General features: G+C 66.1%; 69 protein-coding genes (2 of these 69 running past the window's edge). 56 read left to right on the forward strand and 13 right to left on the reverse strand.

Annotation, left to right across the window (positions count from 1 at the left end):
• The 5 genes from AB4099_RS05155 to AB4099_RS05175 all read right to left on the reverse strand — a co-directional run.
• Window positions 1-1,807: the 5' portion of an efflux RND transporter permease subunit gene (locus tag AB4099_RS05155; protein WP_441477251.1), read on the reverse strand. It extends 1,277 nt beyond the left edge of the window; the window shows 1,807 of its 3,084 coding nt (coding positions 1-1,807); the start codon lies at window positions 1,805-1,807; the stop codon falls past the left edge of the window.
• Window positions 1,804-2,898, reverse strand: a complete 1,095-nt coding sequence (locus AB4099_RS05160; RefSeq protein ID WP_441477252.1) for an efflux RND transporter periplasmic adaptor subunit — start codon at window positions 2,896-2,898, stop codon at window positions 1,804-1,806. The genes AB4099_RS05155 and AB4099_RS05160 overlap by 4 nt, the downstream gene beginning before the upstream one ends.
• 209 nt (window positions 2,899-3,107) lie before the next feature.
• Window positions 3,108-6,425, reverse strand: coding sequence for an error-prone DNA polymerase (locus AB4099_RS05165; protein ID WP_441477253.1), 3,318 nt, complete (start codon window positions 6,423-6,425; stop codon window positions 3,108-3,110).
• Window positions 6,422-7,954: a Y-family DNA polymerase gene (locus AB4099_RS05170; protein ID WP_441477672.1), complete on the reverse strand. Its 1,533-nt coding sequence runs from the start codon at window positions 7,952-7,954 to the stop codon at window positions 6,422-6,424. Before AB4099_RS05170 ends, AB4099_RS05165 begins: the two co-directional genes overlap by 4 nt.
• Entirely contained in the window at window positions 7,911-8,738 is an 828-nt protein-coding gene (locus AB4099_RS05175) for an ImuA family protein (protein ID WP_441477254.1), read from the reverse strand. The genes AB4099_RS05170 and AB4099_RS05175 overlap by 44 nt, the downstream gene beginning before the upstream one ends.
• A gap of 223 nt (window positions 8,739-8,961) precedes the next feature.
• On the opposite strand from AB4099_RS05175, the gene phnC reads away from it, so the two are divergent.
• From phnC to phnE (AB4099_RS05195), 4 genes are all read left to right on the forward strand, one after another.
• Window positions 8,962-9,780, forward strand: coding sequence for a phosphonate ABC transporter ATP-binding protein (gene phnC, locus AB4099_RS05180; protein WP_113517346.1), 819 nt, complete (start codon window positions 8,962-8,964; stop codon window positions 9,778-9,780).
• A gap of 71 nt (window positions 9,781-9,851) precedes the next feature.
• Window positions 9,852-10,769 carry a phosphonate ABC transporter substrate-binding protein gene (gene phnD, locus AB4099_RS05185; RefSeq protein WP_441477255.1) on the forward strand — a complete coding sequence of 306 codons (918 nt, stop codon included), beginning with the start codon at window positions 9,852-9,854 and terminating at the stop codon, window positions 10,767-10,769.
• A gap of 91 nt (window positions 10,770-10,860) precedes the next feature.
• The gene (gene phnE / locus AB4099_RS05190) at window positions 10,861-11,742 is read left to right on the forward strand and encodes a phosphonate ABC transporter, permease protein PhnE (protein ID WP_441477256.1); all 882 of its coding nucleotides are present in this window, start codon (window positions 10,861-10,863) and stop codon (window positions 11,740-11,742) included.
• Window positions 11,739-12,593, forward strand: a complete 855-nt coding sequence (phnE, locus tag AB4099_RS05195; RefSeq protein WP_441477257.1) for a phosphonate ABC transporter, permease protein PhnE — start codon at window positions 11,739-11,741, stop codon at window positions 12,591-12,593. The genes phnE (AB4099_RS05190) and phnE (AB4099_RS05195) overlap by 4 nt, the downstream gene beginning before the upstream one ends.
• Window positions 12,594-12,644: 51 nt before the next feature.
• On the opposite strand, the gene phnF is transcribed toward phnE (AB4099_RS05195), so the two are convergent.
• Window positions 12,645-13,394, reverse strand: coding sequence for a phosphonate metabolism transcriptional regulator PhnF (gene phnF, locus AB4099_RS05200; protein WP_441477258.1), 750 nt, complete (start codon window positions 13,392-13,394; stop codon window positions 12,645-12,647).
• Between the two features lie 88 nt (window positions 13,395-13,482).
• Between phnF and phnG the strand changes: the two genes are divergently transcribed.
• Genes phnG through AB4099_RS05240 form a run of 8 tightly spaced genes read left to right on the forward strand, consistent with a single transcriptional unit; the run spans window position 13,483 to window position 19,987 of the window.
• Window positions 13,483-13,923: a phosphonate C-P lyase system protein PhnG gene (gene phnG, locus AB4099_RS05205; RefSeq protein WP_113517350.1), complete on the forward strand. Its 441-nt coding sequence runs from the start codon at window positions 13,483-13,485 to the stop codon at window positions 13,921-13,923.
• A complete protein-coding gene (gene phnH / locus AB4099_RS05210; RefSeq protein WP_441477259.1) occupies window positions 13,923-14,525 on the forward strand; it encodes a phosphonate C-P lyase system protein PhnH in 603 nt (200 codons plus the stop codon). Before phnG ends, phnH begins: the two co-directional genes overlap by 1 nt.
• Entirely contained in the window at window positions 14,525-15,667 is a 1,143-nt protein-coding gene (locus tag AB4099_RS05215; protein WP_441477260.1) for a carbon-phosphorus lyase complex subunit, read from the forward strand. The genes phnH and AB4099_RS05215 overlap by 1 nt, the downstream gene beginning before the upstream one ends.
• Window positions 15,664-16,611 carry an alpha-D-ribose 1-methylphosphonate 5-phosphate C-P-lyase PhnJ gene (locus tag AB4099_RS05220; RefSeq protein ID WP_441477261.1) on the forward strand — a complete coding sequence of 316 codons (948 nt, stop codon included), beginning with the start codon at window positions 15,664-15,666 and terminating at the stop codon, window positions 16,609-16,611. Before AB4099_RS05215 ends, AB4099_RS05220 begins: the two co-directional genes overlap by 4 nt.
• A gap of 29 nt (window positions 16,612-16,640) precedes the next feature.
• The gene (gene phnK / locus AB4099_RS05225; protein WP_441477673.1) at window positions 16,641-17,414 is read left to right on the forward strand and encodes a phosphonate C-P lyase system protein PhnK; all 774 of its coding nucleotides are present in this window, start codon (window positions 16,641-16,643) and stop codon (window positions 17,412-17,414) included.
• Window positions 17,415-17,457: 43 nt separating this feature from the next.
• Window positions 17,458-18,156, forward strand: a complete 699-nt coding sequence (gene phnL / locus AB4099_RS05230) for a phosphonate C-P lyase system protein PhnL (protein ID WP_113517355.1) — start codon at window positions 17,458-17,460, stop codon at window positions 18,154-18,156.
• On the forward strand, window positions 18,156-19,295 hold the full coding sequence (locus AB4099_RS05235; RefSeq protein ID WP_441477262.1) for an alpha-D-ribose 1-methylphosphonate 5-triphosphate diphosphatase: 1,140 nt from the start codon (window positions 18,156-18,158) through the stop codon (window positions 19,293-19,295). The genes phnL and AB4099_RS05235 overlap by 1 nt, the downstream gene beginning before the upstream one ends.
• Window positions 19,292-19,987: a DUF1045 domain-containing protein gene (locus tag AB4099_RS05240; RefSeq protein ID WP_441477263.1), complete on the forward strand. Its 696-nt coding sequence runs from the start codon at window positions 19,292-19,294 to the stop codon at window positions 19,985-19,987. Before AB4099_RS05235 ends, AB4099_RS05240 begins: the two co-directional genes overlap by 4 nt.
• On the opposite strand, the gene phnN is transcribed toward AB4099_RS05240, so the two are convergent.
• Entirely contained in the window at window positions 19,988-20,557 is a 570-nt protein-coding gene (phnN, locus tag AB4099_RS05245; protein ID WP_441477264.1) for a phosphonate metabolism protein/1,5-bisphosphokinase (PRPP-forming) PhnN, read from the reverse strand.
• 40 nt (window positions 20,558-20,597) lie between these two features.
• Here phnN and AB4099_RS05250 point away from each other — a divergent pair, with 40 nt between their 5' ends.
• On the forward strand, window positions 20,598-21,224 hold the full coding sequence (locus AB4099_RS05250) for an LbetaH domain-containing protein (protein ID WP_113517359.1): 627 nt from the start codon (window positions 20,598-20,600) through the stop codon (window positions 21,222-21,224).
• 152 nt (window positions 21,225-21,376) lie between these two features.
• Window positions 21,377-22,882: a methyl-accepting chemotaxis protein gene (locus tag AB4099_RS05255; RefSeq protein WP_441477265.1), complete on the forward strand. Its 1,506-nt coding sequence runs from the start codon at window positions 21,377-21,379 to the stop codon at window positions 22,880-22,882.
• Window positions 22,883-22,991: 109 nt separating this feature from the next.
• Here the strand turns inward: AB4099_RS05255 and AB4099_RS05260 are convergent, their stop codons facing one another.
• Complete coding sequence (locus AB4099_RS05260; protein WP_113517361.1) at window positions 22,992-23,561, reverse strand: helix-turn-helix domain-containing protein; 570 nt, start codon at window positions 23,559-23,561, stop codon at window positions 22,992-22,994.
• 187 nt (window positions 23,562-23,748) lie between these two features.
• Here AB4099_RS05260 and AB4099_RS05265 point away from each other — a divergent pair, with 187 nt between their 5' ends.
• A complete protein-coding gene (locus tag AB4099_RS05265) occupies window positions 23,749-24,990 on the forward strand; it encodes an MFS transporter (RefSeq protein ID WP_441477266.1) in 1,242 nt (413 codons plus the stop codon).
• Window positions 24,991-24,994: 4 nt separating this feature from the next.
• On the opposite strand, the gene AB4099_RS05270 is transcribed toward AB4099_RS05265, so the two are convergent.
• Window positions 24,995-25,261: a hypothetical protein gene (locus AB4099_RS05270; RefSeq protein WP_441477267.1), complete on the reverse strand. Its 267-nt coding sequence runs from the start codon at window positions 25,259-25,261 to the stop codon at window positions 24,995-24,997.
• Window positions 25,262-25,600: 339 nt separating this feature from the next.
• Here AB4099_RS05270 and AB4099_RS05275 point away from each other — a divergent pair, with 339 nt between their 5' ends.
• The 4 genes from AB4099_RS05275 (at window position 25,601) to AB4099_RS05290 (ending at window position 27,859) form a co-directional block, all read left to right on the forward strand.
• Window positions 25,601-26,104, forward strand: coding sequence for a hypothetical protein (locus AB4099_RS05275; protein ID WP_113518598.1), 504 nt, complete (start codon window positions 25,601-25,603; stop codon window positions 26,102-26,104).
• A 274-nt stretch (window positions 26,105-26,378) separates the two neighbouring features.
• Complete coding sequence (locus AB4099_RS05280) at window positions 26,379-26,693, forward strand: hypothetical protein (protein WP_043239658.1); 315 nt, start codon at window positions 26,379-26,381, stop codon at window positions 26,691-26,693.
• Between the two features lie 102 nt (window positions 26,694-26,795).
• The gene (locus tag AB4099_RS05285; protein WP_441477268.1) at window positions 26,796-27,467 is read left to right on the forward strand and encodes an SOS response-associated peptidase; all 672 of its coding nucleotides are present in this window, start codon (window positions 26,796-26,798) and stop codon (window positions 27,465-27,467) included.
• A gap of 143 nt (window positions 27,468-27,610) precedes the next feature.
• Window positions 27,611-27,859, forward strand: a complete 249-nt coding sequence (locus tag AB4099_RS05290; protein ID WP_162768308.1) for a hypothetical protein — start codon at window positions 27,611-27,613, stop codon at window positions 27,857-27,859.
• A 616-nt stretch (window positions 27,860-28,475) separates the two neighbouring features.
• Here the strand turns inward: AB4099_RS05290 and AB4099_RS05295 are convergent.
• Window positions 28,476-28,847, reverse strand: coding sequence for a hypothetical protein (locus AB4099_RS05295; protein WP_441477269.1), 372 nt, complete (start codon window positions 28,845-28,847; stop codon window positions 28,476-28,478).
• Window positions 28,848-28,980: 133 nt separating this feature from the next.
• Between AB4099_RS05295 and AB4099_RS05300 the strand changes: the two genes are divergently transcribed.
• Complete coding sequence (locus AB4099_RS05300) at window positions 28,981-29,325, forward strand: hypothetical protein (RefSeq protein WP_441477270.1); 345 nt, start codon at window positions 28,981-28,983, stop codon at window positions 29,323-29,325.
• Here AB4099_RS05300 and AB4099_RS05305 read toward each other — a convergent pair whose 3' ends face one another.
• Together AB4099_RS05305 and AB4099_RS05310 are read right to left on the reverse strand one after the other, a co-directional pair.
• Window positions 29,326-29,820 carry a hypothetical protein gene (locus tag AB4099_RS05305; RefSeq protein ID WP_441477271.1) on the reverse strand — a complete coding sequence of 165 codons (495 nt, stop codon included), beginning with the start codon at window positions 29,818-29,820 and terminating at the stop codon, window positions 29,326-29,328.
• On the reverse strand, window positions 29,817-30,494 hold the full coding sequence (locus AB4099_RS05310; RefSeq protein WP_441477272.1) for an XRE family transcriptional regulator: 678 nt from the start codon (window positions 30,492-30,494) through the stop codon (window positions 29,817-29,819). The genes AB4099_RS05305 and AB4099_RS05310 overlap by 4 nt, the downstream gene beginning before the upstream one ends.
• A gap of 115 nt (window positions 30,495-30,609) precedes the next feature.
• Here AB4099_RS05310 and AB4099_RS05315 point away from each other — a divergent pair, with 115 nt between their 5' ends.
• The 20 genes from AB4099_RS05315 to AB4099_RS05410 all read left to right on the forward strand — a co-directional run bounded on the left by AB4099_RS05315 (window position 30,610) and on the right by AB4099_RS05410 (window position 41,078).
• Entirely contained in the window at window positions 30,610-30,912 is a 303-nt protein-coding gene (locus tag AB4099_RS05315) for a helix-turn-helix domain-containing protein (RefSeq protein ID WP_441477674.1), read from the forward strand.
• Window positions 30,912-31,811 carry a ParB/RepB/Spo0J family partition protein gene (locus AB4099_RS05320; RefSeq protein ID WP_441477273.1) on the forward strand — a complete coding sequence of 300 codons (900 nt, stop codon included), beginning with the start codon at window positions 30,912-30,914 and terminating at the stop codon, window positions 31,809-31,811. The genes AB4099_RS05315 and AB4099_RS05320 overlap by 1 nt, the downstream gene beginning before the upstream one ends.
• 232 nt (window positions 31,812-32,043) lie before the next feature.
• Window positions 32,044-34,221 carry a DDE-type integrase/transposase/recombinase gene (locus AB4099_RS05325; RefSeq protein ID WP_441477274.1) on the forward strand — a complete coding sequence of 726 codons (2,178 nt, stop codon included), beginning with the start codon at window positions 32,044-32,046 and terminating at the stop codon, window positions 34,219-34,221.
• A 56-nt stretch (window positions 34,222-34,277) separates the two neighbouring features.
• The gene (locus AB4099_RS05330; protein WP_441477275.1) at window positions 34,278-35,042 is read left to right on the forward strand and encodes an AAA family ATPase; all 765 of its coding nucleotides are present in this window, start codon (window positions 34,278-34,280) and stop codon (window positions 35,040-35,042) included.
• Window positions 35,042-35,644: a hypothetical protein gene (locus tag AB4099_RS05335; RefSeq protein ID WP_441477276.1), complete on the forward strand. Its 603-nt coding sequence runs from the start codon at window positions 35,042-35,044 to the stop codon at window positions 35,642-35,644. Before AB4099_RS05330 ends, AB4099_RS05335 begins: the two co-directional genes overlap by 1 nt.
• Complete coding sequence (locus tag AB4099_RS05340) at window positions 35,641-36,018, forward strand: transcriptional regulator (RefSeq protein WP_441477277.1); 378 nt, start codon at window positions 35,641-35,643, stop codon at window positions 36,016-36,018. Before AB4099_RS05335 ends, AB4099_RS05340 begins: the two co-directional genes overlap by 4 nt.
• A complete protein-coding gene (locus AB4099_RS05345) occupies window positions 36,018-36,251 on the forward strand; it encodes a hypothetical protein (RefSeq protein WP_441477278.1) in 234 nt (77 codons plus the stop codon). Before AB4099_RS05340 ends, AB4099_RS05345 begins: the two co-directional genes overlap by 1 nt.
• Window positions 36,252-36,254: 3 nt before the next feature.
• Window positions 36,255-36,632: a hypothetical protein gene (locus tag AB4099_RS05350; RefSeq protein WP_441477279.1), complete on the forward strand. Its 378-nt coding sequence runs from the start codon at window positions 36,255-36,257 to the stop codon at window positions 36,630-36,632.
• Complete coding sequence (locus tag AB4099_RS05355) at window positions 36,629-37,132, forward strand: helix-turn-helix domain-containing protein (protein ID WP_441477280.1); 504 nt, start codon at window positions 36,629-36,631, stop codon at window positions 37,130-37,132. Before AB4099_RS05350 ends, AB4099_RS05355 begins: the two co-directional genes overlap by 4 nt.
• Window positions 37,122-37,775, forward strand: coding sequence for a DUF3164 family protein (locus AB4099_RS05360; RefSeq protein ID WP_441477281.1), 654 nt, complete (start codon window positions 37,122-37,124; stop codon window positions 37,773-37,775). Before AB4099_RS05355 ends, AB4099_RS05360 begins: the two co-directional genes overlap by 11 nt.
• A gap of 7 nt (window positions 37,776-37,782) precedes the next feature.
• The gene (locus AB4099_RS05365; RefSeq protein ID WP_441477282.1) at window positions 37,783-38,049 is read left to right on the forward strand and encodes an HMG-box domain-containing protein; all 267 of its coding nucleotides are present in this window, start codon (window positions 37,783-37,785) and stop codon (window positions 38,047-38,049) included.
• Between the two features lies 1 nt (window position 38,050).
• A complete protein-coding gene (locus tag AB4099_RS05370) occupies window positions 38,051-38,326 on the forward strand; it encodes a hypothetical protein (RefSeq protein ID WP_441477283.1) in 276 nt (91 codons plus the stop codon).
• Window positions 38,326-38,742, forward strand: a complete 417-nt coding sequence (locus AB4099_RS05375; protein ID WP_441477284.1) for an ASCH domain-containing protein — start codon at window positions 38,326-38,328, stop codon at window positions 38,740-38,742. The genes AB4099_RS05370 and AB4099_RS05375 overlap by 1 nt, the downstream gene beginning before the upstream one ends.
• Complete coding sequence (locus tag AB4099_RS05380; protein ID WP_441477285.1) at window positions 38,739-38,981, forward strand: hypothetical protein; 243 nt, start codon at window positions 38,739-38,741, stop codon at window positions 38,979-38,981. The genes AB4099_RS05375 and AB4099_RS05380 overlap by 4 nt, the downstream gene beginning before the upstream one ends.
• The gene (locus tag AB4099_RS05385) at window positions 38,978-39,307 is read left to right on the forward strand and encodes a LexA family protein (protein WP_441477286.1); all 330 of its coding nucleotides are present in this window, start codon (window positions 38,978-38,980) and stop codon (window positions 39,305-39,307) included. The genes AB4099_RS05380 and AB4099_RS05385 overlap by 4 nt, the downstream gene beginning before the upstream one ends.
• Complete coding sequence (locus tag AB4099_RS05390) at window positions 39,304-39,789, forward strand: hypothetical protein (protein WP_441477287.1); 486 nt, start codon at window positions 39,304-39,306, stop codon at window positions 39,787-39,789. Before AB4099_RS05385 ends, AB4099_RS05390 begins: the two co-directional genes overlap by 4 nt.
• Window positions 39,790-39,839: 50 nt before the next feature.
• Window positions 39,840-40,013 carry a hypothetical protein gene (locus AB4099_RS05395; protein WP_441477288.1) on the forward strand — a complete coding sequence of 58 codons (174 nt, stop codon included), beginning with the start codon at window positions 39,840-39,842 and terminating at the stop codon, window positions 40,011-40,013.
• Window positions 40,010-40,426, forward strand: a complete 417-nt coding sequence (locus AB4099_RS05400) for a gp16 family protein (protein ID WP_441477289.1) — start codon at window positions 40,010-40,012, stop codon at window positions 40,424-40,426. The genes AB4099_RS05395 and AB4099_RS05400 overlap by 4 nt, the downstream gene beginning before the upstream one ends.
• On the forward strand, window positions 40,423-40,671 hold the full coding sequence (locus tag AB4099_RS05405; RefSeq protein ID WP_441477290.1) for a hypothetical protein: 249 nt from the start codon (window positions 40,423-40,425) through the stop codon (window positions 40,669-40,671). Before AB4099_RS05400 ends, AB4099_RS05405 begins: the two co-directional genes overlap by 4 nt.
• Window positions 40,668-41,078: a hypothetical protein gene (locus tag AB4099_RS05410; protein WP_441477291.1), complete on the forward strand. Its 411-nt coding sequence runs from the start codon at window positions 40,668-40,670 to the stop codon at window positions 41,076-41,078. Before AB4099_RS05405 ends, AB4099_RS05410 begins: the two co-directional genes overlap by 4 nt.
• On the opposite strand, the gene AB4099_RS05415 is transcribed toward AB4099_RS05410, so the two are convergent.
• On the reverse strand, window positions 41,079-41,684 hold the full coding sequence (locus AB4099_RS05415; protein WP_441477292.1) for a DUF4145 domain-containing protein: 606 nt from the start codon (window positions 41,682-41,684) through the stop codon (window positions 41,079-41,081). It lies immediately after the preceding gene.
• Window positions 41,685-41,815: 131 nt separating this feature from the next.
• On the opposite strand from AB4099_RS05415, the gene AB4099_RS05420 reads away from it, so the two are divergent.
• From AB4099_RS05420 to AB4099_RS05495, 16 genes are all read left to right on the forward strand, one after another.
• A complete protein-coding gene (locus AB4099_RS05420; RefSeq protein ID WP_441477293.1) occupies window positions 41,816-42,364 on the forward strand; it encodes a TIGR02594 family protein in 549 nt (182 codons plus the stop codon).
• A 12-nt stretch (window positions 42,365-42,376) separates the two neighbouring features.
• Entirely contained in the window at window positions 42,377-42,562 is a 186-nt protein-coding gene (locus AB4099_RS05425) for a hypothetical protein (RefSeq protein ID WP_441477294.1), read from the forward strand.
• A gap of 3 nt (window positions 42,563-42,565) precedes the next feature.
• A complete protein-coding gene (locus AB4099_RS05430) occupies window positions 42,566-42,835 on the forward strand; it encodes a hypothetical protein (protein ID WP_441477295.1) in 270 nt (89 codons plus the stop codon).
• The gene (locus AB4099_RS05435; RefSeq protein WP_441477296.1) at window positions 42,835-43,221 is read left to right on the forward strand and encodes a hypothetical protein; all 387 of its coding nucleotides are present in this window, start codon (window positions 42,835-42,837) and stop codon (window positions 43,219-43,221) included. Before AB4099_RS05430 ends, AB4099_RS05435 begins: the two co-directional genes overlap by 1 nt.
• 7 nt (window positions 43,222-43,228) lie before the next feature.
• Window positions 43,229-43,423 (forward strand): hypothetical protein, encoded by a 195-nt coding sequence (locus AB4099_RS05440; protein ID WP_441477297.1) that lies wholly within the window; start codon window positions 43,229-43,231, stop codon window positions 43,421-43,423.
• Entirely contained in the window at window positions 43,420-43,788 is a 369-nt protein-coding gene (locus tag AB4099_RS05445) for a DUF2730 family protein (RefSeq protein ID WP_441477298.1), read from the forward strand. The genes AB4099_RS05440 and AB4099_RS05445 overlap by 4 nt, the downstream gene beginning before the upstream one ends.
• Window positions 43,785-44,084, forward strand: coding sequence for a VpaChn25_0724 family phage protein (locus tag AB4099_RS05450; protein WP_441477299.1), 300 nt, complete (start codon window positions 43,785-43,787; stop codon window positions 44,082-44,084). The genes AB4099_RS05445 and AB4099_RS05450 overlap by 4 nt, the downstream gene beginning before the upstream one ends.
• 1 nt (window position 44,085) lies before the next feature.
• A complete protein-coding gene (locus AB4099_RS05455; RefSeq protein WP_441477300.1) occupies window positions 44,086-44,664 on the forward strand; it encodes a phage protein Gp27 family protein in 579 nt (192 codons plus the stop codon).
• A complete protein-coding gene (locus AB4099_RS05460; RefSeq protein WP_441477301.1) occupies window positions 44,657-46,384 on the forward strand; it encodes a terminase large subunit domain-containing protein in 1,728 nt (575 codons plus the stop codon). The genes AB4099_RS05455 and AB4099_RS05460 overlap by 8 nt, the downstream gene beginning before the upstream one ends.
• 7 nt (window positions 46,385-46,391) lie before the next feature.
• Window positions 46,392-47,990, forward strand: coding sequence for a phage portal protein family protein (locus AB4099_RS05465; RefSeq protein ID WP_441477302.1), 1,599 nt, complete (start codon window positions 46,392-46,394; stop codon window positions 47,988-47,990).
• 125 nt (window positions 47,991-48,115) lie between these two features.
• Complete coding sequence (locus tag AB4099_RS05470) at window positions 48,116-49,327, forward strand: phage head morphogenesis protein (RefSeq protein ID WP_441477303.1); 1,212 nt, start codon at window positions 48,116-48,118, stop codon at window positions 49,325-49,327.
• Window positions 49,328-49,463: 136 nt separating this feature from the next.
• Window positions 49,464-50,471 carry a phage protease gene (locus tag AB4099_RS05475; RefSeq protein ID WP_441477304.1) on the forward strand — a complete coding sequence of 336 codons (1,008 nt, stop codon included), beginning with the start codon at window positions 49,464-49,466 and terminating at the stop codon, window positions 50,469-50,471.
• Window positions 50,468-50,869, forward strand: a complete 402-nt coding sequence (locus AB4099_RS05480) for a hypothetical protein (RefSeq protein WP_441477305.1) — start codon at window positions 50,468-50,470, stop codon at window positions 50,867-50,869. Before AB4099_RS05475 ends, AB4099_RS05480 begins: the two co-directional genes overlap by 4 nt.
• Before the next feature lie 34 nt (window positions 50,870-50,903).
• Window positions 50,904-51,839 carry a capsid protein gene (locus AB4099_RS05485; RefSeq protein WP_441477306.1) on the forward strand — a complete coding sequence of 312 codons (936 nt, stop codon included), beginning with the start codon at window positions 50,904-50,906 and terminating at the stop codon, window positions 51,837-51,839.
• A gap of 75 nt (window positions 51,840-51,914) precedes the next feature.
• The gene (locus AB4099_RS05490) at window positions 51,915-52,259 is read left to right on the forward strand and encodes a hypothetical protein (RefSeq protein WP_441477307.1); all 345 of its coding nucleotides are present in this window, start codon (window positions 51,915-51,917) and stop codon (window positions 52,257-52,259) included.
• Between the two features lie 167 nt (window positions 52,260-52,426).
• Window positions 52,427-52,717, forward strand: partial view of a phage protein Gp36 family protein gene (locus AB4099_RS05495; RefSeq protein WP_441477308.1) — the 5' portion only. The gene runs 138 nt beyond the window's last position; only the first 291 of its 429 coding nucleotides appear in the window; it begins with the start codon at window positions 52,427-52,429; its stop codon lies beyond the right edge, outside the window.

Here is a 52,717-nt window from a genome sequence, read left to right on the forward strand (position 1 = left end):
TCACGTCCGGGAAGCCGGTGATCACCAGGTAGCTTTCGACCTCGGGAAGATTCTTGAAATACTCCTCGACCTGCCGCGCGTAGCTCGCCGTGAAGCTCAGCGTTGCACCTTCAGGGGAGACGCCGATGGCATTGATCGTGCCGCGGTCCTCCACCGGAGCCAGTTCCGAGCGCAGGTTCGTGAAGAAGTAATAGCTGCCGCCAGCGACGCAGAGCGCCAGCAGCACGATGACCGGGCGCATCGAAAGCGCCCCACGCAGCGAACGGCGATAACCGCTGGAAAGCGCATCGAAGCCGCGCTCCAGCACATTGTAGAGCCAGCCATGCGACTCGTGCGGCTTCAGCAGTTTGGCGCACATCATCGGCGTCAGCGTCAGCGCGACGAAGCCGGAGACGAGCACCGCACCTGCCAGTGTCAGGGCGAACTCGATGAAAAGCTTGCCGGTGCGCCCGGTCGAGAACGCCATCGGCGCATAGACCGCAACCAGCGTCAGCGTCATCGCGACGACCGCGAAGGCGATCTCGTTGATGCCGCGGATCGCCGCCTTGTTCGGTTCCATGCCGTTCTCGACATGGCGGTGCACGTTCTCCAGCACGACGATGGCATCGTCGACGACGAGGCCGATGGCGAGCACCATCGAGAGCAATGTCAGCGTGTTGACCGTGAAGCCCAGCGCATACATCAGCGCGAAGGAGCCGATCAGCGAAACCGGGATCGTGACCAGCGGAATCAACGTCGCGCGCAGCGAGCGCAGGAAGACGAAGATGATCAGCACGACAAGGACGACCGCCTCGCCGATCGTGGTGTAGACGGCCTGGATCGAGCGATCGATGAAGATCGACGTGTCGTAGGAGGTCGCGATCGCCATGCCGTCCGGCAGATCATCGGTGATCTCCGGCAGCGCCGCACGGACGCCGGAGGAGACATCGAGCGGATTAGCCGTCGCCTGCTTGACGATGCCGATCGTCACCGAAGGGCGGCCGGCGAACCAGGCGGCATTGCGCTCCTCGCGCGCGCCGAGCTCGACCTTCGCGACATCGCTCAGCTTCACCGGAAATGCGCTGACATCCTTGATCACGATCTGCTGGAATTGCTCGGGCGTGGTCAGGCTGGTCTGCGACAGCACCGTGAACTCACGGTCGTTGCTCTCGATGCGGCCGGACGGGATCTCGACATTCTGCGCCCGCAGCGCCGCCTCGATTTCCTGCACCGTAATGTTGTAGGCGGCCATGCGAGCCCGATCGAGCCAGATGCGCATCGCATATTGCCGCTGGCCGAGAATGCGCACTTCGGCGACGCCGGTGATGTTCTGCACCCGGTCGGCAATGAAGCGGTCGGCGAAGTCGGTCAGCTCCAGCGGGCTGTGCCGCGTGCTGGTCAGCGACAGATACATCACCGGCTGGGCGTCAGCCTCGACCTTGGCGATGATCGGCTCGTCGATCTCGTCCGGCATGCGACCGCGCACGCGGCTGACGCGGTCGCGCACGTCGGAAGCCGCGACATCCGGGTCGACGTCCGGACGGAAGCGCACCGAGATGCTGCTGCGCTCCTGACGGCTGTTCGAGGTGATGATCTCGATGCCTTCGATGCCCGCGATCGAGTTCTCCAGGATCTGCGTGACCTGGGATTCGATGATCTCGGCGCTGGCACCGCGATAGGTCGTGTTCACCGAGACGATCGGCTCATCGATATTCGGGTATTCGCGCACCGTCAGCCGGCCATAGGAGACGATGCCGATAAGGATGACGAGCAGGCTCAGGACGGTCGAAAGAACCGGCCGGCGGACGAAGAGCGCAAACAGGCTCATCGTGCGTCGCTCGTCTGCACCGGAGCCGGAGCATTCTTGACAGCTACGGTCGAGCCGTCACGCAAGCGCATCTGGCCAGCCGTGACGATCTGCATGGTCGGGGTCAGCCCCTTCACGATCTCGACCTTGCCCGGCAGGCGCTTGCCGAGCTCGACCGGCATGCGCTTCGCCTTGCCGTTCTCGACCACGAAGATCATCTTGCCGGTGCCGTCAGGCACCACCGCCGTCTCGGGCACGACGAGCGCATTCTCGCGCTGGTCGACGATGATGTTGATCCGCGCGAACAGGCCCGGCTTCAGGACGCCGTCACCATTCGGAATCGTCGCGCGCAGCCGGATCGCACGGCCGTTCACGTCGACGATCGGATCGATCGCGAAGATCGTGCCGGTGAAGCCGCTATCGGGCAGCGCATCGACCTTGAGCTGGATGGTCTGCCCGACCTTGACCCGTGTCAGGTAAATCTCGGGGACCCGGAAATCGACCTTCATCGGGTCGGTCGCGGTGAGCGTGATCAGCTCCTTGCCGACCGAAACATAATCTCCGACGCTGACCGAGCGCAGGCCGACAACCCCGGTGAAGGGCGCGCTTATGGCGGTGAGCGCGCGACGCGAGGTCGCGAGCTGCAGGCGAGCCTCGCTGGAGGCCAGTTGCGCGGTTGCCTGTTCGAGCGCGACCTGCGTGCCCGAGCCACGATCGACCAGTGCCCGGTTGCGCTCATAGGTATCGCGCGCCAGCCGCAGGTCCGCCTCGGCCAGTTTCACCTCGGCATCGAGGATCGCCCTGTCGAGCTTGACGAGTTCCTGGCCCTTGGTGACGCGCTCGCCTTCCTTGAAGCCCAGTGCCACGACCCGGCCGGCGATCTCGGGAGCGATGACCACGGTTTCATTCGCGGTCAGCGTGCCCAGCGCCTGGACCTCTTCGTTGACCGTCACGGCCTCGGCCCGGCTGACTTCGACGGGCACACCGGCAGCCTGCGGGTTCGCCACCGCGCGCGCTTGCGCAGGCTGCGCGCCAGCCTTGAAGCTGCGGTAGCCGTAATAGCCGCCGCCAGCGACGCCAGCGATCAGGAGGACAAGGACAAGCCGCTTCATAGGTCAGGGTGCTCCGGTATCGTCGCAAGCCCTATGGGACTGGACGATGCAGTTCAAATTACAAATCCGTAAGTGTGGTTTCATGACGGCCGCGACGGTTTTATGAACCAACCGGCTTTTTGGCATGCAAGACCGGAACCAAGACACGAAACAAGTCCGGAACGGCCTGCTGGCGGCAGAATCCGGGCTCCTGTGGCCGAATTGGGCCTTTAGTGGAAGTCGCGTGAGCGCGGCAGCACCCTGACATTGCGCGGGTGGGTGTGCTGGCGTGGCGGCAGGCGGCTGTCGGATTGCGGGTGCTGCACCTCGTCGGCCCGCGCCAGGGTGCGGTGCAGCAGCCCGTCGGCCAGCCGCGCCAGTTCCTCCGAGCGATCCTCGATCCTGTCGACGACGAGATGGACGATCCCCTCCGGACTGCGTTGCAGCCGGCCGGCGAGCAGGACGAGCCGCGCGCCCATCGCCTGCCGGCGGTAACGTTCGAAGGTCTTTGGCCAGAGCACCGCATTGGCGATGCCGGTCTCGTCCTCCAGCGTCATGAACATCACCCCCTTGGCGCTGCCCGGCCGCTGGCGCACCGTGATGATGCCCGCCAGCCGGCAGCGCGTGCCGTCCGGCGCTGCCAGCACCTGCTCGCAGCTCAGTGCCCGCTCACGTGCGAAAAGCGGGCGCAGGAACTGCATCGGATGCCCCTTCAGCGACAGGCGCAGATGCTGGTAATCCGCGATGACCTGTTCTGAGTCCCGCATGCGCGGCAGCAAGGTTTCGGGCTCCTGGGCGAGCTCGGCGCTCTCGCTCGCCGCAAAAAGCGGCAGCGGCCTGTCATCCGGGAGCCTGCGCACCTCCCAGAGCGCCTCGCGCCGGCTGAGCCCGAGTGAGCCGAAAGCATCGGCATCGGCCAGTGCGACGAGGGCACGCGTGGGCAACCTGGCGCACCGCGCCAAGGCCTCGACGCTGTCATAGCCCTGCCCGCGCCCCTTCACGAGCGCCTCGCCAAAAGCCTTCGAGATCCCGTCGATCTGGCGCAGGCCGAGCCGCATCGCGAGTGCGCCGTCCTCGCGTCGCTCCAGCGTGTTGTCATGATCGCTCAGATTGATGTCGGCTGGCCGGATTTCGACCTTGTTGTCCTGCGCAGCGCGGATGATCTGCGCCGGAGCATAGAAGCCCATGGGCTGCGAGTTCAGAAGCGCCGCGGTGAAGGCAGCGGCATGATGACACTTGAGCCAGGCCGAGGCATAGACCAGCAGGGCGAAGGAGGCCGCGTGGCTCTCCGGAAAACCGTATTCGCCAAAGCCCTTGATCTGATTGAAACAGGCGGACGCGAAGGCGCGGTCATAGCCGCGCGCGACCATGCGCTCGACCATCATCGCCTCGAAATTCTGGATCGTGCCGACATGGCGGAAGGTCGCCATGGCACGCCGCAGGCCATTGGCCTCATCCTCGGTGAACTTCGCCGCCTCGATGGCGATGCGCATCGCCTGCTCCTGGAACAAGGGCACGCCGAGCGTCTTTTTCAGAACCTGTTCCAGCTCGTCGGGAAGCCCATGTTCCGGCGCGGGTCTGGGGTAGACGACCTCATTCGGGTTTTTCCGCCGCCGCAGATAGGGGTGGACCATATTGCCCTGGATCGGGCCCGGCCGGACGATCGCGACCTCGATGACGAGATCGTAGAATTTCCTGGGCTGCAGCCGCGGCAGCATGTTCATCTGCGCCCGGCTCTCGACCTGGAAGACGCCGATCGCATCGGCCCGACACAGCATGTCGTAGACGCGCAGATCACCCTGCTCGATCGTCGCCAGCTCCCAGCGCTTGCCTTCGTGCAGAGCGATCAGGTCAAAGGCCTTGCGGATGCAGGTCAGCATGCCGAGCGCGAGCACATCGACCTTCATCATCCGGAGCGCGTCGATATCGTCCTTGTCCCATTCGATGAAGCTGCGGTCCTTCATGCCGCCCCAGCCGATCGGCACGCATTCGTCGAGCCGCCCGCGCGTCAGCACGAAGCCGCCGACATGCTGGGAGAGATGGCGGGGGAAGCCGATCAACTCGGTCGCCAGCGCGGCCGCGCGCGCGATCATCGGATTGGCGGGGTCGAGCCCCGCCTGCCGGACATGGTTCTCCGGCAGGCCGTCGCCCCAGCTGCCCCAGACCGTGTTGGCGAGCGCGGCCGTGACATCCTCGCTCAGGCCGAGCGCCTTGCCGACCTCGCGAATGGCGCTGCGCGGCCGATAGCAGATCACCGTGGCGCAGATGCCGGCGCGCAGCCGACCATAGCGCTCATAGATATACTGCATCACCTCCTCGCGCCGCTCATGCTCGAAATCGACATCGATATCGGGCGGCTCCTTGCGCTGTTCGGAAAGAAAGCGGGCCAGGAGCGAATTGCCTTCCATCGGGTCGACCGCGGTGACCCAGAGGCAGTAGCAGACTGCCGAATTCGCGGCCGAGCCCCGGCCCTGGCACAGGATCGGCGGCTCCTGCGCCCGGGCAAAGCGCACGATGTCGTGGACCGTCAGGAAGTAGCGCGCGTAGTCGAGCTTCGCGATCAGTGCGAATTCCTTGTGCAGGAGATCGCATACCTTGCTCGGGATGCCCTCGGGATAGCGCCTGTGCGCTCCTTCCCAGGCGAGACGCTCCAGATGCTCCTGCGGGGTGCTCCCGGGCGGCACCGGTTCGTCCGGATATTCATATTGCAACTGGTCGAGCGAGAACCGGCAGCGTTCGAGGAAGCGCACCGTCTCCGCCACCATCTCCGGCGCGTGCCGGAACAGGTGGGCCATCTCGCGCGGCGATTTGAGATGGCGCTCGGCATGGGCCTCCAGCATGCGCCCGGCCCGCTCGATCGGGACATGCTCGCGGATGCAGCTGACGACATCCTGCAAGGGCCGCCGCGCGGGCGCATGATAAAGCACGTCATTGACGGCGAGACAGGGCACACCCGCCCTGGACGCGAGCAGCGCCAATGCATCGGCCCGGCGCCGGTCGTCGCCGCGATGCGGCATGTCGATACCCAGCCAGAGCCGACCCCGCGCAAACTCGGAAACGCTCGCGAGAGCCGCAGCGATCTCGCTCTCCGGCCGCCGTTCCGGCATCAGTATCAGCAACATGCCTTCCGCGAATTCGCGTAGGTCGGAGAGCGTGAGGATGCATTCGCCCTTCTTCTCGACCTTCATCTTGCCGTGGGTCAGCAGGCGGCAGAGCCTGCCATAGGCGTCGCGATCCTGGGGATAGGCGAGCAGGTCGGGCGTGCCATCGGACAGGACGAGGCGGACCCCGACCGCGAATGTCAGCTTCGTTGTGGCGATACCCGCCTCGCGCATCGCCGCATGGGCCCGCACCACGCCGGCCAGAGAATTGCGGTCGGCGAGCCCGATTCCGGCAAGGTCGAGTTCGGCCGCCCGGCCAACCAGTTCCTCCGGACTCGAGGCCCCGCGCAGGAAGGAGAAGTTGGAGGTGACCGCGAGTTCGGCATAGCGCGAAACTGGTACGATCGGAGCGGCTTCCACCGGGCAATTGTCATTGAGCCCGCTCATGCGAAAAGCCCGTGCATGAACCAGGGCGGATGCGCGGCCTCGCGGCCATAGAGTCCGTCGCGATAAAGCCAGAAGCGCCTTCCACCCGGCTCTTCGACGCGAAAATAGTCGCGGGTCGGCGCGATCCTGCCCGTCGTCGCCCACCATTCGGCAGCGATCCGCTCCGGCCCCTCCGCCTTGGCGACCTCATGCAGCACGCGCCGCCAGCGGAAACGCGTCGGCGGCCCGTCCGGGATCTCGGCCAGCACCTCGATCGGCTCCGGCCGCGACAGCAGCCGGAGGGGCCGTTCCGGGACGGCGCTCGGAGCCGGCCAGTCCGGGGAAAACCCGAGCCTTGCCATCTCGCCATGACGCAGGGCGGGCACCGCCAATGCGGCGCGCTCGGGATCATGGCTGTCCTGCGCCAGGAAACGCCGCACGCGATCCGGGCCGATCCGGGCGGCGATCGCATCGGCGACCTCCGTCAGGGCCCGCTCGGCGGCGGCTGCATCGGGTTCCTCCTCCCGACCGGCCGCAAGAGCCCCCTGATCGGCCGCGAAAGGCTCGGTCGCACCGGCCGAGAGCCGGATCAGGTCGAAACCGAAGCCGGGATCGAGCGGGTCCGCCAGGGCATCCAGCTTCAGGGCGAAGAGTCGATCGACCGCCGCCGGATCGCGCAACGGCATCCCGGTCTCGATGCCGAGACGGCGCACGGCCCCGTCACTGCGGAAGAAGCTCGCCTCGAACACTCTCGCGCCTTCGCCGCGCGCTTCCAGCATGCCGGCCAGACTCTCGCCCAGGCCGGCCAGGGCCGCCCGGATACCGGCTTCATGCGCCAACGGTTCGGCGAAACGCCGTTCCGCCATGCATTCAGGCAGCGGTCGTCGCGGTGACAGCGCCTGCGGCAGGCGGCCGAGCGCCTGGTCGAGCCTGTCGAGCAGGTCGCGGCCGAACCGGGCGGCCAGCGGCGCGCGCGGTCGCGTCTCCAGATCGGCGATATGGCTGAGGCCCATGCGTGCGAGCCCGTGCTGCCGTGCAGCCTCCAGGCCGAGCGCCGCGGTCGGCAAGGGCCACAGGGCCTGGCTCTCTCCGCCCGGCGGCACGATGCCGCCGCGCCCATAGCGCGCGACGCCCCAGGCGGCGCGCGCCGTCCCGGCAATAGCGGCGCGCAGCGTAAAGCCCCGCCGTTTCAGCCGAAGCAGGCAGTCGCGGCCAAGCAGGGCTTCGCCGCCGAAGAGATGGGTGCAGCCCGAGATATCGAGCAGCAGGCCATCCTCGCCATCGAGAGCGACCAGCGGCGTATAGCGGTCGCACCAGTCGGCAACGGCGCCAAGCAGGGCTGCATCGGCCGCCCTGTCCTCCTCGGCCACGACCAGCCGCGGGATCATGGCGCGCGCATCGGCCAGCGCCATGGTCGGATGCAGGCCGAGGCGTTCGGCTTCGGCATCGAGGCTCGTCAGGCGGAAGGCGCCCTTCGCCTTGCCCACCACAACAAGAGGACCAGGATCATCCGCTGGCCCGCCGGGCTGCGGGCCACGCCTCTGCGACATTGCCCGAACGGATGCGCCCTGGCTGCGTCTGATCCGGTCGATGGGCAGGCGCGGGAACCAGAGCGACAGGAAGCGGCTCGCGGAAGCTATACGCATGACTGTCCCACTCCATCACCCACTCGCCCGTCGCCCCGTGCCGGTTGCGCAGCACCGTGACCGCGAAACTCGGCCGGCCCGGCCCATGCGCTCTCACCCGCCCCTCCGAAGGCGCCGCCGAAACCGCCCAGCGGATCGTCGCCGCACTCGGAGCAGGACTGCTTCCCAGCCGCAGGAGAAAAGCCGTCGCGCCGGCATCCCGCGCCGCCAGGACGAGACGCCGGCTGGCCGTGAGATCGAGGCAGGCCGGCGTACCTTCGAGCTCGATCACCACCGCGCCGATGCCCGAGCGTCGGTCATTGCCGTGCGGAAAGGCGTCGCCCGCCGCCTTCAGCACGGCAAGCGGATCGCGCCCCCGCACCGCAAGCACCCGGTCAGGATCGAGCCCGAACGCCGCAAGCCCCGGCGCATAGAGTTCACCACCCTCGGCGCCGGCGGAATCCTGCCGCAGCCAGACGACGGGCCGCCGCTCCAGCCGCGCGATCAACCCGGCGACGAAGCCCGTCGCCGCCGGAGCCTGATGCGCCATCGCCACGATCTCGTGCAGGGCATGGCGACGCAGCGGCCCCAGCGCCGCATCGGCCGCCGCGTGGCCAAGGCTGAAGCTCGCCTCCCCGCCCAGCGAGACAGAGACGCTTTCCAAACCGGCAATGCTTCGCCGCAGCGCGGCGACGGCATGATCGCTCACGTCTTGGCACTCCAAATGTTCCTATTTTGTTCTTTATGACTCCGCCTCCTCAGGCGAGTCAACAGCCTCCGTGCGCCCGCTTCCCCGCCCGCAATCCTGCTGTCACGGCCCTGTCATCTGTCGCCGATACCGGTTTGCGCACTGCAAGAGAGCATGAGCTCCGGACTGCGCCTCGCCCATGTCCGGATGTCGCCATGCTTGCTCCTCGATGGGAAGACCGTTCATGCTGCGTATCGAAGGCCTGACCAAGCGCTTCAGCGGCAAGGCCGCCGTGGACAATGTCTCGCTGTCGATCCCGAAGGGCGAAATGGTCGGCGTCATCGGCCGCTCGGGCGCCGGCAAGTCGACCCTGCTGCGCATGATCAACCGCTTGGCGGAGCCGAACTCCGGCCGCCTGATCAGCGACGAACGCGATGTCACCGCATTGAAGGGCGCCGAACTGCGCGCCTGGCGTCGCGACACCGCGATGATCTTCCAGCAGTTCAATCTCGTCGGCCGCCTCGACGTGCTGACCAATGTCCTGCTCGGCCGGCTCAATCACCGCTCGGCCTTCCTGACGCTGGTGAAGAGCTTCTCGCCGGACGACAAGATCCGCGCCATCGCCGCGCTCGAGCGCCTCGACATGGGCCATCTGCTGGCCCAGCGCGCCGAGACCCTCTCGGGCGGCCAGCAGCAGCGCGTCGCGATCGCCCGTGCCCTGGTCCAGGAGCCGACGGTCATCCTCGCCGACGAGCCGATCGCCTCGCTCGATCCGCGCAACACCCAGGTCGTGATGGATGCGCTCTTCCGCATCAATCGCGAGGACGGCATCACCGTGATCTGCAATCTGCACGACCTCGATATCGCGGCGAAATATTGCGACCGGCTGATCGGCATGGCCGCCGGCAAGGTCGTGTTCGACGACGTGCCGCAGGCGCTGACCCGCGAGATCGCCGCCGAACTCTACGGCATCGAGGCCAAGGATGCCGGCGCCGAGGCGCTGGACGCGCTCGACGCCATCGCCATCGCCGAAGCCAAGCGCGCCAAGCAGACCGCAGCCTGAGCCAGGCCTCAGCCCGGCCAGGACCGCTTACGCCTGAAAAGACCACCAACAGCCTTCAACAGGAGCAAACCATGCTGACCCGTCGTCATACCCTCACGCTCGCCGCCGCCGGCCTGGCCGCGACGCTCGCCGCTCCCGCCTTCGCGCAGGACTGGAAAGCCAAGTATCCGGAGCTGATCTTCGCCATCATCCCGTCCGAGAACGCGTCTGGCGTCGTCGAGCGCTATACCCCCTTCGTCACCTACCTCGCGAAAGAACTCGGCACCAAGGTGACGCTGCGTATCGCCAACGACTATGCCGCGATCATCGAAGGCCAGCGCGCCGGCAACATCCATATCGGCATGTACGGCCCCGCCTCCTTCGCTCGTGCTCGCATGACCGGCGCCAAGGTCGATGCCTTCGCGATCGAGACCAATCTCGACGGCACCAAGGGCTACCATTCCGTCTTCTACGTGAAGAAGGACTCGCCCTATCAGAAGGTCGAGGACCTGAAGGGCAAGAATCTCGGCCTCGTCGATCCCAATTCCACCTCCGGCAACAATGTGCCGCGCTTCGTGCTCGACGGCATGAAGATCGACCCCGAGACCTTCTTCGGCAAGGTCGTCTATACCGGCAGCCACGAGAACGCGGTCATCGCGCTCGGCCAGGGCACCGTCGACATCGCCGCCAACTGGTGGAACGACGAGCAGGAATCCAACCTGCAGCGCATGGCCCGCAAGAACATGGTCAAGGCCGACGATTTCCGGATCATCTACAAGTCCGAGCAGATCGTGAACTCGCCGATGGCCTATCTCTCCGACCTGCCGGAGCCGCTCAAGGCCTCGATCCGAGACGCCGTCCTCAACCTCGCCACCAAGGACAAGGTCGCCTTCGACAAGATCTATGAAGGCAAGCAGGGCCCGCTCGTCGCCGTCGACAACAAGGCCTACGACCCGATCATCGAACTGAACAAGTTCGTCGACGCGCTCCGCAAGAAGAAGTCCTCGTAAGCGCTTACCGCCGACCGTCATCGCCGGGTTTGTCCCGGCCATGACGGAGTGGCGTCCCGCCGCGACTGGCGAACCCCGCGACGGAACCATCATGACCCTGACGATCGATCGCAACGACCCCGCCATTCGCGGCCATGCCGATCTCTATCGGCGCGAGATGGGCGCAAAGCGCCGCCAGGCCCTGCTCGGTGCCGCCATCTTCATCGCCTGCGTCGTCCTTTCCGCGATCGGCTCGGAGGTCGATCTCGCGAAATTCGCCGCCAATGCCTGGCGCTTCCCGAAATACATCCTCGAGACCATGCCGACCCTGCGTCTCGCCACGCTCGGCGCCGATCTCAAGGAATGGTACTGGGGCCTGAACGGCTGGCTCAAGCTGCTCTGGCAGACCCTGTTGATTGCCTATGTCGGCACCGTATTAGGCGCCGTCGGCGGCTTCCTGCTTTGCTTTTCCGCCGCCGCCAATCTCGGCCGTGCCGGCTGGCTGCGCTGGACCACCCGCCGCTTCCTAGAATTCTGCCGCACCGTGCCGGAGATCGTCTTCGCGCTGATCTTCGTCATCGCCTTCGGCCTCGGCCCGCTGCCGGGCGTGCTCGCCATCGCGATCCACACCATGGGTGCGATGGGCAAGCTCTTCTCCGAGGTGGTCGAGAACATCGACATGAAGCCGGTCGACGGCCTCACCGCGACAGGCGCGGGCTGGTGGCAGACGATCCGCTTCGCCGTCGTCCCGCAGGTGCTTTCCAATTTCGCCAGCTACGCGCTGCTGCGCTTCGAGATCAATGTCCGCGGCGCCTCGATCATGGGCTTCGTCGGGGCCGGCGGCATCGGCCAGGATCTGATCGAGGCCATCCGCAAATTCTACTTCACCGATGTCAGCGCCATCCTGCTCATGATCATCGTCACCGTCATGCTGATCGACTACGGCACCGAGCGCCTGCGCCACGCCCTGCTCAGCCTGGAGCACCGCTCATGAGCCTCGTCCTCACCGCCACCGAGCGCGCCGATCTCGTCCGTCGCCACCAAGGCGCCATCGACGGCTCACTGAAGACGCGCCTGACCACCATCGCAGTCGTTGCCGGCCTGCTCGGCCTCTTCCTCTACGGGCTGACCACATTGGAGGTCTCGCTCTGGAAGATCATCACCGGCATCGGCAATCTCGGCACATTCGTCGTGCTGATGCTGCCGCCGGACCCAGGCTCCGCGGCCCGCGCCGTGATCTTCGTGAAAGCGCTGTTCGAGACCATTGCCATCGCCTTCCTCGGCACGATCCTCGCTGCGATCCTCGCCTTCCCGCTCGGCTTCCTCGCAGCCAAGAACGTCGTCGCCAACCGCGTCATCCATTTCCTGGCGCGCCGCTCGCTCGACACCGTGCGCGGCGTCGATGCGCTGATCTGGGCTCTGATCTGGGTCAATGTCGTGGGTCTCGGCCCTTTCGCCGGCATGCTCGCGATCATGACCAGCGATCTCGGCGCCTTCGGCAAGCTCTATTCGGAAGCGATCGAATCCGCCGACCGCAAGCCCGTCGAGGGCGTGACCTCCTCCGGCGGCGGCAAGCTCCACGAGATCCGCTTCGGGCTGATCCCGCAGGTGCTGCCGGTCATCGCCAGCCAGGTGCTCTACTACATCGAGTCGAACACCCGCTCCTCGACCATCATCGGCATCGTCGGCGCCGGCGGCATCGGCCTTTATCTCGCCGAGACCATCCGCACCCTGGAATGGCAGCAGGTCTCGTTCCTGATCCTGCTCGTGCTTGCCGCCGTGACCGCGATCGACTTCCTGTCCAGCAAGCTGCGCTTCGCCATCATCGGCAAAAGGGCCCTCTGACGGACAGGCGCGTCATGCCGAGGCCTGCCCCGACCATCCGAGCGGCTGCACTCACTCCGCGAACGGCTCGACCACCATCTCCATCCGTTCGCCGGCAAAGATGCCGTCGACCAGGTGGATCGGCGTCAGGTCAGGCAGGGCGTCGACCGCCGCGGAGAGCATGACCGCAGCGCCAGGTTCGACCCTGAGCAGCAGCGCTTCGCGCTCGCTGGCGAGCCGCGCCGAAAGCCGCGTCGAGAGCCGCACATAATCCGGGATGCCGCAGGCGGCGAAGGCTGCGGAGATCGACGAGCCGGCCCGGCTCAGCATCTTGTCGAAATCCGGGAAGCGTTCGGCCGAAAGGATATGCACGCCAGTGCTCACCGGCACGCCACCGGCAAGGCTCAGCGTCTCGATCCGCCAGAGCGGCGCTCCATCCTCCAAGCGCAGGGCCGCGCAGGCCTCTGCCTCGCCCTTGACGATCTCGGCACCCAGGATCGAGCCTGCCACGGTGATGCCGGCCGCGCCGAAATTGGTGCGCATGCTGACGCGCCGGCCGATGCGATAGGGAAAGCGCGGAGCAGTGACCTGCGTCCCGCGACCGCGCGAGACGCTGACCAGCCCCCGATCGGCGAGATGCCGAAAGGCCTGGCGAACCGTATGCCGGTGCACGCCATAGCGCTCGGCAAGCGCGAGCGAAGAGGGCAGCGTCGCGCCCGTCTCGTATTCGCCCCGCCCGATCGCCGCTTCGATCTTGTCCGCGATACGCCGCCATGCCGTGGCGGCTTCGCCGGCCTGGCTGGCTGCATGGGCATCCGTCATCAAAGCTTCATCCAAAATGTATAGACCTTTCTCTATGACGACCCTATCGTAGTCTAGACATTAGGCCCTGACCAGAGAGCGACCTGAGATGAGCGGGACCACCCCACGACAACAATGGCTGGCAATCCTCGCCCGGGCCTCACGCGCCGAAATCGAGAGCCTCGCCGGTGGGCTCGGCGCCCTGCCCGACCATGACGTGCTGAAAGCACCCGAAACCGGGACCGTCATGGTCGAGGGCCGTGCCGGCGGCGCGGGACGCCGCTTCAATCTCGGCGAAGCCACCGTGACGCGCTGCGTCGTGCGCCTCGGCGACGGCACGATGGGCTTCTCCTACGCTCTTGGTCGCGACGGCCGGAAGGCGCGGCTCGCAGCGGTGATCGACGGGCTGCTGCAGGGCGAAGGCGAGGCCGGGCCGCTCCGCAGCGGCGTCGCCGAGCTCGCCACCCGCCAGCAGGCGGCGCGCACCCTCGCCTCGCGCAAGGCTGCAGCCACCAAGGTCGATTTCTTCACTCTGGTCCGGGGCGCGTGATGCAGGACGACACACTCATTGGCGCCGGCTTTTCCGACCCGGTCTTCCAGTCCCAGGCCGCCTTCCGCGCCCTGCTCGCCGCCTTGTCGGAGCCCGGCCTCGTCGAGGACGTCGCAACCGGCTTTGCTGCACCGGCCGGATTGGAACCGGCAACCGCCATCGCCCTGCTGACCCTCGCCGATTACGAGACGCCGATCTGGCTGCCGGCCGACCTGCGGGCGGGCCCCGCCGGCGCCTGGCTGCGCTTCCATTGCGGCGCGACTCTGGTCGAAGGCCCGGCTGAAGCCGCCTTCGCCGTGCTCGACGGCACCAGCACCGCTCCGGCGCTGTCCGCATTCAGCCCCGGCACCGACCAGTTTCCGGATCGCTCGACCAGCGTGCTCGTGCAATGCGCCAGCCTCGCAGGTGGCGAGGCCGTGACGCTGACCGGCCCGGGTATCGCCGGACGCCGCGAGATTGCACCGAAGGGACTGCGCCCCGGCTTCTGGACCGAGGTCGCGGCCAATGCCGCGCGCTACCCCCTCGGCATCGACCTTATCCTCAGTCATGGCCAGGCGATCATCGGCCTGCCGCGCTCGACGCAGATCCTGGAGGCCCGCTGATGTATGTCGCCGTCAAGGGGGGCGAAGCCGCCATCCTCGCCACACATGATCTCATCGCGGAAGCCCGCCGCGGCAACGAGGCCGTGCCCGAATTGGCCGTCGCGCAGATCCGCGAGCAGATGGGGCTCGCCTGCGCCCGCGTCATGAACGAGGGCTCGCTCTACGACCCCGATCTCGCGGCGCTGGCGCTGAAGCAGGCACAGGGCGACGCCATCGAAGCGGCCTTCCTGATGCGGGCCTATCGCACCACCTTGCCGCGTTTCGGCTCGTCGGAGCCGGTCGACACAGCGCAGATGGCGATCCGCCGTCGAGTCTCCGCCACCTACAAGGATCTGCCGGGCGGCCAGGTGCTCGGCCCGACCTATGACTACACCCACCGCCTGTTCGATTTCGCGCTGATGGACGGCGCGTCTCCTGTCGCAGTGCCCGCGGCGGCGGCCGAGCCGCTCGACGCCACCATGCCGCGCGTGCCCGACATTCTCGGCGCCGAAGGCCTGATGGAAGCCGAGGAGCCGCCTGAGGGCGATCCCCGTCCCTTCGATCTCACCCGCGAGCCGGTCTCCTTCCCGGCCGACCGCGATGTCCGGCTCCAGGCCATGGCGCGCGGCGACGAGGGCTTCATGCTCGGCCTCGGCTATTCCGTGCAGCGCGGATACGGCAACTCGCACCCCTTCGTCGGCGAGGTCCGCGTCGGCGAGGTCAGCGTCGAATTCGTACCCGAGGAACTCGGCTTCGCCGTCGATCTCGGCGAGATCACGCTGACCGAATGCCAGATGGTCAACCAGTTCAACGGCACCAAGGACGTGCCGCCGCAGTTCACACGCGGCTATGGCCTCGCCTTCGGCCATGCCGAGCGCAAGGCGATGTCGATGTCGCTGGTCGATCGTGCACTCAAGGCGCGCGAGTTCGGCGAGGCGGCAGAGTATCCCGCGCAGCAGGACGAATTCGTGCTCTACCACTCCGACAATGTCGAGGCAGCCGGCTTCGTCGAGCATCTCAAGCTGCCGCATTATGTCGACTTCCAGGGCGAGCTCGAACTGATCCGCCGCATCCGCCGCGAGCGCGAGCAGCGACTTGCGGGCGAGACCCGAGAGACCCAGATCCAAGAGACGCAAGACACCCTGCCGGAGGCCGCGGAATGACCCTGCACCAGATCATCCCCGGCGAAGATACAAAGCCGGCTTATAATTACGCTTATCTCGACGAGCAGACCAAGCGGATGATCCGCCGCGCCCTGCTCAAGGCGGTCGCGGTGCCAGGTTATCAGGTGCCGTTCGGCTCACGCGAGATGCCGCTGGCGCGCGGCTGGGGCACCGGCGGCATCCAGATCACCGCCGCGATCATCGGCCCGGACGATGTGCTGAAGGTCATCGACCAGGGCGCGGACGACACCACCAACGCCGTCTCGATCCGCCGCTTCTTCGAGCGCACGGCCGATGCGAAGACGTCCGAGGCGACGGACGAGGCCACCATCATCCAGACCCGCCACCGCATCCCGGAGGCGCCGCTGAAGGCCGGGCAGATCATGGTCTATCAGGTGCCGCAGCCGGAGCCCCTGCGGAAGCTCGAGCCGCGCGAGGCCGAGACCCGCAAGATGCACGCCTGGGCCGAATACGGGCTGATGCAGGTCAAGCTCTACGAGAACATCGCCCGCTTCGGCGAGGTGACGACGACCTATGACTATCCGGTCGACGTCAATGGCCGTTACGTGATGGCCCCCTCGCCGATCCCGAAATTCGACAATCCGAAGATGCATATGTCGCCCTCGCTCCAGCTCTTCGGAGCCGGCCGCGAGAAGCGCATCTATGCGGTGCCACCCCATACCAGCGTGCGCAGCCTCGACTTCGAGGACCATCCCTTCCGCATCCAGAGCTGGAACGAGCCCTGCGGGCTCTGCGGCGCGACCGATTCCTATCTCGACGAAGTCATCACAGACGATCGCGGCGGGCGCATGTTCGTCTGCTCCGACAGCCATCATTGCGAGACGCGGCGCGCTGACGGTCATCGCGGCGCGATGCTGGCCGACGCATCGGCGCTCCATCTCGTCGACGACAAGCAGGCCAAGGACAAGGTGTCGAAGTCATGACCCAGCATGTCTCCCCGCAGGATCTCGGCATCGATCCCGATCCGCTGCTCTCGGTCTCCGGCGTCAGTCGCTTCTACGGCGAACGCATCGGCTGCGCCGATGTCTCCTTCGATCTCTGGCCGGGCGAGGTGCTCGGTATCGTCGGCGAATCCGGCTCGGGAAAATCGACCTTGCTGCGCTGCCTCGCCGGCATCGACGCACCGGACGCGGGCGAAGTGCTGTTTCGCGGCTCCGGCCAGCCGCTCGACATCTATTCGGTCGCCGAGCAGGATCGCCGCCGCCTGATGCGCACGGCCTGGGGCATCGTGCACCAGAACCCGCGCGACGGCCTGCGCATGGACGTCTCTGCCGGCGGCAATGTCGGCGAGCGCCTGATGGACCGCGGCGACCGGCATTACGGCAAGATCCGCGAGCGCGCGCTCGACTGGCTCACGCGTGTCGAGATCGCCGAGAACCGCATCGACGACCGTCCCCGTCAGTTCTCGGGCGGCATGCAGCAGCGCCTGCAGATCGCCCGCGTCCTGGTCTCCGAGCCGAAACTCGTCTTCATGGACGAGCCGACCGGTGGCCTCGACGTCTCCGTGCAGGCGCGGCTGCTCGATCTGCTGCGCGTGCTGGTCCGTGATCTCGGACTGGCCGCCATCATCGTCACGCATGACCTCGCCGTCGCGCGCCTGCTCACCGACCGGCTGATGGTGATGAAGGACGGCCGCGTCGTCGAGCAGGGGCTGACCGATCAGGTCCTGGACGACCCCCATCACGCCTACACGCAATTGCTCACCTCGGCCGTGCTGAGCGTATGAGCGTCACAATCGCGTCACCGGAACCGCGCAAGGCATCCCGATCATGACCACGATGATTCACGTCGAGAACGTCGCCAAGACCTTTACCCTGCACAATCAGGGCGGGGTCCGGCTGCCTGTCTTCGACAATGTCAATTTCAGCGTCGAGGCCGGCGAGGCGCTCGTCCTGGCCGGAGCTTCGGGCGCCGGCAAGTCGAGCCTGCTGCGCATTCTCTACGGCAACTACCGGCCGAGCTCCGGCCATATCCACATCACCCATGCCGGCCGGGCCATCGACATCGTCGCGGCCGTGCCGCGCACGGTGCTCGATATCCGTCGCCGCACGCTTGGTTTCGTCTCGCAGTTCCTGCGCGTGATCCCGCGCGTTTCGGCGCTCGACATCGTCCGCGATCCGCTGCTGGCGCGCGGCGTCTCCCCTGATGAGGCCAGCGAGCGTGCCAAGGCGATTCTCGCCCGGCTGAACCTGCCGGAACGCCTCTGGCATCTCGCGCCCGCCACCTTCTCCGGCGGCGAGCAGCAGCGCGTCAACATCGCCCGTTCCTTCGTCGATCCGGCGCCGATCCTGCTGATCGACGAACCGACCGCCTCGCTCGATGCCGCCAATCGCGACGTCGTGGTTGACCTGATCGGCGAGGCGCGCGCAAACGGGTCCGCCATCGTCGGGATCTTCCATGACGAGGCGGTGCGCGAGCGCGTCGCCACACGCTATCTCGACATCACAGCATTCCGGAAGGCCGCCTGATGCAGACCGTTCTCACCAATGCCAAACTGATCCTGGAGAACGAGGTCGTCACCGGCACGATCGCCTTCGACGCAACCGGGATCACCGCTGTCGACCAGGGCAGGTCGCAACTGCCGGGCGCAATCGATATCGGCGGCGACTATGTCGCGCCCGGCCTCGTCGAGATGCATACCGATAACATGGAAAAGCACTTCATGCCCCGGCCCAAGGTGTTCTGGCCGAACGGGCTTGCAGCCGCGCTGGTTCATGACGCCCAGATGGCGGCCTCCGGGGTCACCACCGTCTATGACGCGGTCTGCGCCGGTACGCCCTTCTCGGCCAAGGACTACCGCAAGGACATCTTCGCCGACGTGATGAAGGCCCTGCGCGAAGGCAAGGCCGAAGGCGTCTTCCGCATCGACCACCGCATCCACATGCGCTGCGAACTGACCAGCCCGGACCTGATGCGCGACATCGAGCCCTATCGCGAGGACGATCTCGTCCAGCTCGTCTCCCTGATGGACCACACGCCCGGCCAGCGCCAGTGGCGCGACATCCAGCACTTGCGCACCTATGCGCTCGGCAACGGCAAGACCGAGGCCGAGTTCGAGGAGGACGTCGCCGTCCGCCAGTCCGAAGGCACGGCCAATGTGCCGAGCAACTGGAGTGCCGTGGTCGAGATGTTCCGGACGCGTGGCATCCCGATCGCAACCCATGACGACACCACGGTCGACCATGTCGAGGCCGGTGTCGCGTCGGGCGCCGTGATCTCGGAATTCCCCACCACGATCGAGGCGGCGGCCGCTGCGAAGCAGCGTGGGCTTGCCACCATCGCCGGCGCACCGAACGTCGTGCGCGGCGGCTCGCATTCCGGCGGCGTCTCGGTCTCGGAACTGGCCGAGAAGGGCCTGCTCGACGGCCTCTCCTCGGATTACGTCCCGGCAAGCCTGCTGCAGGCGGTGCTGAAGCTGCATGCCAAACATGGCATCACGCTGCCGGAGGCCATGGGCATGGTGACCTGGAAGGTCGCCGACATCCTCGGCCTGAAAGATCGCGGCCATCTCAAGACCGGCCTGCGCGCCGATCTGGTGCGCTTCAAGGCGCTGGGTGCGACGCCCGTGATCGCCGCCGTCTGGTCGAAGGGCGAGCGCGCATTTTGAGTACGCCGCGCTACGCTCTCTATTACGCCCCCGCCGCCGACAGCGCCCTCTGGCGCTTCGGCAGCGCCGTGCTGGGCTATGACGCCGTCACCGGTGCGGATGTCCCCGCCCTGGTGCCGCCCGGCTGCGATCACAGCCAGTGGCCGGTCCTGACCGAAGAGCCACGTCGCTACGGTTTCCACGCCACTCTGAAAGCCCCATTCGAACTGGCCGCCGGTCGCAGCGAGGGCCAATTGCGCGCCTTCGCCCATAATTATGCGGCGGGCCTCGAGAGCGTCCGGCTCGACGGCCTGAGCCTGACGGCGCTTGGCTCCTTCATCGCGCTCACTCCTTCGGCCGAAAGCCCGGCGCTGCAGCGCTTCGCCTTCGCCCTCGTCCAGGCCTTCGAGCCGTTCCGTGCTCCGCTGGCCGAGCCCGACATGGCGCGGCGCCTGAAGCACCCGCTGACCCCGGCCCAGCGCGCCTATCTCGAAGCCTATGGCTACCCCTATGTCGGCGACGCCTTCCGTTTCCACATGACGCTGACCGGCTCGCTGCCGATGGATCAGGGGGCTTTGGTGCAGCTCGCTCTCAGGGATGCCTATGCACAGGCCGTTCCGGCGAAGCCCGCCGTGATCGACCGCATCGCGCTCTTCAAGCAGGACACGCGGGCAAGCCGCTTCCGTCTGCTCGACAGTTTTTCGCTGGCCTGATCAGCGATGCGGACTGAGCGCGGTCAGCACGGCGACGAGTTCGCCGGCCGCCTCGGCCACGGTCCGGTCGTTCTGGATCGAAACCAGCTGCGCGCGCTCGGTCGTCAGCGGCACCTCGCGAGCAAGGCGGGCACGGATATCGGCCTCGCTTTCGCGTCCACGCGCCGCCAGCCGCCTGGCAAGAACCTCGTTCGGGGCGGTGATGTTGACCACCGTCACCCGGCCGGCGAGACGCTCGGCCGCGGGAACGGCCCGGCGCGAGCCATTGGCGATGACCACCTGTCCGCTCGCGATGCCGGCGAGCGCCGCGGCCGGAATGCCGTAGCAGAGGCCATGGGCGCGCCAGCTCAGCGCGAGTGCGCCGCGCGCTTCGGCCTCGTCGAACTCAGCCTCGCTGCAGCTGTCATGGTCCTCGGCGCCAGCCATGGCCTGGCGGGTGATCAGGCGGCGCACAAAGGCGAAGCGGCCATCGCCCGCCAGCGCGGCACGGGCGGCATCCATCAGTGTGTCCTTACCCGCTCCGGACGGGCCAACCACCAGCACGAGAACTCCCGATTCTGCGGCCGCCATGGCTGCAGAGGGTTCCAACAGATCTTGAGAGGATGACGACATGGCGGGCAAGAAACTCGGACTTGAACCTGTGATCGACCCGACCGCTCACGTGCGGCAGGCGACGCTCGGGCGCTACACCGAAATCGGCGCGCGCACCTCCTTCGTCGAGTCGACGATGGGGGACTACTCCTATGTCGTGAACGACTCGAATGTCATTTACACGACAATCGGCAAATTCTGTTCGATCGCGGCCATGACGCGCATTAACCCGGGCAACCACCCGATGCAGCGGGCGAGCCAGTCGCATTTCAGCTACCGCGCCAGCGCCTATTTCGACGATGCCGAGGACGACGCGCCCTTCTTCGCCTGGCGCCGCTCCACACCGGTAACGATCGGCCACGATGTCTGGATCGGCCATGGCGCGATCGTACTGGCCGGCCGCTCGATCGGCACGGGCGCGGTCGTCGCCGGCGGCGCCGTCGTCACCAAGGACGTGCCGGCCTACACCATCGTCGCCGGCAACCCGGCCAAGCCGATCCGCCGGCGTTTTCCCGAAGACATCGCCGAGCGGCTGATCGCGCTGTCCTGGTGGGACTGGGATCATGCAGCCTTGCGCGCCGCACTCGACGATTTCCGGACGTTGCCCGTCGAAGCCTTTCTCGAGCGCTATGAAGGCCCGCAGTGAACCGCTGGCGACCGACAATCCTGCGGCATAGGACCACAGACACTCCGTCCTGCAGGCAAGCGCCGCAATCTTCTTCGGATGTTAACCAGCCATCGCCGAGTTTCGGCCTGCGTGCCGAGGGGGCTCGGCGCATCAGGCTTGAGTAAACGGCTATGGCACCATCCGACGATCTCGCCCGGCGGCGCGACTTCATGAAGCTCGGTCCGGACGCGTTGCGGCGCATCCACGATGTCGAGGAGACGCTGCTGGAGGCCCTGCCGGATGCGCTCGGCGCCTTCTATGCGCAGGTCCGCGCCTTCCCCGAAACCCGCGCCTTCTTCGGCAGCGACGCCCATATCGAGCACGCCAAGAGCAAGCAGCTCGGCTACTGGGATCGTATCGCCAAGGGCCAGCTCGACGAGGATTACGTCGCCGCCGTCACCACGGTCGGCAAGGTCCACGCCCGGATCGGGCTGGAGCCGCGCTGGTATATCGGCGGCTATGCCCTGCTCCTGGAGCATCTGATCGGCAAGGTGCTCGAGGCGCGCTGGCCGAAGGGCCGCTTCGGCGGCAAGATCGAAGGCGCCGAGGAGCGTGCCGCCGAGATCACCGCCATCGTCAAGGCGACGCTGCTCGACATGGACTATGCCATCTCGGTCTATCTCGAAGCCTCCGAGCACGCCCGCCTCAAGGTCGAGGCGGAAGCCCGCGCCGTCGAGCAGGCCAAGGCGGACGAGCGCGACAGGGTCGTCAGCCTGGTCAGCGAGGGCATGGCCGCGCTCGCCAAAGGTGACTTGACCTTCCGCATGGATGCGGAGATGCCGCCCGAATACGCGCTGCTGCGCAGCCATTTCAATCATGCCATGGAACAGCTCGGCGAGATGGTCACGACCATCCAGGCGACGTCGGGCTCGATCGCCACCTCCTCGCAGGAGATCGCCTCCGGCGCCGACGACCTGTCGCGGCGCACCGAGGAACAGGCCGCCGCGCTCGAACAGACGGCAGCCACCACCGAAGAGCTCGCCGCGTCCGTCAAGACCTCGGCGCAGTCTTCGCGCGAGTCGGTTGCGCTGGCCGATGACGCCGCTGCCGTCGCCCGCACCGGCGGCACCATCGTCAGCGACGCGATCGATGCCATGACCCGGATCGAGCAGGCCTCGAAGAAGATCTCGGAGATCACCACGGTGATCGACGGCATCGCCTTCCAGACCAATCTTCTCGCCCTCAACGCCGCGGTCGAAGCGGCGCGTGCGGGGGATGCCGGGCGCGGCTTTGCCGTCGTTGCAGCCGAGGTCCGGGCGCTTGCCCAGCGCTCGGCGGAAGCTGCCAAGGACATCACCGGGCTGATCGGGTCTTCCGATGCCGAGGTCGCCGAGGGCGTCCGGCTCGTCCGCCTCGCCGGCGGCACCCTGGAAAAGATCGTCGATGCCTCGATGCGCGTCTCCGGCACCGTCAACGAGATCGCGGTGGCGTCCGGCGAACAGGCCAATGGCATCGACGAGATGAGCCAGACCGTCAGCCATATGGACGAGATCACCCAGAGCAACGCGGCGCTTGCCGAACAGAGCGCAGCCTCGGCCCGCACCCTGCTCAGCCAGATCGAGCGGCTGAACCAGCTCGTCGCAGCCTTCCGCACGCAGGAGCAGCGCGCAGCCAGGGCCGGGCACCGGGCAGCCTAAACATCGGCCCGAAAAGTGCTTTGCGGTTTTCGGGAAAGCCGATGCAAACGCAGAAAGTTAGATCATCGAACCGGATACGATATCCGGTTCGATGATCTAGAAAGATGGCCTATCTCCGAACGAGGGCGACGAGATAGACGCTCTCGCCCGCGCCCGGGTTGAAGAAGGACGAATCCGCCGGCGGTCCGAGCTGCAGGCAGTCGCCCTGCTGCAGGGCGTGGGTGACGCCGCCTTCGCGGAATTCGAGCTCGCCCTGCAGAACCCAGATCTGCTGGCGCTGGAACAGGAAGGCGGCGGCCGGATACGGCACCCGCACACCGGGCGGCAGCGAGATCTGCAGCAGCTCGAGAATATCTCCGGAGGGCGGCGAGATCGTCCGGCGGACGTAGCCGGTTTCCGGGTCCTGCCAGACCGGCTGATGGCCATGACGGCTGATGCGGTCTTCCGAGCGCTCGGCCAGCGCCAACAGCACTGAGAGCGACAGGCCAAAGGCCCCCGACAGCCGCCCGAGCACGGTTGCCGTCGGGCTTGCATCGCCGCGCTCAATCTTGCTGATCATCGCCTTTGAGACGCCTGAACGTTCGGCAAGATCAGCCAGCGACCAGCCGCGCGTGTCCCGTTCGATCCGGATGCGGGCGGCGATGGCCTGGTTGGGGTCGTCTTGGCTCTGGGAACGCATGGACTCTCGGTCTGCTTGCGAAGCGCGTCCTAAGCTCTTCCGGCGTCTCGCCCCTCCGCTCAAGAGGCTCGAACCGAAAAACGACGCATCACGCCTGAATCGTCTTCTATAGAAGCCATACGTATACTATAGGAGACGATAGAGCGCCGGCGGATCGTTCCGCTCGGGCGCAGAAGGCCGGTGAGCGATGCAGGCTGGGCTCCGAACTCTCGGCGGGACCACTTCCCCGCATGCCACGAAGGCGCGCTCGCTCGCGCTGCTCCTCCTCGCCGAAACCCTGGCGATGGCAGCCTGGTTCGCTTCTGCCGCGGCCGTCGCCGCGATCCGCCGGGAGCAGCCGCTCGACCCACTGAGCGAGGTGCTGCTCACCAGTTCCGTCCAGGCCGGCTTCGTCCTCGGCACGCTCGCAAGCAGCCTGCTCGGCCTGGCCGACCGCTTCGATCCGCGCCGCCTCTTTGCCCTCTCCGGAGCGGCCGCGGCCGCACTCACCGCGTCGCTCGCCCTGCTGCCGCCGGTCGGCCCCGTGACGATCACCCTGCGGGTCCTGACGGGCCTGTGCATGGCCGGCATTTACCCGGTCGGCATGCGCATTGCCGCGACCTGGGCGAACAAGGACCTCGGTCTGCTGATCGGCCTCCTGGTCGGCGCCCTCGTCATCGGCTCGGCGAGCCCGCATCTGCTCGGTGCCTTCGAGGGCATCGGCTGGCGCGGCATCTATCTCGGCGCCGCCGCCTCGACGCTGTGCGGCGCTCTTCTCATCCTGTTTGCCGGGCTCGGCCCCCATCTCGTCCGACGCGCCGGTCTCGCTCTCGGCCAGTTCGCCCAAGCCTGGCGCAACCCTGCGCTGCGTCTCGCCAATGCCGGCTATTGCGGCCACATGTGGGAGCTCTACGCCATGTGGGCCTGGCTCGGCGTGTTCCTGCAACAGACCGTCGCCGGACACGACCCGCAGGCCGGGCACGGCTCCGCCGCGGTGCTGACCTTCTTCGCCGTCGCCTCCGGCGCGCTCGGCGCCTGGCTCGGCGGCTGGCTGGCAGACCGGCTCGGTCGCACTGCGGTCACCATCGGCGCCATGGCGATCAGCGGCGCCTGCGCGCTTGCGATCGGCTGGCTCGCCGCAGCCCCTGTCATGCTGGCTCTCGTCGCGAGCCTCTGGGGCATCTCGGCCGTAGCCGACTCCGCCCAGTTCTCGGCCAGCGTTGCCGAGCTCGCCGAGCCCTCGCTGGTCGGCACCATGATCACGGCACAGACCTGCGCCGGCTTTCTGGTGACGCTTGTCTCGATTCACCTGGTGCCGCATCTCGTCTTGGCCTTCGGCTGGACGGCGGCGTTCTCGGTACTGGCGCTCGGCCCCGCCGCCGGCTGCTGGGCGATGTGGCGGCTACGCCGGCATCCCGACGCAAGCAGGCTCGCGGGCGGGAACCGCTGAGGCCTTAACCCTCCGTCGCCCGCGCAACCGCCTGGCCCAGCCGCGCGATCGCCTCGGCCGCGCCCGCCTTCAACGTGACGTCCTGCGCCTCGGCATCCCTGGAAAGTTGCTCGCTCAGTGCCGCGAGGCTGATCTCGTTGCCGGTCGCTGCGAGCTTCAGCACCGCGTTCGCGAGAACATTGGGCCAATAGGCGGCACCGCCCTTGGCCAGCCCCTTCGCCTTGCGGCCCTCGAACTCCTTGGTGAGTTGCTCCGGCGTCTTCCTGGCCATGTCCGTCTCCGGTTCCTCTGCTGGTTTGGCCCCATGGACGAGACGGAAGCGGCGCGGTCAAGCCCGTTGGCGGAACGACAGGCCGCGCCCCCCTGTCTTCTGGCAGGAGAACGCGCGAAGCGCCGGCCCCCCTTCCCACCCTGTTCGACCTCGTCTCGGGTGCGGCCGCATCGGACGCATGGGCCGCCAACCTCAGAACCGTGATCGGCAGCACCAAATCCCTCATGGACCGTTCATTTTACGAGGAATATCCTCTTTTCCGGAGACCTGACCGGGATGGGATGCGCTCGCCCGGCCCAGGTTCCGCCGACGGGCATGCCCCGTCAGGAGGCGATGACCATGACCAAGACCAGCACTGCGCTTGCCCTCGGCCTGTTTGCGCTCGCGGGCGGCTTCGTCCTGCCGGCCGCGACACCGGCCCAGGCCCTGACGATGAAGGAATGCAGCACGAAATATAACGCCGCCAAGACCGGCAACACGCTGGGCGGCCAATCCTGGAACGACTTCCGCAAGAGCCAGTGCAGCGACGCCGCCACGCCGGCCGCCGCAACGCCGGCTGCTGCCCCAGCCGCCGCCCAGCCGAAGCCGCAGATGGCAGCGCCCGCCGCCGCGCCGGCTCAGGCGAAGCCGCACGCCGCTATGCCGGCCGCCATGGGAAATGCTGTCTTCCCGGCCAAGATCGACCCGAAATACGCTTCCGAGACCGCCGGCAAGCAGCGTTTCAAGACCTGCAACGACCAGTACAACATCAACAAGGCCAATGGCGGCAATGGCGACCTGAAATGGATCCAGAAGGGCGGCGGCTATTACAGCCAGTGCAATGCCAAGCTGAAGGGCGTCTGAGACAGACTCATCACGCCCCGCTTCCCCTCTCCCTGATCTCGGACCTGCCCGAGATCAGCTCTCAGAAGTATCGAAGTCGGGAACACCCGACTTCGATACGAGGGGTCCTCGCACCGTCCGGGAAGGAATTGCCGGGCAGTTTCTTCCCGCCTGCCGGAATTTCGCGTGCAGCGACAGCGGAGCCGGCAAATAGATCATTGAAAAACAAGGACTTATCCGGCGGCGCTGCTGGCCCGCCCCTTGCGTGACGCGTGCAACCAACCCGGAGGTTGCCATGTCGATTTCAATCTCGTCGTCCCAGCCGGCGACATCGCTTGCCGACGCCTTCAAGACCGTTGCCAAGGTTGCCGACAAGTCCGCGGCGCAGAAGACGGCGGAAACGGATTTCCTCAAGCACGCCCAGATGACGCCGGCCGAGCGCATGCACACCGCCATGCTCGCCAAGTTCGGCCTGACCAAGGAACAGTTCGACCAGCTCGATCCCAAGGCCAAGGGCGAGATCGCCGACAAGATCCGCGACGAGATCAGGAAGCAGCTGGAAGCCAGCGGCACGATGCGGACCGGCGTGATCACCGACAAGAAGGTCTGAACGCGCGCTGAACCTCCCCATGCCGGGAGGGTCAGCGCCGCGCTTTACAGCGCCACCGCCGCGGCATCATCCTGCCTCTCCGCCGGTCAGGAGGATGACGCCATGTGCGGACGATTCAGCCAGGCCTTTACCTGGGAGGAGATCGTCGCCTTCAGCCAGCCGCTGACGGTGCCGACCGAGCGGGCCAATCTCCAGCCGCATTACAATCTCGCGCCGACCGACACGGTGCGGATCATCGTCAGGACACCGCTCGGCCGCGAGCTCGTCCCGGCGCGCTGGGGATTGATCCCGCCCTGGCACAAGGGCCGGCCGAACGAGGCCGGCGCCACCTTCAATGCCCGCGTCGAGTCGGTCGCGACGAAACCGGCCTTCCGCTCGGCCTTCAGGAGCCGACGCTGCATCATCCCGGCCAGCGGCTTCTTCGAATGGACCGGCCCGAAGGGCGACAAGACCCCGCATTTCATCAGCGCCGCCGATGGCGCGCTGCTTGCCTTCGCCGGGCTTTGGGAACGCTGGAGGGATCCGGAAACCGGGCAGGAGATCATCAGCTGCACGATCATCGTGCGCGACCCCGTCGCGGGCATCGCGACGCTGCATGACCGCATGCCCTGCATGCTGCACCCCCGGGATTTCGACGCCTGGCTCGACGGCTCCGCCGGCGAAAAGCTGCTGAGCGACCCGCCGCCGGCGCTGCGCGACTGGATCGTCGACCGCCGCGTCAACAAGAGCGGCGTCGGCGATGACGATCCCGGGACGATCATGCCGCTGGGTTAGCCGGCTCACGCGAAAAACCCTGGCTCCTCTGCAATGCCCTGCCTGCAGATCAGGGCCTCGGTCAGCGTCGTTGCGCCGCACGGCCGGGCGGTGCAGGAGCGGCGCAAAAGGGCCGCATGGCCCGACCGCTCAGGACAGCCATCATGCCTCTCGCTTCCCGCGCGCTTGCCGCGGCCTTCGCCTGCCTCCTCGCCTCTCCGGCCGCGGCCGCGATCACCGATCCTGACATGACCTGTGCCGCCTATCTGCGGAATGGCGGCCACAAGCCGGCGGCCGGCCACGCCGCCAGGGACAGGGCACCCGCCGATGTCGCTGCCAGGATCAGGGCCTTTTGCGCCGCCAACCCAAAGATGAAGGCGATGGACGCTGAGATGACGATGACGGGGGATTGAGGCGGGCGGGGCTCGATCGCGGCTACACGTCCAGCAGGCTTTACTCTGTCATCGCGGCTGGGCGAGCCGGCCCGGCAGTCGCCTGCCAGCCCGGCTCTGACCGGGGACGGACGAAACCAAGCTCGCCTCGGCTGGTCCTATCAGAGCGCCGACGTTCAAGAGATTCAACGCCGGCTTTCGGCGCATTGATCACCCCAAGGGATGAACCAAGCCAGCACCATAACGATGTGTCAGCCGGTTGATTCCGCCCGGTGGCCATCAAATACGTGATGTGACGCCCGAGGGCGCCATTCGGGGCAGGCCTCCTGCTCCTAGCGCACAATTAATGTGAAACGAACAATCACATGGCATCACCGGGTCCTAGCCGGGATTAACCGGGAATAGGCGGGATCAGGCGGAAAGCCGCGGTAGGACAGGCACTTAGGCGGGCGGTGGCGCAAAGGCCATTGCCATTTGATTGTTCGCAGCCTTGCAGGCCGGAAATCCCGAAAGCCAGAAAGCCCGAGACGGTACTTGCTGCTAAGACGTTGAAATCCCGTCACCTCGACTGAACGAACTGCGAAGAAACTCGCCAGGGGTGCGCCTTCCGTTCGCAGTTCCAAAAAAGGCAACAGTTTCAAAGGTCTGCGGGTTCCTCTACCCGTGCCGGCAAAATCCGGAACTGCGAAGCGAATTCCGGCTTGAAATCGGGTTGAAGCGCCAGCTGAGTGCTGAATGCGCGCAAGCGAGCAACCCTGTCGATCCGTTCGCCACCGAAGTCCATCGCAAACTCATCGGCCTGTCTGATCGTCTCAAAGCAGAAACGGACATAGCACCAGCCGGCATCGAAACCGGGAACGGTCCGTTCGTTGTAGCTGCGCTGACGGCACCAGGCGAGCATCCGCGATAGCGCGTTCCCGAGGCCACGCTCAGGGATGAGGATCTGCACCTGATACGGGTACGCCCGAAGCACTTGCTTCGATGTGATCTCTCCGGGACGGCGGCTCATCGGAACCCTCTCAGCTCTTATCCACCGATTCCATAGCCGCTGCAGTGCGTCAAATTTTGTTCTTGTTCTGTTCTAGATTTCGCGCTTTCGTAGGGGCAGCCCCGGCGACAGATCGGGGCGTCAGGAGAGCGTTATGAGTAAGAGCCGTCAGCAGCGAGAGACCGTCAGGCACCTCACCTATTTCGTCGTCCAGGCCTATCGCGCTGTGAAGGGAGCGGAGGGCAAAATTTCAGCTGATGATCCGATGCCGGCGCGGGATGAGGCCCATGCCAACGCGCTGTTCGAGCGCTACAAGCCGATCCGGGCGGGCGTGGTTGCGTTTCGGCGCACCGGGGACCCGACGACCGGCGACTGGGAGGATGCGGTCATTCTAGCCAAACACGGCCTGCTGCCGGCCGAGGTCGACGGCATGAAGGATGCGAGCGAGATCGAGCCGGACCGCTGGGATCTCAGCGCAGCCGATTTGAAGGTTGCTTGATCAAGGAGTGACGTAGATCCGTAGGTTGTCGGCCTGGCTGGCACTTAGAACGTAGTTCACGCCATCCAGGTCGACTTCCCCGCGCCGCGAGGGGCCAGCAGCGCCATTTAGAAGAGAGATCACGGCATCGCCGCGCTTACTAGCCGGGACTTTTGGGCTGAAAACAGCGATCAACGTCGTTGCGACAGCCGTCGCCGAGACAGCAGAGCGCCTCGAACGGGCCTTGTTCGTGACGTCGCGCGGAAGATAGGCGGAGACCTGTTCGACCTTGGTGTTGTTTGAGTCACCGTTCACCAGGAGACGAAGGTCCGGCACAGCTCCAAATTCGCATTCTGACGGTTTGCACCCAACGCCAACCAAGGAAATCTGGGTGCCAAGGCGCTTTGAAGCGGCATTGAATGGACGATCGAAATTCGCGGGCGCGATCGTCTGAGAAGAGGCGCTCGAGCATGCAAACAGCCCCAGGGCCAAGAAACCAACTACCGTACGGATCATACCTTTCCCCCCGCCCATTTGACCTGGCCACCCACCCTAAGATCTTCCGCTTCGTGCGGCGCAAGCGTTTCCGTTGGATATCGTTGATTGTCGGAAATCAGCGTCAGCTGATTGTCCCAACCTCTGGCGACCCGTTTGATCCTCAGATGATTGCCGACGATTACGATGTAGACGCCGTCATCCCTCACTTGGCTCACGGAGATGTCGACCAGGACGATCGCGCCGTCCGCAATCGTCGGAAGCATGCTGTCGCCATGAGCCGTCCAGAACCGCGCATTCTCCGGCTTCACTCCCAGGGCCGCGAGGAGCGCTTTCGAGAAGGGCAAGCGTTTGAGCTCGGCCGGTTGCTCGTTTTCGTACCCAGGGCCAGCTGAAGCGACCAGATCCAGCATGCTGATCTCGACCGAATCTGCCGGAGTCTGTGATTCTGCAAGTGGCGTCTGACTTCCTGTGTCGCCGTCCTTCGAAACGCTGCTGAGCAGTTCCGCAACAGAGAGCCCAAGCGCTCGCGCAATGCGCACCACAGCCATGATCTTGGGCTCGGCCGCGCCCGAAAGATACGTATTCAGCGTCGAAAGCGGGATTTCCGCCCGCTCTGCGAACGCCTTTGGCCCGCCGGCGCGCTTGACCTCGGCTCTCAGCCGGGTCGCGAAGGCCTCCATGTCGTCGCTCACAAACCTGTAGCTCCAAGCCAAATACCTGACCAGAACGTCCAGGTTCTTGCTTGACGATCGTCTAAGAACCTGTATTTTCACGGTGGCACAACAAGCAGATTTGTCTATGGTTAACATGAACCTGAACTCCGAACGAGTCCCTCCGGCCTGGCATCCGGCCGACATAATCGCAGCTGTGCGCAAGCGGGGCACAACGCTCCAGCGCCTATCGCGAGAGCGCGGCTTCAGCGTTTTCACGATGAACAAGGCTGTTCGTCAGTGCTTCCCCGCCTGCCACGACATCATCGCCGGCGTTGTTGGCGTGCCGCGCCAGACAATCTGGCCCCAGTTCTACGATCGCGAGGGAGTCCGCCTTTCGCCGAGAGAGCGTCGCCGTCGCGCCATTGCAGCTGAACTTTCGCAGGCGAGGGCCGCGTGATGCGTGACGTCTTGGATCTCGGTGCAACGCTGGTTGAAGACTTCATTGAAGTCGGGATCGACTCGATCGTCGTTGAGGATCGCCTCCGCCTCGTCGATCGATCTCTCGTCGAGGCGATCGCCGCCTCAATGGCGGAAACCGGGCAGCATCAGCCGCTCGCGGTGTCGCTGCGGGATGGCGAAGGGGCCAATGGGCTGATCCTCGTCGATGGTGAACACAGGTTGGAAGCGGCAAAGCTTCTCGGCTGGGGCACTGTTAAGGTCATCGTCCGACGGCAGACGGCGGAAGAGCGGCGCAAGCACGAAATCCACGCAAACCTCATTCGCGCCGAACTTACGATCCTCGATCGCAATGTCTTCATCGGTAAGCTGGCCGAAATCCACGAGGCCGAGAGTGCGGATGCCCGCAACGGAGGCGACCGCAAGAGCAAGAAGTGGCGCGAAAAAAATCAGTTCGCCAACTTGGCGAACTGGTCAGCCTTCTCCAAGGAGGCCGCCCGCCGCACGGGCCTTTCAATCCGCTCGATCGACCGCGCGCGTGAGCTGGCCGGGAAGCTCAACCCGGATGCTGTCACGCTTATCCGCGGCACGGCTCTGGCCGAGAACCAATCCCAGCTCCAGGCACTCGCGGCGCTCGACCCGACCGACCAGGTCAAAGTCGCGCAAGAGGTCGCCGAAGGCCGGGCCGCCAATGTCTCCAAGGCCCGTGTCTCGGCCGGCCTCGTTCCTGCTGGTGGCGCGGTGCGCGAGGCGGATCGCCCGCTCGCCCGTATCGAGCCGATGCTTCAGCGCATGTCGCGACAGGATCTGCAGGCGCTGATCTCCATGGCGCAGGCCCGCCTCGCCGCGCTGGAGCCGCCGGCCAAGCCGGCCAAGGCCAGGAAGGGCGGTGCGGAATGAGCAACGAGTTGACCGCTTCCGAGATGGGTCTGCTGTACGATCTCTGGCGATATTCCGCCGGGGGCGCCTGGCAGCCCATCGCCCCCAAGCACCCATTCTTCAAGCGAATGATCGCGGCTGGGTATCTCCGCCGGTGCGACGGGGCAGGCGGGGTTGAGCCCTTCAAAGACAGCCACCTCAGTTGGACTGACGCCGGGCGCAGGTTGATGGCAGCCGATGCTGGAGCTGCCGCGTGAAGCACTGGCTGACCTCCTCCGAAATCGCTGAGCTAGGCCTACCCGATATGCCGGCAACGGCCCGTGGTGTGCAGATGCTCGCTGAGCGAGAAGACTGGGCGCGCTACTCGGCGCTCTGCCGGCCGCGCGCAGGTCGCGGTGGAGGCGTGGAGTATCATGTCCGTTTGCTGCCGGTTGGCGCCCGCGTCGCCCATTACCGGGCGAATGGCGGCGCCGCCCTCTCTGAGGCGGTGGCTCGCGAAGTCCAGGCGGCGCCAGATCCGGCGCCCGGCACCACGAATGAGGCCGGCCGCGCTCTTGATGCCCGCATCGCCGTGCTCGGTGCCCTGCGCGAGTTCCAGCGCGCTGCCGAGCTGAAGCAGACGCTGGCCGTCAGCTATTTCGTCGATCTCTACAACACCGGGCGTGCCGACGTGCCCGAGTGGGTGCGTGAGGTCATCCAGCGGCTTTCGACACGCTCAGTGCTGCGCTGGCTCTCGGCCAGCGACAACGGCGAAACCGGCCGCTTGGCGGTCGATCGGGGCGCGGCGCGGCGCGGTCGGGGAGCCTTGGAGGCCGGCGCCGATGGCAGGGTGAAAGCCTACACGCTCGCCCTGGTGGCGCATAACCCGCTCTACACCGCCCGCCAGATCCATGAGGCGTTGCAGGCCGAGTTCGGCTCCCATGTCGATGTCGACGGCGAGCCAATCCCGCTGCCGGGCCAGCGCGCGCTTGAAATCACCTTGAAGCGCTGGAAATCGGCGCACCAGACCGAACTTCTGGCGCTGACGAACCCCGACGCCTTCGTGTCCCGCACTCGGATTGCCGGGTCGCACGATCACGCGACCCGCCTGAATGAGCTCTGGCAGATCGACGCATCGCCTGTTGATGCCCTCTGCGTCGATGGCCGGCACGCCATCTATCTTTGCATCGACGTGTGGTCGCGCCGGCTCGTCCTCTACGTCTCGAAGACGCCACGCTCCGAGGCCGTCCAGCTGCTCATGCGCAAGGCCATTGTCGCTTGGGGCGTACCCGAGGCGGTGAAGACCGACAACGGCAGTGATTTCGTGGCGAAGGCGACAAAGCGTCTGCTGAGCCATCTCGGCATCGAGGCGATTACCTCGCAGGCTTTTTCCCCCTGGCAGAAGGGCATCATCGAGCGATCGGTTCGCACCTTCCAGACCGATTTCGTGCGTACCCTGCCGGGCTTCATCGGCCACAGCGTCGCCGATAGAAAGGTGATTGAAGCCCGTAAGGCCTTCGCCGCCCGCCTTGGCACCGATGATGACAAGGCCTTCGCCGTCGAACTGACTGGCGGCGAGCTGCAAGCCTTTTCCGATCGCTGGGCGACCGAGCTTTACGGCCAGCGGCATCACGGAACGATCGAAATGTCGCCCTTCGCACGGGCGGCATCGTGGACGGGCACGGTGCGCCGCGTCGACGAGCAGGCGCTCGCATCGCTTCTGATGCAGGCTCCCGATAGCGACGGCTATCGCATCGTCGGCAAGAAGGGCGTCCGCGTCGACGGTTACCACTATCTCGCACCAGGCCTGATCGTCGGGGAGCGCGTGTTCGTCCGCCTAGACCCCACCGACAAGGGCGTCATCTGGTGCCTGGGCGAAGACCAAGTGACGGTCCGCGCCAAGGCGACATGCCCGGAACTGGCGGGCGTCGATCCGGTCGAGCTGCTGCACGAGGTCAAGGCCGCGCAGAAGCGCCTCATCACGGAGCGGACAGCCGAGATCAAGGCCGAGCGCCGCAAGATCACCTCCCGCACCGTGATGGATGCCCGCTTCACGCTGGCCGACAAGCGCGCCGGCAACCTCGTCGCCTTCCCGCCGCGCTCCGAAGCCCATTCCACGCCGGCTCTCGAAACGGGTGCCGAGATCGCCGCCATGCGCCGAGGCGACGCGCCGAAGGCCCGCCCGCTCTCCGAGGCGGAAAACCGGATCATGGCGGAGCTGGAAGCCGAGCGGGCCGCCCCCTCGGCACCACCCTCGAACGTTCGTCGTCTGCGCCAGCAGGAGACGCCGCAGCAGCTCTACCGGAAATGGCTCGATCTGCATGGCCGCCTCGAGGCGGGCCAGCCGATCACGCCGGACGAAGCGGCCTTCTACGGCAGCTTCGCAAACCACCCGGCCAAGAAGTCTCTCGACCCTCTCTTCCAGGAATTCGGCGAAGCGGCGTTGCGGTGAGCCGAGCCAAAAATGGCCCCGCAAAGCAGGGGCGCCCAAATCGTCAGGATGGAATCATGAACGCACACACGGATATCAAACAGGACGTTCCAATAGGTCGCCGCCCGCCGGCACTGTTGAAGAACGTCGTCGCGATGATGGGGCTCGTCCAGCTCATGCGCGATCGCAGCCCCGACGATGACAATCTCGGCTGCTTCTACGGCTATTCCGGGTACGGCAAGACCGAGGCAACCCGCTTCGCACATATCAAGACGGGCGGTCCCCACCTCGAAATCGGCGAGAGCTGGACCAAGAAGGACCTGGTCGCGAACCTGCTCTTCGAGCTCGGCGTGCTGAAGCCGAAAGGCACGCTCTCGGAGATGACGCGCCAGGCGATCGAGCTGCTCTCGATGCCGGATCAGCCCCCGGTCTTCATCGACGAGGCCGACAAGCTCGTCGAGCGCAACCTGATCAGGAACCTGCGGGAGATCGCCGACAAATCGCGTGCCGCCTTCATCTTGATCGGCGAAGAGGCCTTGCCGGGCAAGCTGGAGCGCTTCGAGAACGTCTACGGCCGCGTCATTCACTGGGAGCCGGCCCAGCCGGTCGATATCGAAGACTGCCGCAAGCTGGCGGAGCGCTCTGGCATCGTCATCGACGATCAGGTGCTGGAGGTCATCCGCCGTGCCTCGGAGGGGCGTGCTCGCCTCGTCGTCTCGAACCTCAACAATGTCTGCAAGCCCTTCATGGCGGCCCGCGGCCTGTCTGAGCTGAAGTCCGGCGGGGATTTGCCTGACTTCATCAACGGCAAGCACCCGCCACGGGTCCGGAGGTTCGGCTGATGGCCTCGACGTTGCCTAACCCCGAGGCCGGCCGGCTCTCCTATTGGCGGATCATGACCGGGCTGCAGGCCCATTATGGCGACTTCACGTCGCGTGCTGTCGTCGATATCGCCGGCGTCGGTCACCGCAAGACGATTGAGAACTACCTCGCCTTCCTGATCGCGGAGAAGGTGGTTCGCGTCAGCGGTAGCGACCAACGCGGCGCGACCACGACGCATCGCTACCGCATCATCAATGATGGCGAGGCGCCGCCGCTGCGTCGCGGAGACAGCAGCCTCGGCCAGCGTCAGCAGGTGCTCTGGATGGCCATGCGTTCGCTCGGCCAGTTCCGGGCGTCCGAGCTCGCCGAGGCGGCGTCCACCGATACGCTCGTCATCGCCCGCGAGACGGCCTCCGGCTACATCGCCGACCTGCTGCGTGCCGGCTACCTCGCGATTGCTGGCAGCGCTCCGGAACGCAAGCAGACGCTGATCTACCGCCTGGTCCGCAACACCGGCCCGCGCGCGCCGATCGTGATGCGGCCCGAGCAAGCCTGCTTCGATCTCAACGTGATGCGGGTAGTTAACCTTAACACCCGTCTGACGCTCGGGAGGGCGGCATGAACGCCGGCAAACCCGATCAGATCGCGCGCGCTCGCGAGGCTTGGGGCGACAAGATGCCCGGCGAGGTGCTGGCGCTCGCCCAGGCCTGCAAGGCACACACCTCCCGCGCCGTCGCGCGCCGCCTTGGCTACTCCGACGCCGTCATCAGCCATGTGCTGGCGAAGAAGTACCCGGGCGATGTCGACAAGGTTTTCGCCACGATCCGCGGCCTGCTGATGGGCGAGACCGTCGACTGCCCCGAACTTGGCGAGCTGCGCCGGGATCAGTGCCTGCGCAACCAGGCACGACCCTTCAACCCCACGAATTCGACCAGCGCCCGGCTCTTTCACGCTTGTCGGGTGTGCCCCAACCGCCAGCAGAAGGATGCCGTCTGATGTTTTCGTCTTTCGCCAAGATCATCGCGGCGGGTTTCAGCGTCGCGGCGCCATTCGTCGCTGGCTGCCTCGTCTCGAACGTGGCTGAAGCGCCGGCCGCCACCATCCTCGCGGTTGTCGGTGCCGGTCTCGGCCTCATCAGCCTGGCCATCTTTTGCTCGCTCGATAGCGCCGAAGTCATCGCCCATCTGCGCCGGTTGAACCCCGGCCTGAAGGTTCCTGGAGGACGCTGAATTATGCCGAAGACCAAGCCTCTCTCGGCCGAACTGCGCGAGTTCCGCGACCTCTTCCGCACTTACCAGAACGCACATCAGCGGCCGACGATTGATGCCGTCCGCAACATGATCACCGCCTTCACCTTGATGGCGGAGAAGGCTGACGCTCTCGAAGCCCGCGCCCGTGACGCCGAGCAGCTGGAAGCCGTGGCGCTCGATCTCGGCCCCTTCGTCCTGGCGCCGATCGACGAAGTCGAGCCGGCCACGGTTCCGCGCCAGACTCGCCTTGTCGAGCTGGCGGTGCAGATTGGCGACAGCAATGTGGTGACCTTCCCGAAGGCTCCGGCCCCCCGGCAGCCCCTGGTTGATTGCCAGGGCGATGGTGGGAGCGCGGCATGAGCGACCGCCACGTCACCTTCGATATGATCCTGGGGGCCGTCTCCGCCACCACCGGATACTCGCTGCTGGAGCTGCGCTCGGATCGCCGCGGTTCCGACCTCACCCAGGCGCGCTTCGCTGCCTGGTGGCTGGCCTCCAAGCTGACCGCGCTGAGCCTGCCGATCATCGGGAGGCTGACCGGTGGCCGCGATCCCGGCACGGTCGCGAGCGGCATGCAGCGCGCCGAGGAGTTGCGTTCCCAGGTTCCCGAATTCCGTCTGGCGCTCGACACGATGCTGGGGACGCTGCGCACTTTGCAGAGGGCCGATCTGCTGCGCTTCGCCGCCATGCTCGATCCGGTCGCCGTTGCCCGCCGCGTTCTGGCTGCGCCCGAGCGCGAGGCCGTCCGCGTCAGCACCTACGAGATCATCGCCATGTCGCAGGCTCTCGTGGCGCTGCATGGCGACGACGATCACCTCACGCCATCCCCACTTTCAAAGGAGCTTGAACATGTCGGTTGAGACTGCCGCCACCACCATTCCGTCCGGTGCAATCGAGATCGACGGCAAGCCCTATATGCGCAACGCCAAGGGAGCGCTGATGCCCGCCGAGTTGGTGAAGGCGGCCGACAAGCTGGAGGACGAGACGGTGCGCAAGGTGCTCGCTTTCGCGCTCGACCTTTCGGCGCAGATCGCCCGTTTCAAAGCGCATACCTTCGCCGACCTCAACGCCTTCCAGTCGCTTCTGGAGCAGGAGTATGGCGCCCGCGCCGGTGGCGAGAAGGGCAACGTGACCTTCCAGAGCTACGACGGTCTGATGAAGGTCCAGGTGCAGATCGCAGACCTGATCGAGTTCGGTCCGCAGCTGCAGGAGGCCAAGAAGCTGATCGACGAATGCCTGGTCGAATGGGGCGCGGAGAGCCGGCCCGAGATCCGCGCCATCGTCACCCAGGCCTTCAATGTCGAGAAGGCCGGCCAGATCAACAAGGCCGAGCTATTTTCCCTGCTGCGCATGGACATCGCCGACGAGCGCTGGAAGCGCGGCATGGACGCGATCCGGGACGCCATCCGCGTGACCGGCACGAAGGAATACGTCCGCTTCTATCGCCGATCGAACCCGCAAGGAAAGTTCGTGGCCGTCCCCATCGACCTTGCGGCCGCGTGAGGCGACGATGGCTACGACTGACACCTATGAGGACGGCATCCGGGCTACGTTCACGCTGTTCTTCGTCGAAGAGAGCACCGGCATTGAGGCCGAGGTCAACGCCAGGCACTGCCGCGCGCCGCTGACCGACTTCGCCTACTTCGTCGAGGCCACCCGGCGCACTCTGACGGCGGGCGATCCCGCGGCCGTCTGGCGGCTGATGACTGACCTGGAAGTCACCGACTATCTCGAGCGCCAGCAGCTCGAGAAGGACGGCGGCATGGAGGGCCACTGACATGGCCCTCAGCAAGCTGAAGCCGATTGATCAGAGCGACCCTTACGCCGCGCCCGGCATGGACGCCTTCGACCGCTTGGCAAAGGCGCCCGAGGATTTTCCGAAGGAGGCGCTGGTCGAGGTTCGCACCTTCGACTGGCAGCAGGGCGAGCTGCGCTTCTTAGCTCGCGTTGTCGGCCCTTCCTCGGCCTCGCATCTGCGTATCCGCACCGATGACGGCCTGGTCTTCCTGGTGCCGGCCGGCGACTGCGACCTAATCGAGGAAGGGCAGTCCTGATGGTTGCCTACTCCTTCAACCGTCGCTTTGCTGAGCCGATCGCCACGGGCCATCCGGCCACTGGCATCGTCAAACGCCAGACGATTCGCGCACCGCGCAAGCGCCATGCCCGCCCAGGCGAGCTGCTGCAGCTCTATCAGGGCATGCGGACCAAGAGCTGCCGGAAGATCATCGCAGACCAGGTCTGCACCGAGGTGCGGCCAATCGAGCTCTTTGTTGCTGCTCTCGGCTACGTCCGCTTCACCGACACCGGCGAGGCCTTCGGCATCACGACGATGCTCGATGATTTCGCGCGCCAGGACGGCTTCCTCCACTGGGCCGACCTGCAGGCGTTCTGGCAGGCCGCTCACCCCGAGGCTGCCGGCCACGACCTGGCCTTCCAGGGCGTGCTGATCCGCTGGGAGTCGGCGCCGTGAACCAGCTCACCCAGCTCGACCACAGTGTGCTCAAGGCCATCACCCGGAGCCCCGGTCAGGCGACCTACGTGATCCGCAACATGCTGTCATGGAAGGATGACCACTGGGACTGCGGCTTCTGGCCCGGCCTCGAAACATCGGCGGTGCTCCGCTCCTGTCGCCGCCTGCAGAAGTGCGGGCTGATCGCGGAAGCGAGCAGCAGCTACGCGGTCATGAAATGCTGGGAGCCGGCGCGATGATGGGCCTCACCAGGATCCAGGTCGACGTGCTTGCCTTCATCACCGCGCGGATCCGCGATCGCGGCGTTTCGCCCAGCTTTGCCGAGATCGCTGAGGAGCTGGACATGCGGTCCCGCAGCGGGGCTCACCGCGTCGTCCATGCGCTGATCGAGCGCGGGCATTTGCGCCAGCTTCCCGGTCGCTCCCGCTCCCTCGCCTTGGCGGAGGGGCTCCCCAGGCCCATCGAGGCTGGCCTGTCGTTCCTCGCGCATCGCACGGGGCGAAGCCGCGAGCAGCTCGTGGCGCAGGCCGTGACGGAATTTCTCGATCGACAGGTGCAGGCATGACCGAGACGGCGATGGCGCAATCCAGACGGTCTCCGGCGCCGGTTCTCTCGCTCTCGATCGGTGGCGACAGCTTGCGCCTCGACAAGGGGCGCGGGTGTCTCGAGCGCAAGCATGCTGGCGGGGAGTGGCAAAGCACACCGCTGCTCTGGTGCACGGTCGACTTGCTTGAGGTGCTGTTTGATCAGCATCCGCGCCCTGTTGGTTTCGCCGAGATCTCGAAAGGCGCATGGCCGCACGGCCTGTCCGGCGCCGCCGTCCGCATGGCCGAATTCGAGGCGGCGCTGGCCCTCTCCATCCTCGGCTTTCGCCTCGTCGGCAGCGAGCGCGACGGGCTGACGATCGTGGCCGGCGGGCACAGCTCGCGCCGCACCGAGCCAGCCATTGCGCGCGCCGGCAGGTTGCTGCGGCCGGTGCTCTACTTCGTCTCGGGCGTCGCCGGTGCGCTGACGGTAGCCGCCGCCTGGATCTGGTGGCGTGTCTGATGCCTCGCTTCGTCTCACTCCGGCCCGCACCGTCCGACGCCGCACCGCTAATGGCGCTGCTGGCGCGCGGCGAGTTGGCCGAGCTCGAGGCGGAGCGGAAGCGCTTGATCGAGGTCATCGCGAGTCTGAGGCCGCGTCGTTCCACGATCATTGAAACCCGTTTGAAGCAGCTCACGCGCCGGATGCTGGAAATCCGCGTCGCCATCGCGAGAGGGACACGATGAGCCACCCCGCCATGCTCGCGAAGATCCACATCGCCAAGAAGGATCTCGGCCTGGCCGAGGCGGAATACCGCGCGCTGCTGCAGCGTGTCGGCAAGGTGACCAGCGCCCGCGATCTCTCCGACAACGCGGCCGACGCCGTCATCGCCGAGATGAAGCGCCTGGGCTGGCAGCCGAAGGCCTCGACCAGGCCGCCGGCCGAGCGTGCCGACGTCCGCAAGATCTATGCGCTCTGGAAAGCTCTGCATGGCGCCGGCCGCATCGCCTCGCCGAGCAGCGAGAGCCTGCGCGCCTGGGTTCAACGCCAGTTCAAGGTCTCGGCGCCGGAGTTCCTGAAGCCGGCGACTGCACGCTCCGTCATTGAGCAGTTAAAGCGCTGGATCGATCGTCCAGACAACACGAGCGAGGCGCCATGATCCGGATCTCCGATCACGCCCTGGTTCGATTCCTGGAGCGCTCCGGCGCGCTCGATATCGAGCAGCTCCGCACTGTTCTCGCGGCGGCGCTCGATCGCGGCCGGCGCTCGGCTGAGCGCATCGGCATCGGCGACTATGTCATCGTGGCGGATGGGATGAAGTTCGTGATCCAGGGTGATGTCGTCGTCACCGTGCTCGACGAGCACATGCCGATGCGCCATCGCCGGCCGGGAGGGCGCAGGTGACCCGTCCCGGTTGGCCCGACCTGCCGCCGTTGCTGGCCGAGATCGCCGGTGTCGCCGGCATTGAGGCGGCATTGGCGATTGCATCGGCCAAGGGCGGCCAGGAGGTCTTCGTGGTCGCCCGCTTGCGCCCGGAGAACTGGCTTGTGCAAGCAGTTGGGATAGGGAAAGCGCAGGCCCTCAGCGATCATTTCTGCTCCGGACGTTCGCGCCAGAAGCTGGTCATCCCCCTGGGCCCAGCCGGCTCCTATCTTGCCGAGCGTCGGCGCCGTGCCCGCTCGATGGCTGAAGCGGCCGCGCGTGGGGCGAGCGCGAATGAGATTGCATCAGCCGCCGGCGTCACGACCCGTACTGTCAGGCGCTTTCGCGCCAGCCAGCGAGACGATGGCGAACAAGGCAACTTATTCTGATTAGATAGCGGGCTGCCCACGCCGCCCTTTCTTGTCGCGGTAGGCCTCGGCGGCCTCCTCCTTCGAAGCAAAGGTAACGAAGTCGGGGCCTGCACCGCGACGGTAGAAGGTGTTGTAAGATTCTTCGTACACGCGCCCATTTGCAGCATCGACCGTTTCGATCTCCAGCTCGGTGATTAACTGGGAACCGCAGAGTTCGAAGCGTTCCTTCGGCGCGCTAATAGGGGCATGGTCGGGTAGTTTCTCTGTCCATGCTTTGACGCGCGCGTCGCCGAAGCTTGCGTCTGGATTGTGCGCAAACTCGTTTCTGATCTTTCGGATAAGGTGCAGCGCTTCGTAATTGTCGGCGCCGATAAGATCGAGTGCTCGGGCTACATTGATCTTAGTGGAAAATGTGCCGAGGGGTGGCGACACACCCAAGAAGAGCTCGTCACGCGCTTTGCCAGGTACGAGATATGCCTTGAGAACCAATTCGAGTGCGCGGTCCAGTTCGGCAGCTACGAGAATAGTCATTCCGCGTTCGCTCTCGGCTCCCACTTTCGAGATGATGCCGACCATGCGCTTTAGATAGGGATCATTCTGGATAAGTTCTTCCCAGGTGGACATGGCGCCTCCGGCTAGTCCGGACACGCGTCCGGGGCCGCTGGGCGGCCGAATATCGGGATTGTCGGGGAACGTTCAATCATTCCCGCGCCCGGCCCGTTTCGTCAAGCCGGTCGCCTTCCTGGAGGCGACAAATGCTCCCCGCCCGCTACGCTTATCTCGCAGACCCGGAAAAGCCCCGGTGGCTGAATTCCGCGCTCGCCGAGCTGGGCGTGTCCGAGGTTGCCGGCGCGCGATCCAATCCCCGCATTCTCGATTATCGCAACGTCGGCAAGACGCCGTTCGGCGGTGATGACGGCGCAGTGCCGTGGTGCGCCATCTTCGTCAACGCGATGCTGGAGAAGTCAGGAACGCCCGGCTCGGGCAGCGCCATGGCGCGCTCCTATGTGAAGCATGCCGGTTTTGAGAAGCTGGTGGCACCGATGCTCGGCTGCATCGCCGTCAAATCCTCGAACCGCGGCCGGGCCTCCGGCCATGTCGGCTTCTATGTCGGCGAGGACACTTCTTTTATCTACCTGCTCGGGGGCAACCAGAACGACAGCGTCAACTTCTCGGCTTTTCGCAGGGCCGAGTTCGTGGGCTATTTCTGGCCGAAGGACCGCCCCAAACCTGCAGCGCCGTGGGACAAGCCCTATCGGCTGCCGCCGATAGGCGCCAAGCCCGCGCCCGTGCGGGAGAGCTGAGCGGTGGGCGAGATGAAACGACGCCGCTTTCTGAACCAGTACCAGCAGAACGCGCACGACATCAGGTTGGAGCTGGAGGCGCGCAGGGCTGCGCGGCGTCGGCCTGGCACGCTGCCACTATGGCTCTGGGCAGCCTTGTTCTTCGGCATCGTGTTGGCGGCTGCCCTCTTGTCTCCTGCCCGCTCTCTCGGGTTCTGAGCCATGTCCGAGCCGCTCGAACTCACCAAGCCAAAGCGCAGCTTCAGCCGCCTGACGGTCATTGGCACGGTGTTGCCGGCATGGCTCGCGGTGTTCTGGTCGATTTGGGACGGCGTCGACATGGCCCGCGCGATCGCGCCGACCATGGTGATCCTGATCGCCTCGGTCATCGGCGTCTATCAGGGCGTCGGCCATTTCGATCTGCGCTCGCAACTCAGTGCCGGCGCCAGGCCATCCCCGGCCCCGCGCGCGCCGCGCAGCGAGGCCGGCTGATGTTCGCTGCCCTGCTCGCCAAGACGGGTCTTAGCCGCGCCGCCGCCACTGTTTTGCTGGTGGTCGGGCTTGCCGCGCTCGCTGGCCTCGGCGCTTGGCGCGCAGCTGCAGCCCTTGAGCGCATCGTCGACCAGGCCGCGGCGTCCGCCCGTACTGAGCGCGATGCCCATTGGCGGGCGGAGATCGCGACCGCGAACGTCGCCATCGAACGGGCGCGAGCCGAACAGGCGTTTGCCGCCGCCCGCTCCGAGGTCGAGATCCGCGCCACCGAAACCCGCCTTGAAACCGCGTTGAAGGATCTGGAGCTCCGGAATGCCGCCCTTCCTAATGGCGATCGTTGTGGGCTTGGGCGCGATCGCGTCCGGCTGCTCAACGGCGCCCGCTGATCCGACCGTGAAGGTCGAGTTCGCCCGTCCCGTCTTGCCGGCTTCCGCGCGTCAGCGTTGCGCGGATCCGGTTGCGATCCCCGATCGCGACATCACCCAGGCCGAGCTGGTGCCGCTCTGGAACCGCGACCGTTCCAACCTGGTCGCCTGTGAACCCCGCCGCGCTGCGGCTGTCGCCGCCGTCGATGGAGCTGCGCTTTGAACGAATTCAGCCTGCTCACCTTCGTGCAGACCTATGGCGGGGGGCTCGCGCTCGTCGGCTCGCTGGCGACGATGTTGCTCTCGACGAAGTTCGTGACGCGCGAGGCCCATGCCTCAGCGCTCGGCGAGCGCGACGGCCGCCTGAAAACGCAGGGCGAGAAGATCGAGGCGCTAGAGGATCGGGTGTTTCGGATCGAATCCGAGATCAAGCACCTTCCTGACAAGGACACCGCGCATCGCATGGAGATGGCGATCAGCCGTCTCGAAGGTCGCCTAGAGACGATGGACGAGCGGCTGAAGCCTGTCGCGTCCATGGCAACCCGCATGCAGGACTTCATGATGGATCAGGGAGCGCGAGCAGCATGAGCTTCGATCGTCTCATGCGCGAGGAAGCGCGCCTCATCATCTTGCGCACGCTCGAGGAGCAGCCTGACGGTCGGCTGAACTCCGAGTTGCTTCGCCTGGCGCTGGAGACCTTCGGCATCAGCAAGAGCCGGGACTGGGTCCATGACGAGCTCAACTGGCTGCGCGACATGAGCGCGGTCGCGCTGGTCGAGGCCGGTACCGTCCGCGTGGCACAGCTCACCACGAAGGGGGCCGATCATGTCGCGCGCCGCCTCGTGATCGAGGGCGTGAAGCGCCCGTCGCGTCCGGAGGCCTGACATGGCGACGGTGAAGCGCGGGCGGCTGTCCTCTCTCGACCTGCTGCCGATCGAGGCCGAGGAGGATATCGCCTGGGCCTTTGCCGAACTGCGCGGCCGCAAGCAGACGCAGGACGATATTCGCGAAGCGCTGAACCTGCGCCTGAAGTTGAAGGGCATCGCGCCGATCTCGCCCTCGGCCTTCAACCGGGCCGCGGTGAGAACCGCCCGCATGGCGCACCGCCTCGGCGAAGTCCGCGAGATGGCCTCGGCGCTGGCGACCAAGTTTGAGGACGGCGGTGACGAGGATCTGACGCTGATGGTCTCCGAGACCATCAAGGCGATGATCTTCGAGATGCTGGAGAACGCCGGCAATCTGAAGGCCAATCCACTGACAGCCGAGATGATGGCGAACCTCGCGGCCGCCCTGTCCGGAGCCGAGCGCGCGAAGAAGATCAGCGCCGATACCCGCAAGATGATTGAGCGCGATTTTACGAAGAAGGCGGATGCGGCGATCGAGAAGGTCGGCGCGTTCAAGGGCCTGTCGCCCGAGGCGAAGGAGGCCTTCAGACGCGAGCTGTTCGGGGTTCGCAATGGCTGACGTCGACATTCTGAAGGCTGCCGGGCGAGCGCTCCGGAAGGGAGCGACTGCCGCGGTCGCGGCCACCATGGCAATCACGGCCGCTGTCGCGGACGTCGAGGCCAGGCCGAGCCGCGACGATTGGGTCCGGATTCGGACCGAGCAAGGCCGCGCGACTGACGTGCATTGGAACAGCACGTCGATCCTGCTCGCCTACCAGAGCGAGATCGCGCGCCAGTGCGAAGTCCACGACGTCGTCGTGGTGGAGAAGTCTCGCCGCACCGGCGCCACTTGGGGGGCGGCGGCCGATGCCGTGCTGCGCTCTGCCTCGCCGCGGTCGAATGGCGGCATGGACACGCTCTACATGGGCACGTCCCATGACATGGCGAAGGAGTTCATCGACGCCGCCGGCATGTGGGCCAAGCTCTACGACAAGGCGATAACCGGTACCGGTGAAATCATCTTTGATGACGGATCCGAAAACGGCATCAAGGCGCTGAAGATCGACTTCGCCTCGGGCTACTCGATCGTCGCGCTGTCATCGAAACCGCGCTCGCTGCGCGGCCGCCAGGGCTTCGCCATCCTCGATGAGGCCGCCTTCGTCGACAATCTCGGTGAGCTGATCAAGGCGGCCATGGCCTTCCTGATCTGGGGCGGCAAGGTGCTGATCATCTCGACGCATAACGGCGTCGATAATCCGTTCAACCAGCTGATCACCGATATCCGCGCCGGCCGTCTGCGGTACGGCCTTATCCGCTTTGACCTGGACGATGCGCTGAAGGACGGATTGTTCGAGCGCATCTGCCTGATGAACGCTCACAAGCACGGCGAATGGACGGCGGACAAGGAAGCGGTCTGGCGCGAAGAACTGATCAACAAATACGGAGATGGCGCCGACGAGGAGCTCTATTGCATCCCGGCCCAGGGCTCCGGCGCTTGGTTGACCAGCGCGTTGATCGAGGCGCGCATGGTGAAGCCGCCTCCCGGCCAGGCGCGCGTGTTGCGTCTGTCACTGCCGGCCGACTTCGTGTTCCGACCCGAACCGTTCCGCAACGCTGAGATCCAGGCTTGGATCGAAGACATGTTGATGCCAGTCATGGCGGAGACGGTCGACCCGGCATTGATGAGTGCTTTCGGCCATGACGTCGCCCGTCATCGTGACGCCTCGGTCATGTTGCCGATCCAGATCGGGCGCACGTTGCGGCGCATCGTCCCTTTCGTCGTCGAGCTGCACCGCGTGCCCTTCGTACACCAGGAGCAGATTCGCAACGCGATGTTGGAACAGTTGCCGCGCCTGATCGGCGGCTGCACGGACGCGACAGGCCTAGGCGCGCAGATGGCGGAAAGCGCCATGCTCAAATTTGGACCGTCCTTCGTCGAGGTGAAGCTATCGACCGAATGGTATCGGACGGAGATGCCGCCTCTGAAGGATGCGTTCGAGCAGGACAATATCAGCTTGCCGGCCGACGCCGATCACGTCGGGGATCTGCGCCTGGTGAGGATCATCCGCGGCGTCGCCCAAATCCCCAATCTCCGCACCACATCCTCGACCGGCGAGAAGCGCCACGGCGACTATGCGGTTGCCCTGGCACTCGCCTATTCCGCGACCCGGATGACGGTCGAAGCCTACGGCTACGAAAGCGCCCGCACGCGCCAGGCTGAGATTTACGGCAGCGGCCTCCTGCCGACCACCGAGGCCTTCGACAACATGATGCCCGACCGCGGCGACGGACTCTGGTGAGGTGACCATGGCGAAGTTCCAGCTCACCGATCAGTACGGCGTCCCGATCAGCAGCAGCGTCCTCACCGAGGAACGGGCCGTGACGACCGTCACCGGCATCGAGCACCCGTTCGACGACGCAATCGCGCCTGGTCTCCTTCCCGGCCGGCTCGCCCGCACCCTGCGCGACGCGGGTCGTGGAGAGATGCATGATTTCCTGACCCTGGCTGAGGAGATCGAGGAGCGCGAGCCGCACTACCGCTATGTGATCGAGACCCGCCGCAACGCGGTAACGTCACTCGACGTCCAGGTCTCGCCGGCTTCGGAAGCGCAGCGCGATGTCGAGATCGCCGACTTCCTGCGCAACGAGATCGTGGAGACGCCAGCCTTCCAGACATTGCCGGACATGCTCGTCGACGGACTGTCGAAGGGCTATTCCGTCGTCGAGGTCGTCTGGGAGGTCGGCTCGGCTTGGATCCCGAAACGCTTCGTCTGGCGCGACGGCCGCCTGTTCCAGTGGGACCTGCGCACCCGTAAAAAACTGCACCTCCGCGTTCAGGGCGTGGCCGATGGCGTACCGCTGGAGCCGCTCAAATACCTCGTTCACATTCCACTGCTGAAAATGGGACTGCCGGCGCGCAACGGGCTGGCCCGGGTCGGCGCCTGGTCGTTCATGCTGAAGAGCTTCAGCATGGTCGACTGGGCCCAATTCCTCGAAATTTACGGCATGCCGATGCGGCTCGGGAAATATGGCCGTGGATCGTCACTTGACGATCGCAAGGTGCTGCTGGCTGCCGTGAGGAGCCTCGGCAGGGACGCGGCCGCTATCGTGCCGCAGGAAATGACGCTCGATCTAATTGAGGCGAAGGGCTTCAGCGACAAGCCGTTCGAGTCGAACGTCCGCTTCCTCGATGAGCAGGTTTCGAAGCTCGTCATCGGCAAGCCCGGCGACGGAGTCGGCTCGTCGAAAGCCGGCGAGGAAGTGCTGGACAAGGTCCGGATCGACATCAAGAAGTCCGACGCGCGCGATCTCTCGCTCACGCTGATGCTGCAGATGATCCGGACGGTGGTCGATGCGAATTTCGGCCCGCAGAAGCGCTATCCGAAGGTCCATTTCCCGATCCCGGAGCGGAAGGATCTTCAGGTCTGGTCGAATGCTGTCGTCCAGCTCGTCGATCGTGGGCTCGAAGTCGAGCAGAGCCAGGTCTACGACGTCATCGGCCTGAAGGAGCCGGCGACCAAGGAAGGCGGGAAGCCCGTCAAACTTCTGAAGGCTGGCGGCGCCGGCGCCAAGGCCCCGCCGCAAGTGCCAGTCGACAAGGCCTCAGCCTATCGTCTTGATCCGCGCATCTGTCCGAGCTGCGGCCCGGCACGCCTGGCCGCCGACAATCCCGAACAGCTGGATGAAGTCGATCGCCTCGTGACGGACGCGCTCGAAGGCTGGGAGCCAGACATGGCGCCGATCGTCGCGATGATCGAAGCCGCCGCAGCCGACGCTTCCTCCTATGAGGAGTTCCAGGCCGCATTGGAGCGCCTGGCGCCCGAGCTTGCGGTGGGGGCTTTGGCCGAGAGGATCGGCGCATTGAACTTGATCGGGCGGGGCCGTGGCGATGCTGGCCTTGAGTGACGAAGCCAGGACGAAAATTGAAACGGTATTCAAACGGCTGGGCGGCCGTCGCCGCCTCGGCCGGGGGGATGGAGCCTCCATGCGGTCCTTGGCCGTCCTGAGCCATTTGTGGGGCTCGGCCTTTAATGGCGATTGAAGACCTCTTCGCCACGGCGCCGAAGCCGGTTGTCGAGTATTTCGACCGGCGCCCGTCGCGGCCCTCCTTCCGCTGGGACGAGGTCGCGCCACGCGAACACGCCCTTGGCTTCACCGTGGCACGGACGGCCGGCTTTGACATTCTCGACGACATCCGGACCGCGGTCCGCAAGGGCGTAGTCGACCGCATTCCCTTCAGCCAGTTCCGCGACGAGCTCGTGCCGCTGCTGAAGGCCAAGGGCTGGTGGGGCGAGAAGAGTGTCACGGATCCGCGCACCGGCGAGATCGCCAAGGTTCAACTCGGATCGCTCCGTCGGCTAAACCTCATCTACGATGCCAACATCCGCTCGGCCGAGGCCGCCGGCGACTGGGCCCGAATCCAGCGCGTCAAAGATGTGCTGCCCTATCTCGAATATCTGACATCGACGTCGGAGCGGAAGCGCCCGCTGCATCTCTCCTGGGTCGGCACGACGTTGCCGGTCGATGACGGCTGGTGGGCGACGCACTATCCGCCGAACGGTTGGCGCTGCAAATGCCGGGTGCGCTCCCGAGCGATGCCGCGCGACGGCGCTCAGCTGACCCGCCCGCCGCTCAACCTTCGTCCATGGGCGAACGGCACCACCGGTGAGAGCCGGCTCGTTCCGGCTGGTATCGATCCGGGTTGGGATCACAATCCCGGCCGCACCCGCGAGCAGATGGTGGGTCGGCGCCTGGTCGAGCGGATCGATCGAATGGGCAGCGAGGCGCGGCGAGAGGCGGTGCGCCGCATGCGCCAGGATCCTGTCTTCACCTATGTCACCGACAATGGCGCCGGCTTCGATCATCAGCGGCGGCTCGATCCCGCACAGGCTGGTGCCGGTCGGCTCCGCTGGCCGGTCGCCGTTCTTCCCGACACTCTTGCCGCCAGCATGGGGGCGACCAGCCGAACGGTCGCGCTCTCGGTTGCCGATGCTGCGAAGATCAGGATCAAGCACCCCGAGATTGGGCCGGAATTCTGGGCTGCTCTGCAGGACGGCCTTGACCGGCCGGAGGCGATTGCGAGTGACGGCAAGCTGCAGCTGCTGATGCGCGTGCATGGCAGGCCCTACGTCGCAGTCTTGAAGCGGACGGGCGCCGATGAAATCCTTCTCAACAGCGCGCATCGCGTCGAGGAGTGGCAGGCGGATCGGCTGAAGGGGAAAGACGCGGCCGGCGGGGCATAACTCCCGCGCGTCACAGGGACGGAGGTACTGTCTCGACCGCGAGGTCAATATAGGTCATCTTGCCGCTGAAGCCAAATACCGGCCCCGGACGCACGTCCGGGGCCTTTGCGTTCCGGGCCGCCGCCATGGTGCGGTCATGGACACGCGCCTCACCCTCTGCAACCCGCTCCCTGCTGGCCTCACCGCCGGCGGCGTCGTGTTTGCTGTCGAGATGGCCACGGCGCAGGACGGCACCCGCCGCCCGCCCGAGTGGATCCAGTTGACGCCCCGCGGCCAGGTCACGGCGCGAGACGGGCGTTTCTTCCGCTTCGATCCGGAAAGACTCGTCGCGGCCCACCAGGCCGGCGGCATCGATCTGCCTCTCGATTTCGATCACGAGACCGAGATGGCGATGTTCAACGGCACGAAGCCCGCCCGCGGCTGGGTCGTTGAGCTGCAGGCTCGGCCTGAGGGGCTCTTCGGCCGGGTCGACTGGCTGCCCGACGCGGTTCAGGCGCTGGCGGCACGCTCCTATCGCTACATCTCGCCGACGTTCTGGCGCGAGGAAGACGGCGTTACCGCGCGTCTCATGAAGGGCGCGGCCCTGGTCACCTCGCCGGCCCTGTCGATGCCGGCCATCGCATCCGCTTCAAACGAGGATCAAACCATGACGCTGAAGGAGCTGCTCGTCGCGCTCGGCCTGGTGGAGACCGCTTCGGCGGCCGAGGCCGCTACGGCCATCGCGGCGCTGAAGACGCCGGATCCGGAGAAGTTCGTTCTGAAAGAACAGCACGACGCAACCGTTGCCGCGCTTTCTGCTGCACAGGGCGAGATCCAGGCCGGCAAGGATGCCGCCCAGCTCGCCAAGTGCCAGTCCCTCGTCGATGACGCGGTCAAGGCCGGCAAGGTCACTCCTGCCGCGAAGGATCATTTCCTGACGCTCGCGAAGGCGTCCTTCGATGCCACCAAGGCGACGATCGACGCCATGCCGGTGCTGATCAAGCCGGGTGAGAAGCAGCATCAGCAGGGCGATCCGCCCGAAGACGCCACCGATCCCGTCAAGCTCGGCGCCCGGGCTCGCGCCTACATGGACGAGCAGGCCGCGAAGGGGATCACCATCAGCGCCGCCGATGCGGTTGCTCATCTCCAGGGAGCCTCCGCATGAACCGGAACGAATTCGGGCTGATCAAGAATTTCGTCTCGGCCGCGGCCATCAAGCCCCGCCGCGTCGTCGCCTTCGCCGCCGCCGAAGGCCAGGTCGAGACCGCCGTTTCGCCCACGGCGAAGCCGCTCATCGGCGTGACCGGCGTCATCGGCACTGTCGCCGCCGGCGAGCGCATCGACGTTTGCCTGGCTGACGTCCAGCTGGTCGAGGCGGGTGCCGCCTTCGGCCAGGGCGTCGACCTCACTGTCGATGCCGAAGGCCGCGTCATTGCCGCGAACCCGGCCGCGACAGTCACCCAGCGCATCATCGGTGGTTCGCTCGGCCCTGCGACTGCGCTGGGCGAGATCGTGCCCGTCCACATCCGGCCAGGTGCGCTGTCCAACGCCGCCAACACCTGATCCGCACACCGCGGCCCGCTGAACAGAGGCTCCCATGGCAAGACCCGACAACCAACAGTTCCAGGCCGATGCCTCGCTGACCGCGATCGCGATCGCCTATCGCAATCCCGACGTCGTCATGATCGCCGACGACGTACTGCCCCGCGTCCAGGTGGGCGGACGCAGCTTCAAGTGGACCGAGTATCCCGAGGCCGAGATGTTCTCGGTCCCGAATACGAAGGTCGGCCTGCGCTCGGCGCCCAACCAGGTCGAGCTGCAGGGCGAGCAGAAGGATTCGGGCGTCGTCGATTTCGGTATCGATGTGCCGCTCGACAACCCGACGATCGGCGAGGCCGAGCGCGCCGGCTACAATCCTCGCAACCGCGCCACCGAGCTCGCGACCAACATCGTGCTGCTCGATCGCGAGATCCGCGTGGCCTCCACGATCACGGACGCCAGCGCCTACCACGCCGACCAGAAGCTTGGCGCGACGGTCTCGGCCTTCTTCGACGACGCTGCCGATCCCTTCGAGTCGATCGATCAGATGCTCGATGCCTGCTGGATGCGGCCGAACCAGCTGACCTTCGGCCACGCCTCCTGGCGCGCCTTCCGCAAGCACCCGAAGGCGGTGCAGGCGGTAAAGGGAACGACGACGGCCGCCGGCCGACTGACCCGGCAGGAAGTTGCTGATGCCTTCGAGGTCAACCGCATCCTAGTCGGCTCCGGTCGCGTCAATGTCGCCCGTCCAGGGTTTGCGCCGACCATGGCGCGGACCTGGGGACAGACGATCTCCGGGCAGTTCATCGACCGCACCGCGACGCCGGAGACCGGCGGCATCACCTTCGGCATGACGGCCGTCCACGGCTCACGCGTCGCCGGCACGAAGACGGTCGACATGGGCCTGCACGGCGGCCAACTCGTCCGCTCCGGCGAAAGCCTCCGGGAGCTCATCGTCGCCCGCCGCGCCGGCTTCCTGATCAGTCTGGCCTGATCGGCCCGATTTGGCCGGCTGTCTTGACGTCCTGCCCCGGCTCGACCGGGGCAGCGGTGAGGACAGGAGATTTCCATGAAACTCTATCGCGCGCTCTGGAACGTGCAGGATTCGACCGGCAAATTCGTGCCGCCGGGCGGGGAGGCCAAGCTGGACCACGAGACCGCCTTGGCGCTCGTCGCCCAGGGCGCAGTCGAGGCCGAGCCGATTGGCGATGCACCGGCGCTATCCGACGACGAGCGGCACACTGCGGTTCTCAAGCTCGTTCCGGACCTCTCGATCGGCGACTTCACCCAGGCTGGTCAGCTTCGAGCCGAGACCCGCCGCCGCATCGCCGCTGCGCTCGGTTTCGAGCCGACCGATGACGAGATCCGGGCTGCCGGCGAGGCCTACGCCAAGGCCCAGTCCGGCAACGCCTGACGAATTCCCCGAGAGGGCGGTCTGGTACGGCTCGCAAGGCCCCCAGCACCCGATGGGAGCCCGGTTTTAGCGGATGGCGATCCGCCCCCGGTGCAGGGACGAAACTCCGCCGCCCGCCAGAACGCGGCCACCGTCGCCACGGTGGCCGCAGCTTTCACAGGGTTCCCATGGCCTACGCTACCCGCACAGACATCGAGGCGATCTACGGCGCGCGTCATCTCGAGACGCTGGTGCCGACCGATGTCGACATGGACGTCGCGGTCGCCAACGCGATCGAGGCCGCCCAGGCGATGATCGATCCCTATCTGCGCAAGCGCTACGTCCTGCCGATCACCGTGCCGACGCCATCGATCCTGAAACAGTCCGCGATCGATATCGCCTGCTGGCAGCTCGCGCCGGCGGCCGACCGTATGTCGGAGGAGATCGAGAAGCGTGCCAAGCTTCGCCTGGCCTTCCTG

The sequence above is a fragment of the Allobosea sp. 2KB_26 genome (genome assembly GCF_052115715.1).
Lineage (GTDB): Bacteria > Pseudomonadota > Alphaproteobacteria > Rhizobiales > Beijerinckiaceae > Allobosea.

Bases quoted from the DNA above. Each gene is read 5' to 3' on its own strand.
- AB4099_RS05160 (WP_441477252.1), bottom strand. From the start codon at position 2,898: ATGAAGCGGCTTGTCCTTGTCCTCCTGATCGCTGGCGTCGCTGGCGGC.
- AB4099_RS05165 (WP_441477253.1), bottom strand. From the start codon at position 6,425: ATGAGCGGGCTCAATGACAATTGCCCGGTGGAAGCCGCTCCGATCGTA.
- AB4099_RS05170 (WP_441477672.1), bottom strand. From the start codon at position 7,954: ATGTCGCAGAGGCGTGGCCCGCAGCCCGGCGGGCCAGCGGATGATCCT.
- phnC (WP_113517346.1), top strand. From the start codon at position 8,962: ATGCTGCGTATCGAAGGCCTGACCAAGCGCTTCAGCGGCAAGGCCGCC.
- phnD (WP_441477255.1), top strand. From the start codon at position 9,852: ATGCTGACCCGTCGTCATACCCTCACGCTCGCCGCCGCCGGCCTGGCC.
- phnE (WP_441477256.1), top strand. From the start codon at position 10,861: ATGACCCTGACGATCGATCGCAACGACCCCGCCATTCGCGGCCATGCC.
- phnE (WP_441477257.1), top strand. From the start codon at position 11,739: ATGAGCCTCGTCCTCACCGCCACCGAGCGCGCCGATCTCGTCCGTCGC.
- phnF (WP_441477258.1), bottom strand. From the start codon at position 13,394: ATGACGGATGCCCATGCAGCCAGCCAGGCCGGCGAAGCCGCCACGGCA.
- phnG (WP_113517350.1), top strand. From the start codon at position 13,483: ATGAGCGGGACCACCCCACGACAACAATGGCTGGCAATCCTCGCCCGG.
- phnH (WP_441477259.1), top strand. From the start codon at position 13,923: ATGCAGGACGACACACTCATTGGCGCCGGCTTTTCCGACCCGGTCTTC.
- AB4099_RS05215 (WP_441477260.1), top strand. From the start codon at position 14,525: ATGTATGTCGCCGTCAAGGGGGGCGAAGCCGCCATCCTCGCCACACAT.
- AB4099_RS05220 (WP_441477261.1), top strand. From the start codon at position 15,664: ATGACCCTGCACCAGATCATCCCCGGCGAAGATACAAAGCCGGCTTAT.
- phnL (WP_113517355.1), top strand. From the start codon at position 17,458: ATGACCACGATGATTCACGTCGAGAACGTCGCCAAGACCTTTACCCTG.
- AB4099_RS05235 (WP_441477262.1), top strand. From the start codon at position 18,156: ATGCAGACCGTTCTCACCAATGCCAAACTGATCCTGGAGAACGAGGTC.
- phnN (WP_441477264.1), bottom strand. From the start codon at position 20,557: ATGGCGGCCGCAGAATCGGGAGTTCTCGTGCTGGTGGTTGGCCCGTCC.
- AB4099_RS05250 (WP_113517359.1), top strand. From the start codon at position 20,598: ATGGCGGGCAAGAAACTCGGACTTGAACCTGTGATCGACCCGACCGCT.
- AB4099_RS05255 (WP_441477265.1), top strand. From the start codon at position 21,377: ATGGCACCATCCGACGATCTCGCCCGGCGGCGCGACTTCATGAAGCTC.
- AB4099_RS05260 (WP_113517361.1), bottom strand. From the start codon at position 23,561: ATGCGTTCCCAGAGCCAAGACGACCCCAACCAGGCCATCGCCGCCCGC.
- AB4099_RS05265 (WP_441477266.1), top strand. From the start codon at position 23,749: ATGCAGGCTGGGCTCCGAACTCTCGGCGGGACCACTTCCCCGCATGCC.
- AB4099_RS05270 (WP_441477267.1), bottom strand. From the start codon at position 25,261: ATGGCCAGGAAGACGCCGGAGCAACTCACCAAGGAGTTCGAGGGCCGC.
- AB4099_RS05275 (WP_113518598.1), top strand. From the start codon at position 25,601: ATGACCAAGACCAGCACTGCGCTTGCCCTCGGCCTGTTTGCGCTCGCG.
- AB4099_RS05280 (WP_043239658.1), top strand. From the start codon at position 26,379: ATGTCGATTTCAATCTCGTCGTCCCAGCCGGCGACATCGCTTGCCGAC.
- AB4099_RS05285 (WP_441477268.1), top strand. From the start codon at position 26,796: ATGTGCGGACGATTCAGCCAGGCCTTTACCTGGGAGGAGATCGTCGCC.
- AB4099_RS05290 (WP_162768308.1), top strand. From the start codon at position 27,611: ATGCCTCTCGCTTCCCGCGCGCTTGCCGCGGCCTTCGCCTGCCTCCTC.
- AB4099_RS05295 (WP_441477269.1), bottom strand. From the start codon at position 28,847: ATGAGCCGCCGTCCCGGAGAGATCACATCGAAGCAAGTGCTTCGGGCG.
- AB4099_RS05300 (WP_441477270.1), top strand. From the start codon at position 28,981: ATGAGTAAGAGCCGTCAGCAGCGAGAGACCGTCAGGCACCTCACCTAT.
- AB4099_RS05305 (WP_441477271.1), bottom strand. From the start codon at position 29,820: ATGATCCGTACGGTAGTTGGTTTCTTGGCCCTGGGGCTGTTTGCATGC.
- AB4099_RS05315 (WP_441477674.1), top strand. From the start codon at position 30,610: ATGAACCTGAACTCCGAACGAGTCCCTCCGGCCTGGCATCCGGCCGAC.
- AB4099_RS05320 (WP_441477273.1), top strand. From the start codon at position 30,912: ATGCGTGACGTCTTGGATCTCGGTGCAACGCTGGTTGAAGACTTCATT.
- AB4099_RS05330 (WP_441477275.1), top strand. From the start codon at position 34,278: ATGAACGCACACACGGATATCAAACAGGACGTTCCAATAGGTCGCCGC.
- AB4099_RS05335 (WP_441477276.1), top strand. From the start codon at position 35,042: ATGGCCTCGACGTTGCCTAACCCCGAGGCCGGCCGGCTCTCCTATTGG.
- AB4099_RS05340 (WP_441477277.1), top strand. From the start codon at position 35,641: ATGAACGCCGGCAAACCCGATCAGATCGCGCGCGCTCGCGAGGCTTGG.
- AB4099_RS05345 (WP_441477278.1), top strand. From the start codon at position 36,018: ATGTTTTCGTCTTTCGCCAAGATCATCGCGGCGGGTTTCAGCGTCGCG.
- AB4099_RS05350 (WP_441477279.1), top strand. From the start codon at position 36,255: ATGCCGAAGACCAAGCCTCTCTCGGCCGAACTGCGCGAGTTCCGCGAC.
- AB4099_RS05355 (WP_441477280.1), top strand. From the start codon at position 36,629: ATGAGCGACCGCCACGTCACCTTCGATATGATCCTGGGGGCCGTCTCC.
- AB4099_RS05360 (WP_441477281.1), top strand. From the start codon at position 37,122: ATGTCGGTTGAGACTGCCGCCACCACCATTCCGTCCGGTGCAATCGAG.
- AB4099_RS05365 (WP_441477282.1), top strand. From the start codon at position 37,783: ATGGCTACGACTGACACCTATGAGGACGGCATCCGGGCTACGTTCACG.
- AB4099_RS05370 (WP_441477283.1), top strand. From the start codon at position 38,051: ATGGCCCTCAGCAAGCTGAAGCCGATTGATCAGAGCGACCCTTACGCC.
- AB4099_RS05375 (WP_441477284.1), top strand. From the start codon at position 38,326: ATGGTTGCCTACTCCTTCAACCGTCGCTTTGCTGAGCCGATCGCCACG.
- AB4099_RS05385 (WP_441477286.1), top strand. From the start codon at position 38,978: ATGATGGGCCTCACCAGGATCCAGGTCGACGTGCTTGCCTTCATCACC.
- AB4099_RS05390 (WP_441477287.1), top strand. From the start codon at position 39,304: ATGACCGAGACGGCGATGGCGCAATCCAGACGGTCTCCGGCGCCGGTT.
- AB4099_RS05395 (WP_441477288.1), top strand. From the start codon at position 39,840: ATGGCGCTGCTGGCGCGCGGCGAGTTGGCCGAGCTCGAGGCGGAGCGG.
- AB4099_RS05400 (WP_441477289.1), top strand. From the start codon at position 40,010: ATGAGCCACCCCGCCATGCTCGCGAAGATCCACATCGCCAAGAAGGAT.
- AB4099_RS05405 (WP_441477290.1), top strand. From the start codon at position 40,423: ATGATCCGGATCTCCGATCACGCCCTGGTTCGATTCCTGGAGCGCTCC.
- AB4099_RS05415 (WP_441477292.1), bottom strand. From the start codon at position 41,684: ATGTCCACCTGGGAAGAACTTATCCAGAATGATCCCTATCTAAAGCGC.
- AB4099_RS05420 (WP_441477293.1), top strand. From the start codon at position 41,816: ATGCTCCCCGCCCGCTACGCTTATCTCGCAGACCCGGAAAAGCCCCGG.
- AB4099_RS05425 (WP_441477294.1), top strand. From the start codon at position 42,377: ATGAAACGACGCCGCTTTCTGAACCAGTACCAGCAGAACGCGCACGAC.
- AB4099_RS05430 (WP_441477295.1), top strand. From the start codon at position 42,566: ATGTCCGAGCCGCTCGAACTCACCAAGCCAAAGCGCAGCTTCAGCCGC.
- AB4099_RS05435 (WP_441477296.1), top strand. From the start codon at position 42,835: ATGTTCGCTGCCCTGCTCGCCAAGACGGGTCTTAGCCGCGCCGCCGCC.
- AB4099_RS05450 (WP_441477299.1), top strand. From the start codon at position 43,785: ATGAGCTTCGATCGTCTCATGCGCGAGGAAGCGCGCCTCATCATCTTG.
- AB4099_RS05455 (WP_441477300.1), top strand. From the start codon at position 44,086: ATGGCGACGGTGAAGCGCGGGCGGCTGTCCTCTCTCGACCTGCTGCCG.
- AB4099_RS05460 (WP_441477301.1), top strand. From the start codon at position 44,657: ATGGCTGACGTCGACATTCTGAAGGCTGCCGGGCGAGCGCTCCGGAAG.
- AB4099_RS05465 (WP_441477302.1), top strand. From the start codon at position 46,392: ATGGCGAAGTTCCAGCTCACCGATCAGTACGGCGTCCCGATCAGCAGC.
- AB4099_RS05470 (WP_441477303.1), top strand. From the start codon at position 48,116: ATGGCGATTGAAGACCTCTTCGCCACGGCGCCGAAGCCGGTTGTCGAG.
- AB4099_RS05475 (WP_441477304.1), top strand. From the start codon at position 49,464: ATGGACACGCGCCTCACCCTCTGCAACCCGCTCCCTGCTGGCCTCACC.
- AB4099_RS05480 (WP_441477305.1), top strand. From the start codon at position 50,468: ATGAACCGGAACGAATTCGGGCTGATCAAGAATTTCGTCTCGGCCGCG.
- AB4099_RS05485 (WP_441477306.1), top strand. From the start codon at position 50,904: ATGGCAAGACCCGACAACCAACAGTTCCAGGCCGATGCCTCGCTGACC.
- AB4099_RS05490 (WP_441477307.1), top strand. From the start codon at position 51,915: ATGAAACTCTATCGCGCGCTCTGGAACGTGCAGGATTCGACCGGCAAA.